The 56,646-nt window shown below is 39.3% G+C and carries 70 protein-coding genes and 2 other annotated features (1 of these 72 only partly in view); all 70 genes read left to right on the top strand.

Annotated features, from left to right (window positions below; genetic code table 11):
• Nucleotides 1–717 precede the first annotated feature (717 nt).
• Nucleotides 718–1,185 carry a CtsR family transcriptional regulator gene (locus N7Z68_RS20450; protein WP_275120395.1) on the top strand — a complete coding sequence of 156 codons (468 nt, stop codon included), beginning with the start codon at nt 718–720 and terminating at the stop codon, nt 1,183–1,185.
• A gap of 57 nt (nt 1,186–1,242) precedes the next feature.
• Nucleotides 1,243–1,779 (top strand): protein-arginine kinase activator protein McsA, encoded by a 537-nt coding sequence (gene mcsA / locus N7Z68_RS20455; protein ID WP_275120330.1) that lies wholly within the window; start codon nt 1,243–1,245, stop codon nt 1,777–1,779.
• Between the two features lie 3 nt (nt 1,780–1,782).
• Nucleotides 1,783–2,856, top strand: a complete 1,074-nt coding sequence (gene mcsB / locus N7Z68_RS20460; protein WP_275120331.1) for a protein-arginine kinase McsB — start codon at nt 1,783–1,785, stop codon at nt 2,854–2,856.
• An 18-nt stretch (nt 2,857–2,874) separates the two neighbouring features.
• Nucleotides 2,875–5,316, top strand: coding sequence for an ATP-dependent protease ATP-binding subunit ClpC (gene clpC / locus N7Z68_RS20465; RefSeq protein WP_275120332.1), 2,442 nt, complete (start codon nt 2,875–2,877; stop codon nt 5,314–5,316).
• 181 nt (nt 5,317–5,497) lie between these two features.
• The gene (gene radA / locus N7Z68_RS20470) at nt 5,498–6,874 is read left to right on the top strand and encodes a DNA repair protein RadA (RefSeq protein ID WP_275120333.1); all 1,377 of its coding nucleotides are present in this window, start codon (nt 5,498–5,500) and stop codon (nt 6,872–6,874) included.
• Between the two features lie 2 nt (nt 6,875–6,876).
• Nucleotides 6,877–7,950, top strand: a complete 1,074-nt coding sequence (gene disA / locus N7Z68_RS20475) for a DNA integrity scanning diadenylate cyclase DisA (RefSeq protein ID WP_275120334.1) — start codon at nt 6,877–6,879, stop codon at nt 7,948–7,950.
• 213 nt (nt 7,951–8,163) lie between these two features.
• Nucleotides 8,164–9,255, top strand: a complete 1,092-nt coding sequence (locus N7Z68_RS20480) for a PIN/TRAM domain-containing protein (protein ID WP_275120335.1) — start codon at nt 8,164–8,166, stop codon at nt 9,253–9,255.
• A gap of 27 nt (nt 9,256–9,282) precedes the next feature.
• Entirely contained in the window at nt 9,283–9,972 is a 690-nt protein-coding gene (gene ispD / locus N7Z68_RS20485; protein WP_275120336.1) for a 2-C-methyl-D-erythritol 4-phosphate cytidylyltransferase, read from the top strand.
• Nucleotides 9,972–10,448, top strand: a complete 477-nt coding sequence (gene ispF, locus N7Z68_RS20490; protein WP_275120396.1) for a 2-C-methyl-D-erythritol 2,4-cyclodiphosphate synthase — start codon at nt 9,972–9,974, stop codon at nt 10,446–10,448. The genes ispD and ispF overlap by 1 nt, the downstream gene beginning before the upstream one ends.
• A 140-nt stretch (nt 10,449–10,588) precedes the next feature.
• Complete coding sequence (gltX, locus tag N7Z68_RS20495) at nt 10,589–12,052, top strand: glutamate--tRNA ligase (protein WP_275120337.1); 1,464 nt, start codon at nt 10,589–10,591, stop codon at nt 12,050–12,052.
• Nucleotides 12,053–12,056: 4 nt separating this feature from the next.
• Nucleotides 12,057–12,274, top strand: a binding site (T-box leader).
• 72 nt (nt 12,275–12,346) lie between these two features.
• Nucleotides 12,347–13,012: a serine O-acetyltransferase gene (cysE, locus tag N7Z68_RS20500; protein WP_275120338.1), complete on the top strand. Its 666-nt coding sequence runs from the start codon at nt 12,347–12,349 to the stop codon at nt 13,010–13,012.
• A gap of 19 nt (nt 13,013–13,031) precedes the next feature.
• Nucleotides 13,032–14,432, top strand: a complete 1,401-nt coding sequence (gene cysS, locus N7Z68_RS20505) for a cysteine--tRNA ligase (protein ID WP_275120339.1) — start codon at nt 13,032–13,034, stop codon at nt 14,430–14,432.
• Nucleotides 14,433–14,436: 4 nt separating this feature from the next.
• Nucleotides 14,437–14,847, top strand: coding sequence for a Mini-ribonuclease 3 (locus N7Z68_RS20510; RefSeq protein ID WP_275120340.1), 411 nt, complete (start codon nt 14,437–14,439; stop codon nt 14,845–14,847).
• A 7-nt stretch (nt 14,848–14,854) separates the two neighbouring features.
• Complete coding sequence (rlmB, locus tag N7Z68_RS20515) at nt 14,855–15,610, top strand: 23S rRNA (guanosine(2251)-2'-O)-methyltransferase RlmB (RefSeq protein ID WP_275120341.1); 756 nt, start codon at nt 14,855–14,857, stop codon at nt 15,608–15,610.
• A 1-nt stretch (nt 15,611) separates the two neighbouring features.
• Complete coding sequence (locus N7Z68_RS20520) at nt 15,612–16,124, top strand: NYN domain-containing protein (protein ID WP_275120342.1); 513 nt, start codon at nt 15,612–15,614, stop codon at nt 16,122–16,124.
• A 57-nt stretch (nt 16,125–16,181) separates the two neighbouring features.
• Nucleotides 16,182–16,850 carry an RNA polymerase sporulation sigma factor SigH gene (sigH, locus tag N7Z68_RS20525; protein WP_275120343.1) on the top strand — a complete coding sequence of 223 codons (669 nt, stop codon included), beginning with the start codon at nt 16,182–16,184 and terminating at the stop codon, nt 16,848–16,850.
• A 210-nt stretch (nt 16,851–17,060) separates the two neighbouring features.
• Complete coding sequence (rpmG, locus tag N7Z68_RS20530) at nt 17,061–17,210, top strand: 50S ribosomal protein L33 (protein ID WP_275120344.1); 150 nt, start codon at nt 17,061–17,063, stop codon at nt 17,208–17,210.
• Between the two features lie 73 nt (nt 17,211–17,283).
• Nucleotides 17,284–17,481 (top strand): preprotein translocase subunit SecE, encoded by a 198-nt coding sequence (gene secE, locus N7Z68_RS20535; RefSeq protein ID WP_275120345.1) that lies wholly within the window; start codon nt 17,284–17,286, stop codon nt 17,479–17,481.
• Nucleotides 17,482–17,548: 67 nt separating this feature from the next.
• The gene (gene nusG / locus N7Z68_RS20540) at nt 17,549–18,085 is read left to right on the top strand and encodes a transcription termination/antitermination protein NusG (RefSeq protein ID WP_275120346.1); all 537 of its coding nucleotides are present in this window, start codon (nt 17,549–17,551) and stop codon (nt 18,083–18,085) included.
• A 250-nt stretch (nt 18,086–18,335) separates the two neighbouring features.
• Entirely contained in the window at nt 18,336–18,761 is a 426-nt protein-coding gene (rplK, locus tag N7Z68_RS20545) for a 50S ribosomal protein L11 (protein WP_275120347.1), read from the top strand.
• 71 nt (nt 18,762–18,832) lie between these two features.
• Nucleotides 18,833–19,573 (top strand): 50S ribosomal protein L1, encoded by a 741-nt coding sequence (rplA, locus tag N7Z68_RS20550; RefSeq protein WP_275120397.1) that lies wholly within the window; start codon nt 18,833–18,835, stop codon nt 19,571–19,573.
• A 58-nt stretch (nt 19,574–19,631) separates the two neighbouring features.
• Nucleotides 19,632–19,764: a sequence feature (ribosomal protein L10 leader region), on the top strand.
• 35 nt (nt 19,765–19,799) lie between these two features.
• Complete coding sequence (gene rplJ, locus N7Z68_RS20555; protein ID WP_275120348.1) at nt 19,800–20,297, top strand: 50S ribosomal protein L10; 498 nt, start codon at nt 19,800–19,802, stop codon at nt 20,295–20,297.
• A gap of 59 nt (nt 20,298–20,356) precedes the next feature.
• Complete coding sequence (rplL, locus tag N7Z68_RS20560; protein WP_275120349.1) at nt 20,357–20,722, top strand: 50S ribosomal protein L7/L12; 366 nt, start codon at nt 20,357–20,359, stop codon at nt 20,720–20,722.
• A gap of 161 nt (nt 20,723–20,883) precedes the next feature.
• Nucleotides 20,884–21,486 carry a class I SAM-dependent methyltransferase gene (locus N7Z68_RS20565; RefSeq protein WP_275120350.1) on the top strand — a complete coding sequence of 201 codons (603 nt, stop codon included), beginning with the start codon at nt 20,884–20,886 and terminating at the stop codon, nt 21,484–21,486.
• A 245-nt stretch (nt 21,487–21,731) separates the two neighbouring features.
• Complete coding sequence (gene rpoB / locus N7Z68_RS20570; RefSeq protein WP_275120351.1) at nt 21,732–25,274, top strand: DNA-directed RNA polymerase subunit beta; 3,543 nt, start codon at nt 21,732–21,734, stop codon at nt 25,272–25,274.
• 131 nt (nt 25,275–25,405) lie between these two features.
• The gene (rpoC, locus tag N7Z68_RS20575; RefSeq protein ID WP_275120352.1) at nt 25,406–29,029 is read left to right on the top strand and encodes a DNA-directed RNA polymerase subunit beta'; all 3,624 of its coding nucleotides are present in this window, start codon (nt 25,406–25,408) and stop codon (nt 29,027–29,029) included.
• Nucleotides 29,030–29,118: 89 nt separating this feature from the next.
• Nucleotides 29,119–29,367 (top strand): 50S ribosomal protein L7ae-like protein, encoded by a 249-nt coding sequence (locus tag N7Z68_RS20580; protein WP_275120353.1) that lies wholly within the window; start codon nt 29,119–29,121, stop codon nt 29,365–29,367.
• A gap of 112 nt (nt 29,368–29,479) precedes the next feature.
• Nucleotides 29,480–29,902, top strand: a complete 423-nt coding sequence (rpsL, locus tag N7Z68_RS20585) for a 30S ribosomal protein S12 (protein WP_216831088.1) — start codon at nt 29,480–29,482, stop codon at nt 29,900–29,902.
• A gap of 37 nt (nt 29,903–29,939) precedes the next feature.
• The gene (gene rpsG, locus N7Z68_RS20590; RefSeq protein ID WP_216831087.1) at nt 29,940–30,410 is read left to right on the top strand and encodes a 30S ribosomal protein S7; all 471 of its coding nucleotides are present in this window, start codon (nt 29,940–29,942) and stop codon (nt 30,408–30,410) included.
• Nucleotides 30,411–30,466: 56 nt separating this feature from the next.
• Complete coding sequence (fusA, locus tag N7Z68_RS20595; RefSeq protein WP_275120354.1) at nt 30,467–32,545, top strand: elongation factor G; 2,079 nt, start codon at nt 30,467–30,469, stop codon at nt 32,543–32,545.
• A 120-nt stretch (nt 32,546–32,665) separates the two neighbouring features.
• Nucleotides 32,666–33,853: an elongation factor Tu gene (tuf, locus tag N7Z68_RS20600; protein ID WP_275120355.1), complete on the top strand. Its 1,188-nt coding sequence runs from the start codon at nt 32,666–32,668 to the stop codon at nt 33,851–33,853.
• 548 nt (nt 33,854–34,401) lie between these two features.
• On the top strand, nt 34,402–34,710 hold the full coding sequence (rpsJ, locus tag N7Z68_RS20605; RefSeq protein WP_275120356.1) for a 30S ribosomal protein S10: 309 nt from the start codon (nt 34,402–34,404) through the stop codon (nt 34,708–34,710).
• Between the two features lie 106 nt (nt 34,711–34,816).
• Nucleotides 34,817–35,446 (top strand): 50S ribosomal protein L3, encoded by a 630-nt coding sequence (rplC, locus tag N7Z68_RS20610; protein WP_275120357.1) that lies wholly within the window; start codon nt 34,817–34,819, stop codon nt 35,444–35,446.
• A gap of 25 nt (nt 35,447–35,471) precedes the next feature.
• Complete coding sequence (gene rplD, locus N7Z68_RS20615; protein ID WP_275120358.1) at nt 35,472–36,095, top strand: 50S ribosomal protein L4; 624 nt, start codon at nt 35,472–35,474, stop codon at nt 36,093–36,095.
• On the top strand, nt 36,095–36,385 hold the full coding sequence (rplW, locus tag N7Z68_RS20620) for a 50S ribosomal protein L23 (RefSeq protein WP_275120359.1): 291 nt from the start codon (nt 36,095–36,097) through the stop codon (nt 36,383–36,385). The genes rplD and rplW overlap by 1 nt, the downstream gene beginning before the upstream one ends.
• 27 nt (nt 36,386–36,412) lie before the next feature.
• Nucleotides 36,413–37,243 carry a 50S ribosomal protein L2 gene (gene rplB / locus N7Z68_RS20625; RefSeq protein ID WP_275120360.1) on the top strand — a complete coding sequence of 277 codons (831 nt, stop codon included), beginning with the start codon at nt 36,413–36,415 and terminating at the stop codon, nt 37,241–37,243.
• A gap of 57 nt (nt 37,244–37,300) precedes the next feature.
• The gene (gene rpsS, locus N7Z68_RS20630; protein ID WP_216831080.1) at nt 37,301–37,579 is read left to right on the top strand and encodes a 30S ribosomal protein S19; all 279 of its coding nucleotides are present in this window, start codon (nt 37,301–37,303) and stop codon (nt 37,577–37,579) included.
• 22 nt (nt 37,580–37,601) lie between these two features.
• Entirely contained in the window at nt 37,602–37,946 is a 345-nt protein-coding gene (rplV, locus tag N7Z68_RS20635) for a 50S ribosomal protein L22 (protein WP_275120361.1), read from the top strand.
• A 2-nt stretch (nt 37,947–37,948) separates the two neighbouring features.
• Nucleotides 37,949–38,608, top strand: coding sequence for a 30S ribosomal protein S3 (gene rpsC / locus N7Z68_RS20640; protein ID WP_275120362.1), 660 nt, complete (start codon nt 37,949–37,951; stop codon nt 38,606–38,608).
• Between the two features lie 2 nt (nt 38,609–38,610).
• Complete coding sequence (gene rplP, locus N7Z68_RS20645) at nt 38,611–39,045, top strand: 50S ribosomal protein L16 (protein WP_017729591.1); 435 nt, start codon at nt 38,611–38,613, stop codon at nt 39,043–39,045.
• The gene (gene rpmC, locus N7Z68_RS20650; protein WP_209125354.1) at nt 39,035–39,238 is read left to right on the top strand and encodes a 50S ribosomal protein L29; all 204 of its coding nucleotides are present in this window, start codon (nt 39,035–39,037) and stop codon (nt 39,236–39,238) included. The genes rplP and rpmC overlap by 11 nt, the downstream gene beginning before the upstream one ends.
• A 21-nt stretch (nt 39,239–39,259) precedes the next feature.
• Nucleotides 39,260–39,520 (top strand): 30S ribosomal protein S17, encoded by a 261-nt coding sequence (gene rpsQ / locus N7Z68_RS20655; RefSeq protein WP_275120363.1) that lies wholly within the window; start codon nt 39,260–39,262, stop codon nt 39,518–39,520.
• A gap of 35 nt (nt 39,521–39,555) precedes the next feature.
• Complete coding sequence (gene rplN, locus N7Z68_RS20660; protein ID WP_209125324.1) at nt 39,556–39,924, top strand: 50S ribosomal protein L14; 369 nt, start codon at nt 39,556–39,558, stop codon at nt 39,922–39,924.
• Between the two features lie 38 nt (nt 39,925–39,962).
• Nucleotides 39,963–40,274, top strand: coding sequence for a 50S ribosomal protein L24 (gene rplX / locus N7Z68_RS20665; RefSeq protein ID WP_075388584.1), 312 nt, complete (start codon nt 39,963–39,965; stop codon nt 40,272–40,274).
• A gap of 25 nt (nt 40,275–40,299) precedes the next feature.
• Nucleotides 40,300–40,839 (top strand): 50S ribosomal protein L5, encoded by a 540-nt coding sequence (gene rplE / locus N7Z68_RS20670; RefSeq protein ID WP_275120364.1) that lies wholly within the window; start codon nt 40,300–40,302, stop codon nt 40,837–40,839.
• 28 nt (nt 40,840–40,867) lie between these two features.
• Complete coding sequence (locus N7Z68_RS20675) at nt 40,868–41,053, top strand: type Z 30S ribosomal protein S14 (protein WP_075388582.1); 186 nt, start codon at nt 40,868–40,870, stop codon at nt 41,051–41,053.
• Between the two features lie 28 nt (nt 41,054–41,081).
• Nucleotides 41,082–41,480 (top strand): 30S ribosomal protein S8, encoded by a 399-nt coding sequence (gene rpsH, locus N7Z68_RS20680; protein WP_209125326.1) that lies wholly within the window; start codon nt 41,082–41,084, stop codon nt 41,478–41,480.
• A 30-nt stretch (nt 41,481–41,510) separates the two neighbouring features.
• Nucleotides 41,511–42,047, top strand: a complete 537-nt coding sequence (rplF, locus tag N7Z68_RS20685; protein ID WP_275120365.1) for a 50S ribosomal protein L6 — start codon at nt 41,511–41,513, stop codon at nt 42,045–42,047.
• Nucleotides 42,048–42,077: 30 nt separating this feature from the next.
• Nucleotides 42,078–42,440 carry a 50S ribosomal protein L18 gene (gene rplR, locus N7Z68_RS20690; protein ID WP_275120366.1) on the top strand — a complete coding sequence of 121 codons (363 nt, stop codon included), beginning with the start codon at nt 42,078–42,080 and terminating at the stop codon, nt 42,438–42,440.
• Between the two features lie 21 nt (nt 42,441–42,461).
• Nucleotides 42,462–42,959, top strand: a complete 498-nt coding sequence (gene rpsE, locus N7Z68_RS20695; RefSeq protein ID WP_275120367.1) for a 30S ribosomal protein S5 — start codon at nt 42,462–42,464, stop codon at nt 42,957–42,959.
• A gap of 13 nt (nt 42,960–42,972) precedes the next feature.
• On the top strand, nt 42,973–43,161 hold the full coding sequence (gene rpmD, locus N7Z68_RS20700) for a 50S ribosomal protein L30 (RefSeq protein ID WP_275120368.1): 189 nt from the start codon (nt 42,973–42,975) through the stop codon (nt 43,159–43,161).
• A 29-nt stretch (nt 43,162–43,190) separates the two neighbouring features.
• On the top strand, nt 43,191–43,631 hold the full coding sequence (rplO, locus tag N7Z68_RS20705; RefSeq protein WP_275120369.1) for a 50S ribosomal protein L15: 441 nt from the start codon (nt 43,191–43,193) through the stop codon (nt 43,629–43,631).
• Nucleotides 43,631–44,923 carry a preprotein translocase subunit SecY gene (secY, locus tag N7Z68_RS20710; RefSeq protein ID WP_275120370.1) on the top strand — a complete coding sequence of 431 codons (1,293 nt, stop codon included), beginning with the start codon at nt 43,631–43,633 and terminating at the stop codon, nt 44,921–44,923. Before rplO ends, secY begins: the two co-directional genes overlap by 1 nt.
• A gap of 70 nt (nt 44,924–44,993) precedes the next feature.
• On the top strand, nt 44,994–45,647 hold the full coding sequence (locus N7Z68_RS20715; protein WP_275120371.1) for an adenylate kinase: 654 nt from the start codon (nt 44,994–44,996) through the stop codon (nt 45,645–45,647).
• A complete protein-coding gene (map, locus tag N7Z68_RS20720) occupies nt 45,644–46,390 on the top strand; it encodes a type I methionyl aminopeptidase (protein WP_275120372.1) in 747 nt (248 codons plus the stop codon). Before N7Z68_RS20715 ends, map begins: the two co-directional genes overlap by 4 nt.
• 18 nt (nt 46,391–46,408) lie before the next feature.
• Nucleotides 46,409–46,714, top strand: coding sequence for a KOW domain-containing RNA-binding protein (locus N7Z68_RS20725; protein WP_275120373.1), 306 nt, complete (start codon nt 46,409–46,411; stop codon nt 46,712–46,714).
• A gap of 4 nt (nt 46,715–46,718) precedes the next feature.
• Complete coding sequence (gene infA, locus N7Z68_RS20730) at nt 46,719–46,937, top strand: translation initiation factor IF-1 (RefSeq protein WP_003322635.1); 219 nt, start codon at nt 46,719–46,721, stop codon at nt 46,935–46,937.
• An 89-nt stretch (nt 46,938–47,026) separates the two neighbouring features.
• Nucleotides 47,027–47,140, top strand: a complete 114-nt coding sequence (rpmJ, locus tag N7Z68_RS20735) for a 50S ribosomal protein L36 (RefSeq protein ID WP_003322638.1) — start codon at nt 47,027–47,029, stop codon at nt 47,138–47,140.
• Between the two features lie 22 nt (nt 47,141–47,162).
• Nucleotides 47,163–47,528, top strand: coding sequence for a 30S ribosomal protein S13 (gene rpsM / locus N7Z68_RS20740; RefSeq protein ID WP_275120374.1), 366 nt, complete (start codon nt 47,163–47,165; stop codon nt 47,526–47,528).
• A gap of 21 nt (nt 47,529–47,549) precedes the next feature.
• On the top strand, nt 47,550–47,942 hold the full coding sequence (gene rpsK / locus N7Z68_RS20745; RefSeq protein WP_275120375.1) for a 30S ribosomal protein S11: 393 nt from the start codon (nt 47,550–47,552) through the stop codon (nt 47,940–47,942).
• A 191-nt stretch (nt 47,943–48,133) separates the two neighbouring features.
• Nucleotides 48,134–49,078 carry a DNA-directed RNA polymerase subunit alpha gene (locus tag N7Z68_RS20750; protein ID WP_275120376.1) on the top strand — a complete coding sequence of 315 codons (945 nt, stop codon included), beginning with the start codon at nt 48,134–48,136 and terminating at the stop codon, nt 49,076–49,078.
• 114 nt (nt 49,079–49,192) lie between these two features.
• Nucleotides 49,193–49,555, top strand: coding sequence for a 50S ribosomal protein L17 (rplQ, locus tag N7Z68_RS20755; protein WP_275120377.1), 363 nt, complete (start codon nt 49,193–49,195; stop codon nt 49,553–49,555).
• Between the two features lie 108 nt (nt 49,556–49,663).
• A complete protein-coding gene (locus tag N7Z68_RS20760) occupies nt 49,664–50,503 on the top strand; it encodes an energy-coupling factor transporter ATPase (protein ID WP_275120378.1) in 840 nt (279 codons plus the stop codon).
• Nucleotides 50,479–51,342: an energy-coupling factor ABC transporter ATP-binding protein gene (locus tag N7Z68_RS20765; RefSeq protein ID WP_275120379.1), complete on the top strand. Its 864-nt coding sequence runs from the start codon at nt 50,479–50,481 to the stop codon at nt 51,340–51,342. Before N7Z68_RS20760 ends, N7Z68_RS20765 begins: the two co-directional genes overlap by 25 nt.
• 4 nt (nt 51,343–51,346) lie before the next feature.
• Nucleotides 51,347–52,144 (top strand): energy-coupling factor transporter transmembrane component T family protein, encoded by a 798-nt coding sequence (locus N7Z68_RS20770; protein WP_275120380.1) that lies wholly within the window; start codon nt 51,347–51,349, stop codon nt 52,142–52,144.
• A gap of 14 nt (nt 52,145–52,158) precedes the next feature.
• Nucleotides 52,159–52,899: a tRNA pseudouridine(38-40) synthase TruA gene (gene truA / locus N7Z68_RS20775; protein WP_275120381.1), complete on the top strand. Its 741-nt coding sequence runs from the start codon at nt 52,159–52,161 to the stop codon at nt 52,897–52,899.
• A 236-nt stretch (nt 52,900–53,135) separates the two neighbouring features.
• The gene (gene rplM / locus N7Z68_RS20780) at nt 53,136–53,573 is read left to right on the top strand and encodes a 50S ribosomal protein L13 (protein WP_275120382.1); all 438 of its coding nucleotides are present in this window, start codon (nt 53,136–53,138) and stop codon (nt 53,571–53,573) included.
• A gap of 20 nt (nt 53,574–53,593) precedes the next feature.
• On the top strand, nt 53,594–53,989 hold the full coding sequence (rpsI, locus tag N7Z68_RS20785) for a 30S ribosomal protein S9 (protein ID WP_275120383.1): 396 nt from the start codon (nt 53,594–53,596) through the stop codon (nt 53,987–53,989).
• 137 nt (nt 53,990–54,126) lie between these two features.
• Nucleotides 54,127–55,374, top strand: a complete 1,248-nt coding sequence (locus tag N7Z68_RS20790) for a S8 family peptidase (protein WP_275120384.1) — start codon at nt 54,127–54,129, stop codon at nt 55,372–55,374.
• A 350-nt stretch (nt 55,375–55,724) separates the two neighbouring features.
• Nucleotides 55,725–56,646: the 5' portion of an ATP-binding protein gene (locus N7Z68_RS20795; RefSeq protein ID WP_275120385.1), read on the top strand. It continues 335 nt past the right edge of the window; the window shows 922 of its 1,257 coding nt (coding positions 1–922); it begins with the start codon at nt 55,725–55,727; the stop codon falls past the right edge of the window.

The raw sequence follows: 56,646 nt of genomic DNA on the forward strand, positions 1-56,646 counted from the left end.
AGGCAGTTAGGCTCCTTCTTCACCTAACCACCAACCAGATGATAGAGTGGTTGGGTCAAGCGGGTTGGGCTTGATGCATCCACGGCATCATCTATGCTTTTAAAAAGTGAAGAAGGGCCTACTGTTTTAATAATATGGAAAAACTAAAATTCGTTATTTAGGTGTCCACTTTCTTGACATAAGTCCACTCAGTCCTCATAGGTCATCAAAACTATGATTTTAGTATAAATAAGAGCCTCTCAGTCCGTGAAACAATAGACGAACATCAATCATTCCAATGACACAATCCTCGCGAAGCCAAATTATCTATTAAAACCATACACCCGTACCCCTCGAAGCAATAGCACCGAACTTAGTTAAAAACAAAACAATAATCCTAACCATCCTTACTATTATCATTCTTACTAACGTCGAATTTAAAGGCGAAGGATCTTGTTTTAGGTCGAGAAAATGGAGGTTTTGTTACAATTTCAAAACTTGAGCATAAGTTACTAACAGTAACGGATAATCTGTAATGTTTCTGCTAATTTGTGTTATCAAGAAAGAGGATTTTTGCATGTTAATCTCGAAAAGATTCTTTAAGATACATAAAACGCATAAAATCGAATGAAACTCATATTTTGGGCAATAATTATAGGTGTATGTGTTTGCAACTCTCTGTTATTTTTTTTATAATTAATATAGTCAAATATAGTCAAAGTCAAGGGAGGGGGCATGATGAGAAATATCTCTGATATTATTGAGCAGTATTTAAAAAGTATTTTAACAAATAGTGATGGCGAGCTTATAGAAATTAAAAGAAGCGAACTTGCGAAACAATTTCAATGTGTTCCATCACAAATAAATTATGTGATCAGTACGCGCTTCACCATTGAAAGAGGCTATATTGTTGAAAGTAAACGCGGCGGAGGCGGCTACATTCGAATAATAAAAGTAAAAGCGCACAATAAAGCAGATCTCTTTGAACATATGATACAACTCATTGGTGAAAAGGTAAGTCAAGCCAATGCAGAAGACTTGATTTCAAGGTTATACGAAGAGGGTGCTGTATCTAAGCGTGAAGCGAATTTAATGTTTAGTGTGATTGATCCCACATTATTTAATACGAATAACCCTTTACTGCGGGATTATATTCGGGCGAATGTTCTCAAATCCATGCTCCAAACTTTAAAATATCGAGAGTAGCTATGGTTTTCTTCTCATACAATCCGTACCTAATGTTTGAAGGGAGAGGTGGTTTTCATGATTTGTCAGGAGTGTAATAAACGCCCTGCCACTTTACACTTCACTAAAATAATAAACGGTGAAAAAACCGAGTTCCATATATGTGAACATTGTGCGAAAGAAAAAGGAGAGTACTTTCCAGGGTCGAATAGTTTTTCTATTCATCAATTGTTGTCAGGTTTATTAAACTTCGAACAACCTGTTTCTAAAGGGCAAACGTCAGGAATAAATCCAAGGCAGCCATTAACTTGTAAAAAATGTGAAATGTCTTATGAACAGTTTGTTCGAACTGGTAGATTTGGGTGTGCGACTTGTTATCAAACCTTTAGTGATAAACTTGATCCTATTTTAAAGAAAGTCCATAGCGGTAATCACTCACACTCAGGAAAAATACCTAAAAGAATCGGTGGAACTATAGAGGTTCGCAGGAAGATTAATACGTTAAAAGAGGCGTTACAACAGCACATTGCGAAAGAAGAATTTGAAGAAGCTGCGACTGTAAGAGATCATATCCGTTCTTTAGAAAAATCGATATTCAATCAAGGGGAGGCGTAATTTATGTCACTTGAACGTTTTATTAGTGAAGCAATCAGCCCTTGGATGAAAAAAGATGGACCAGATTCGGATATTGTGTTGAGTAGTCGAATAAGATTAGCTAGGAACCTAAAAGATTTTACGTTCCCTATTCTCGCTACTATGGAGGAAGCAAAGTTAATTGTTAACCACATTAGCACAAACTTATTGAAAAACCCTTATAACTCAGTTGGCCAACTAGAGTTACTCCATATGGATGATTTAAAAGCGAATGTAAAGAAAGTTCTGGTTGAAAAACATTTAATCAGTCCTCATTTATCAGAAGAATCAAAGCATGGTGCAGTGCTATTGAGTGAGGATGAATCCGTCAGCATCATGATTAATGAAGAAGATCATCTTCGGATCCAATGCTTGTTTTCTGGATTTCAGTTAAGCGAAGGGCTAGTACTTGCTAGTGGATTAGATGATTGGATTGAAGATAAGTTGACGTATGCTTTTGATGAAAAAAGAGGGTACTTAACTAGCTGTCCAACGAATGTAGGAACTGGCTTGAGGGCTTCAGTTATGATGCACCTTCCTGCCTTGGTCATGACACAACAACTAAATAAGATACTACCAGCTATTAATCAACTAGGTTTAGTTGTTCGAGGAATTTACGGTGAAGGTAGTGAAGCCTTAGGGAACCTGTTCCAAATATCAAATCAAATGACGCTAGGAAAATCAGAACAAGATATTGTTGAAGACTTACGTGGAGTGGTTATGCAATTAATTCAACAAGAACGCTCAGCAAGAGAAATGTTATTACAATCCTCAAAAATCCAATTAGAGGATCGTGTCTATCGTTCTTTTGGAGTTTTATCAAATAGCCGAATTATGGAGTCAAAGGAAGCGGCACAGCGCTTATCAGAAGTACGATTAGGAATTGATCTAGGTTTAATTGAAGGTATTTCAGGCAATATCCTTAATGAACTTATGATATTAACTCAGCCAGGATTTTTACAGCAGTTCGCCGGGGAAACGCTCTCTCCAAATCAAAGAGATGAGCGAAGAGCAGCACTAATTAGAGAACGTCTCAAACTAGAAGACGTCCGGAAATAATCTTGGAGGTGGATGAATATGATGTTTGGAAGATTTACAGAAAGAGCTCAAAAAGTATTGGCTTTAGCACAAGAAGAGGCGATCCGTCTTGGTCATAATAATATTGGGACTGAACATATTCTACTAGGTCTTATTCGTGAAGGAGAAGGTATTGCAGCCAAAGCCCTTCAAGCATTAGGTTTAGGTTCAGATAAAATCCAAAATGAAGTAGAAACGTTAATCGGTACTGGTCAAGAAGGAACGAAGACCATCCACTACACTCCACGTGCAAAAAAAGTCATTGAACTTTCAATGGATGAAGCAAGAAAATTAGGTCATTCCTACGTTGGAACTGAACATATTTTATTAGGATTAATTCGTGAAGGAGAAGGTGTAGCAGCGCGTGTCCTGAACAATTTAGGGGTTAGCTTAAATAAAGCTCGCCAACAAGTACTGCAACTACTTGGAAGCAGCGAAGCATCAGGTGGCAGCCAACAATCTGGAACAACTGCACATGCCAACACACCAACGCTGGATAGTCTAGCGCGTGATCTTACCGCTATTGCTAAAGAAGAAGCGTTAGATCCTGTGATTGGAAGAAGTAAAGAAATTGAACGTGTGATCCAAGTTCTTAGTCGCCGTACAAAAAATAATCCAGTTCTTATTGGTGAACCAGGGGTTGGTAAAACAGCGATTGCAGAAGGTTTGGCCCAAGCGATAATAAATAATGAAGTTCCAGAAACTTTACGTAATAAGCGTGTGATGACTTTAGATATGGGTACGGTTGTAGCCGGTACAAAATATCGTGGTGAGTTTGAAGACCGTTTGAAAAAAGTAATGGATGAAATTCGTCAAGCTGGTAACGTAATCTTATTTATTGATGAGCTTCATACTCTAATTGGAGCTGGGGGAGCTGAAGGAGCAATTGACGCATCAAATATTTTAAAGCCTTCACTTGCTCGCGGAGAATTACAATGTATTGGTGCTACTACTATAGATGAGTACCGTAAGTACATTGAAAAAGATGCGGCTTTAGAGCGTCGTTTCCAGCCAATCCAAGTTAACGAGCCGACAAATGATGAGTCTGTTCAAATTTTAAAAGGGTTACGTGACCGTTATGAGGCGCATCACCGTGTAACGATAACAGATGCTGCGATTGAAGAAGCAGTTAAATTGTCCGATCGTTATATTCCTGACCGCTTTTTACCAGACAAAGCGATTGATTTAATTGATGAAGCGGCTTCAAAAGTCCGTTTACGTTCCTATACTGCACCACCGAACTTAAAAGAACTTGAAGGAAGACTTGAAGAAACTCGAAAAGAAAAAGATGCAGCAGTTCAAAGCCAAGAGTTTGAAAAAGCTGCTTCATTACGTGACTCAGAACAACGTTTACGAGAAGAACTAGATTCTATGAAAAATGAGTGGAAAAAGAAACAAGGACAAGAAAATACTGAAGTGACGGTAGAAGATATTGCCCAAGTCGTCACGAGTTGGACAGGAATTCCTGTATCAAGACTAGTAGAAGAAGAAACAGACCGTCTTCTACGTATGGAAGAAATTCTTCACAAACGTGTAATTGGTCAAGGGGAGGCTGTAAAAGCTATTTCTAAGGCCGTTCGTCGTGCACGTGCCGGTTTAAAAGATCCAAAACGTCCAATTGGCTCATTTATCTTCTTGGGTCCTACAGGTGTAGGTAAAACGGAACTTGCTCGTGCGGTTGCAGAAACGTTATTTGGCGATGAAGATGCGTTTATCCGTATTGATATGTCCGAATATATGGAAAAGCATGCAACAAGTCGTCTAGTTGGTTCGCCTCCAGGATATGTTGGTCATGATGAGGGTGGACAGTTGACCGAGAAAGTACGCCGTAATCCATATTCCGTTATATTACTAGATGAAATTGAAAAAGCGCACCCTGAGGTATTTAATATTTTACTACAAGTACTAGAAGACGGAAGATTAACGGACTCTAAAGGCCGTACAGTAGACTTTAGAAATACTGCTGTTATTATGACGTCGAACGTAGGTGCTAGTACCCTTCGTAAAAACAAATCACTAGGTTTCACGGTAGATAGTGAAGATCAAAACTATAAAGATATGAAAGGCAAAGTAATGACGGAGCTAAAAAACAGCTTCCGTCCAGAATTCCTAAATCGTATCGATGAGATTATAGTCTTCCATTCTCTTGAGAAGAAACATATCCGTGAAATCATTAGTTTAATGGCTGAACAATTAGAAAAGCGTCTTGCTGAACAAGGAATTCAATTTGAATTAACTGAAGCAGCCAAAGACAAAATTTCGGATGAAGGATTTGACCCAGAGTATGGAGCGCGTCCACTGCGTCGAGCCCTGCAAAAACAAGTCGAAGACCGTCTATCTGAAGAATTATTAAAAGGAAATATTAAAAAAGGACAAAAAGCGATTATCGATGTAAAAGATAATGAGCTTGTCGTTGAAACAAAAGAAAGTGCACAAGTCTAAAAGTTATAGCTCAAAAGACGGGAACTGGGGGAGATACTTTCTCTTTCAGTTCTTTTTAATCATACAGTATAAAGAAGGAAAACCCGTCGACTTATATGTTCTTTTGTTAATAAGTCGTGTTTTTCTAAAAACCATTCATGATACAATTAACATAAGAGTAGGTTATAAAGAGGGGAACAGAATGGCGAAAAAGAAAACGAAGTTTGTATGTCAAGAATGTGGTTATGAATCAACGAAATGGATGGGGAAATGTCCAGGCTGTCAAAGCTGGAATTCGATGGTCGAAGAATTTGTTGAGTCTGCGACGAAAGGGCGAAGCTTTGTTACCGGAGAGCGTACTGAAACTTCAAATCGACCACAATCCATCACAAAAGTAGAAAATGAACTTGAGGAAAGAATTAGTACTGAAATGAAAGAGTTAAATCGTGTATTGGGCGGAGGCATAGTGCCAGGCTCACTCGTATTAGTTGGTGGAGATCCCGGTATTGGGAAGTCAACGATCTTACTTCAGCTTTCTTATCAGTTAGCTAAGAATTCTTATAAAGTGCTTTATATTTCTGGAGAAGAATCAATGAAACAAACCAAGCTAAGGGCAGACCGATTAGGTGTCTTAGCTGATCAATTATATGTACTATCGGAGACTGATGTTGATTACATTGAGAAAGCGATTAACGATATTCAACCAACACTCGTTGTGATTGACTCTATTCAAACGGTGTTTCAGCAGGATGTTACGTCTGCACCGGGGAGTGTTTCACAAGTCAGAGAATGTACTGCGGCGTTTATGAGAATAGCCAAAACGAAAGGAATTGCCATTTTTATCGTCGGACACGTTACAAAACAAGGTTCAATTGCTGGTCCTAAATTATTAGAGCATATGGTAGATTCCGTTCTTTACTTTGAAGGAGAAAGGCACCATACCTATCGAATATTGAGAGCAGTGAAAAATCGCTTTGGATCAACGAATGAAATCGGGATATTTGAGATGAAGGAAGGCGGCCTAGAAGAAGTCGTTAATCCATCTGAAATCTTTCTAGAAGAAAGAACAGAAGGGGCTGCAGGCTCGACAGTCGTGGCTTCGATGGAGGGTACAAGGCCAGTTTTAGTTGAAATTCAAGCACTTGTTTCGCCTACAAGCTTTGGTAACCCTAGAAGAATGGCTACAGGAATTGACCATAATCGAGTGTCTCTCTTAATGGCAGTATTGGAAAAGCGAGTTGGTTTGCTATTACAAAGCCAAGATGCCTATTTAAATGTAGCCGGCGGGGTTCGTTTAGATGAGCCAGCTATAGATTTAGCTATTGCGTTAAGTATTGCATCCAGCTTTAGAAATCAATCTACGCAACCGACAGATGTAATGATTGGAGAAGTAGGATTAACAGGAGAAGTTAGACGAGTAGCTAGAATTGAGCAACGAATAAATGAGGCGGCGAAGCTTGGATTCAAGCGGGCGATTATTCCTCAAAAAAATATCGGAGGCTGGACGATCCCAAAAGGCATCCAAGTCATTGGGGTGGAAACGCTTGAAGATGCTCTAGATGTTGCACTAGGAGGCTAAAAATGGAAGAACGAAGAAAAGGAAAGTTTATCACCGATATTTTAAAACTAGTAGCGCCAGGGACAGCATTAAGAGATGGTATTGATAATGTACTAAGGGCTAAAACGGGCGGATTAATTGTTTTAGGGTACACCGCAGAGATGCAAAATATTGTGGATGGCGGTTTTTTTATCGATTGTGAGTTTTCACCAGCTTACTTATATGAACTAGCTAAAATGGATGGAGCCATCATTTTAAGCGAAGATGGAAAACGCATCTTATATGCCAATACGCAACTTAATCCTAATAACTCCATTTCTTCGAATGAAACAGGTATTCGTCATCGAACAGCTGAGCGGGTTGCAAAACAAACAGGGAACTTAGTCATCTCAATATCACAACGCCGTAATGTTATTACGCTGTATAAAGGAGAGCATCAATATTCATTACGAGATATTGGCGTTATTCTAACGAAGGCTAACCAAGCGATCCAAACGTTGGAAAAATACAAAACAGTATTAGACCAAGGGATTACAAATCTAGGGGCATTAGAGTTCGAGGAACTTGTCACGTTTCAAGAAGTATTTCAAGTCATTCATCGAGTACAAATGGTATTACGCATAAAAAACGAAATCTTAAACTATGTAAACGAGCTAGGCAGCGAAGGGCGACTCATTACAATGCAGCTGAATGAACTTGTCTCTAATATTGAAAAAGAAGCGGTTCTTTTAATTAAGGACTACGTCAAAGAGAAGTCACAAGATGCTTATGAAACGTTAAAAGATTTACAAAAGCTATCAAACGAAGAATTACTAGACGAGCAGCTTGTCGTTAAGTTGTTAGGATACTCGAAAAACTTCAATATTCAAGAGCAGACCGTCTGTCCTAGGGGATATCGTATACTGTATAAAATTCCACGTTTACCATCTCTTGTGATAGAGAATTTAATAGATACATACGGGGATTTAAGTCAAATTATGGTTGCATCTATTAAAGAGCTTGATGAAGTTGAAGGAATTGGAGAAGCGCGTGCCAAGATGATCAAACATGGGTTAAATCGAATTCAGGAACAATTATTTATAGATCGGCATATATAATCTATTTCGACAAAAAGAGTATTTTAGTTGTAGTATGTTGACGAATTTAGGGGATAGATATATAATGGAGAGTTTTGGATTGACATTAAACAAGTACATCTGATACGGTTAAGTGTATAACACTTACAAATTTTTGTGTGAATTTGTGGAAAATATAGGTTGACACGTTTCAAAAGAAAAAGTTTGTCTATAATAATAAAAGGAGGTGAAATCATGCTAAAACGAATAGTCCAACTATTTTTTGTCCTAATAGGTGGGACATTAGGGTTTCTATTCATTCCTGAAGTAATTGAAATCCTAAATTTTGGTGAGTTACCAAATTGGGTTATGAGTTCTTATGCAGGAGCTGTTTTTGGAGCAATTATTTTTTATCTTTCTACTTTTTGGTTAGCTGATTATATCGTTGGTTTGATGAAGTTGATGGAAGAAGCCATTGTCAAAGCACCGATAACCGACGTACTTTTTGGGACAATGGGTCTTATTGTAGGTTTAATTGTTGCATATTTAATCGGGATCCCCATTGACGCCATCCAAGTACCTGTGATCAGCTCAGTTTTACCGATCTTTATTACTTTTTTCTTGGGTTACTTTGGTTTTCAAATTGGATTTAAAAAGCGTGACGAACTTATAAACCTCTTTTCGGTCGCACAACGCAAAGACAAAAAGAAAGATGGAGACGTCGAAAAAGAACGAAGCGGTTCGATGAAATTATTAGATACTAGTGTTATTATCGACGGTCGCATAGCAGATATTTGTAAGACTGGTTTTTTAGAGGGGACATTAATCATTCCTGAATTTGTATTGGAAGAACTACAACATATTGCGGACTCTTCGGATGTGCTAAAACGAAACCGTGGTCGCCGCGGATTGGATATTCTGAATAAAATCCAAAAAGAATTACCAATCAAGGTTGAAATCTATGAAGGCGATTTTGATGAAATTCAAGAAGTCGACAGCAAGTTAGTGAAGCTGGCGAAATTGCTTTCAGGAGTTGTCGTTACAAACGACTTTAATTTAAATAAAGTTTGTGAGTTGCAAGGTGTACCTGTATTAAATATTAATGACTTAGCAAATGCAGTTAAGCCAGTTGTACTTCCTGGTGAAGAATTAAATGTTCAAGTGATAAAAGATGGAAAAGAGCACAATCAAGGTGTCGCTTACTTGGATGACGGGACGATGATCGTTGTTGAAGGCGGTCGAGATTACATTGGTAAACAAATAGATGTTATTGTTACGAGTGTTCTTCAAACAAGCGCAGGACGAATGATTTTTGCTAAGCCTAAATTACTTGAAAAAGCATTATAGAAATATTTGTGCGAGTGGTGAGGAATTATGAACTATTCAGTAGTTATTCCTGCAGCAGGGCAAGGAAAACGAATGAAGGCAGGACAGAACAAACAATTTTTGCAATTATCCAGCATTCCACTTATTATTCATACTCTTCTTGTATTTGAAAAAGATCCCTGGTGCCGTGAAATCATTCTAGTTACTAATCAAGAAGAGAAAGAAGTCATGAAGAATTTAGTTCATGATTTTAACCTTCAAAAAGTGAATGACTATGTGATGGGTGGCTCAGAAAGACAATATAGTGTCGCTAATGGATTAGACGCGATAAAAGATGAAACGATCGTCCTCATTCATGATGGTGCTCGCCCTTTTATTGAACAAGCCAAAATCCACGAATTAGTTCTATGTGCAAATGAAACCGGAGCAGCTGTTATAGCGGTTCCTGTAAAAGATACGATTAAAAAAGTAACTGAAAGCAAAGTCGAAACAACGATGGAGCGTTCAAGCTTGTGGGCTGTTCAAACCCCACAAGCTTTTCGTCTGTCACTTATAAAAAAAGCACATGAGCTGGCGAAACAACAGTCTTTCTTAGGAACAGATGATGCAAGTTTAGTTGAAAATATGAATGAAGTTGTGGCAATCGTTGAAGGTGATTATTTAAATATGAAATTAACAACACCAGAAGACCTATTATTTGCCGAAGCAATATTAGCGAGTCGAAAGGGGAAAGAATGATGATTAGAGTTGGACAAGGCTTTGATGTTCATCAATTAGTAGAAGGACGTCCGCTTATTATTGGTGGAATTGAAATAGATTATGAGAAAGGCTTACTGGGTCATTCCGATGCAGATGTTTTGTTACATACGATTGCTGATGCGGCCTTAGGTGCAATCGGGGAGGGGGATATCGGAAAACATTTTCCTGATACAGATCCTGAATTTAAAGATGCCGATTCAGCAAAGTTGCTGGAACATGTCTGGGAGATTGTAAAAATGAACGGTTATTCACTGGGAAATATTGATTGTACGATTATTGCCCAACAGCCCAAAATGGCGCCTCACATTTCCCGAATGAGAGAACGAATTGCCCAACTGTTGGAGGGTACTGTTGATCAAGTAAATGTAAAGGCAACGACAACTGAAAAACTTGGTTTTACTGGCAGAGGTGAAGGTATCGCTGCTCAAGCTGTTATTTTATTAACAAAAGAATAAACAGCAGCTTGAATATAAACTCTATGGAACATGTGTGTCTTTGCGTCAAGTTTTCCTAAAACGCTTGACCGAAAAGCTTCAGTTCGTAATAATATGTTACAGAATAACTATGCGAAACGAGAGAATGGGAAGGTGTCACTATGTCAAATGAAGTGAGAGTACGTTTTGCCCCTAGTCCTACAGGGCACTTACATATCGGAGGAGCAAGGTCCGCTCTTTTTAATTATTTATATGCGCGAAATCAAGGCGGGAAATTTATTTTACGTATAGAAGATACTGATCAAGCAAGAAATGTAGAAAGTGCCCAGGAGAAGCTGTTAGAGAGCTTAAAATGGCTTCAAATTGAGTGGGATGAGAGTGTAGATATCGGTGGTGAATACGGCCCATATAGTTGTATGGAGCGTTTAGATATTTATAAAAAATATCTTCAACAGCTGATTGATGAGAAGAAAGCGTACTATTGTTATATGACGGAGGAAGAACTTGAAGCAGAACGCGAAGCTCAAATCGCTCGAGGTGAAAATCCGAAATATAGTGGCAGAGATCGAGATTTAACAGAGGAGCAAAGAAAAGCGTACGAAGAAAAAGGTCTTAAACCAGTTGTGCGCTTCCGTGTACAAGAAGGGAAGACGTATGTGATTGATGATGCGGTTCGCGGCGAAGTAAGCTTTGAGTCTGATGGAATCGGTGACTTTGTTATCGCTCGAAAAGACGGAATTCCAATGTACAATTTTGCCGTAGTGGTTGATGATCATCTAATGAAAATTTCCCACGTCATTCGCGGAGAAGAGCACTTATCAAATACGCCGCGCCAGGCGATGCTTTATGACGCATTTGGATGGGAAGTACCCAAATTTGCTCATGCTTCACTTATCCTAAACTCAGACCGTCAAAAAATGAGTAAGCGTGATGAATCAATTATTCAATTTGTAGAGCAGTACCGTGATTTAGGATACTTGCCTGAAGCGATCGTTAATTTCTTAGCACTGTTAGGCTGGTCGCCGGTTGGAGAAGAAGAAAAGTTTACAAAAGCGGAGCTAATTGAACAATTCGGCTTAGATAGAGTAGCAAAAGCCCCAGCTGTATTTGATACCGATAAATTAGCATGGATGAACAACCAATACATGAAAGAAGCTGATTTAGATCGTGTAGTTGAACTGGCTTTACCGCATTTAATTCGTGCGGGTAGGATTCCGCAAGAGATGTCTCCTGAGCAAAAAGATTGGGCAAAGCGTTTAATTGGATTGTATCAAGAGCAAATGTCTTACGGTGCTGAAATCGTTGAGCTTACAGAGTTGTTTTTCAAATCAGAAATCGATTATAATGAAGAAGCAAAAGGAATATTAGCTGAAGAGCAAGTTCCTGAAGTACTGCAACAGTTTATTAATGAGCTTGAAGCAACAGAAACATATACGGCAGAAAACATTAATAAGGCAACAAAAGCAACACAAAAAGCAACCGGGCATAAAGGGAAAAAATTATTTATGCCAATTCGTGTAGCGACAACAGGACAAACGCACGGACGTGATCTTCCAGATACTCTTGAGCTGCTTGGAAAAGAGATGATCATTCAGCGTCTGAGGCAAGCGTTACAACATAACTAAACAAGTTAAAACGAAGACAAGGTAGAGTAGGAACGTAGCTGTCTTTTCAGAGAGAACCATCTAGGCTGAAAGTGGTTTAAGATTAGTCGTTCTGAAGTTGCGCCTTAGAGTCTCTTATTGAACGCTTAAGTAGGTAAGAGCGGTTACGCCGTTATCGTAGAAGAGGAGAAGCAATAATACATTGCTTAAACAGAGTGGAACCGCGCCGAAAGCGTCTCTGTGCATATGCACAGAGACGCTTTTTTCTATGCGCTTTTCACCATTTAAGTTAACAAGGCGATGGGGGAGGTACGTATGAAGAAAGTTTTTCAAACGTTAAAAAATGATATTGATGTCGTATTTGAACAAGATCCGGCGGCCAGAAGTCGTTTAGAAGTCATTTTTACCTATTCCGGTGTACACGCCATTTGGTCTCATCGGTTGGCACACTGGTTTTGGAAACGAAAGCTGTATTTCTTTGCCCGTTCGATTTCACAGATTAGTCGCTTTTTTACAGGAATTGAAATTCATCCAGGAGCACAAATCGGTCAGCGTTTATTTATTGACCACGGAATGGGAGTCGTTATTGGGGAAACGTGTGAGATTGGTGATAATGTAACCATTTATCAAGGTGTAACATTAGGCGGAACTGGTAAAGAAAAAGGAAAGCGTCACCCAACGATTGAGGATAATGTCTTAATTGCCTCAGGAGCAAAGATCTTAGGATCATTTACAATCGGAGAAAATGCGAGAATTGGAGCGGGGTCTGTTGTTCTCAAGGAGGTACCGAAAAATTCTACCGTCGTTGGTATCCCTGGAAAAGTAGTGCTTCAGGATGGAGTGAAAGTAAAAGGGGATTTGGACCACCATAATTTACCGGATCCAATTTCAGATAAGTTTCGTGAGTTAGAAAATCAAATTGATGCACTTCGAACGGAAATTGAATATTATAAGCGAAAACAGGTTATTGAAAAAGACTAGGATTAGGAGTTGAATTGCTATGGCAATCTATTTATATAATACACTCAGTAGAAAAAAAGAAAAATTTGTTCCGATTGAAGAAGGTAAAGTAAAGATGTATGTATGCGGACCTACTGTCTATAATTACATTCACATTGGTAATGCAAGACCGGCTATCGTCTTCGATGTGGTTCGTCGATATTTCCAATACCGTGGATATGAAGTTTCGTATATTTCAAATTTTACCGATGTGGATGACAAACTTATTCGTGCAGCAAAAGAATTAGGTGAAGATGTACCAACGATTGCTGAGCGATTTATTCATGCGTATCACGAGGATACTTGTGCATTAGGCGTAGAAAAAGCCGATCATCACCCGAGAGTAACAGAAACGATACCAGAGATTATCGACTTTATCTCGGCTTTAATTGAGAAAGGCTATGCTTATGAAGTTAATGGTGATGTTTATTATCGAACAAGAAAATTTGATGGATATGGGAAGCTTTCTGACCAGTCCGTGGAAGATCTTCAGTCAGGAGCACGTATAGAAGTTGACCTAGGGAAAGACGATCCGCTGGATTTTGCGCTATGGAAAGCAGAAAAAGCAGATGAAATCTCTTGGGATAGTCCTTGGGGAAAAGGGAGACCAGGCTGGCATATTGAGTGTTCAGCGATGGTAAAAAAATATTTAGGCGATACAATTGATATTCATGCTGGAGGTCAGGATTTAACTTTCCCTCACCATGAGAATGAAATCGCTCAGTCTGAAGCTTTAACTGGGAAAACGATGGCAAATTACTGGATTCATAATGGTTATATTAAAATAGATAACGAAAAAATGTCGAAATCACTCGGAAATTTCGTGTTGGTACATGACATTATTCAACAACATTCACCAGATGTCGTAAGGTTCTTCATGTTGCTTGCTCACTATAGAAGTCCGATTAATTTTAGCGGTGAGTTGTTAGAAAGTGCAAAAAATGGGCTGGAGCGACTTCAAACTACAGTTGAAAACCTTAAACATCGTTTAGCTGAAAGTGCAGATCTAGGGAAAGAAGCGGAGACGTGGATTGGAAAAGTAGACAGTTATAAAGAACGCTTCGTAAAGGAAATGGATGATGACTTTAATACGGCGAATGCCGTTTCGGTTCTGTTTGATCTCGCTAAAGAAGCGAATGTTTATTTACGTGAAGAACAAACTTCAAAAGCTGTGTTAGAAGCATTTCATAAGCAATTAACTGAATTAGGTTCTGTATTAGGGATCAAACTAGAGGTAAAGCAAGAATTACTGGATGAGGAAATCGAACAGTTAATTGAAGATCGTACTAATGCTCGAAAAAACCGTGACTTTGCCTTAGCAGATCAAATTAGAGATGATTTAAAAGCAAAAGGAATTATTCTTGAAGATACACCACAAGGCGTTCGCTGGAAGAGGTCATAGTTCAATGAAAATTAGTGATCATAGTATCGATGCTAAACAGTTAAATGCATTAGCATTAGCGTACATGGGTGATGCAATCTTAGACACCTATGTACGCTGCCACTTAATTGCAATTGGAAAAACAAGACCTAATAAGCTTCATCATGAGGCAACTCGTTATGTTTCAGCTAAGGCACAAGCTAAAGTAATTGGTACGTTACTAGAAGAAAACTTTTTTACAGAAGAAGAACAGAGTGTCATTATGAGAGGTCGTAATGCTAAATCAGGAACAATCCCTAAAAATACAGATCATAATACGTATCGTTACAGTACGGCTTTCGAAGCGTTACTTGGCTATCATTATCTATTAGGTAATCAAAGTCGATTGGATGAAATTATTCAAAGAATGTTCTTTTTAATAGAAAGAGAGGGCTAGTTCGGTTATGAGTAAAGAAGTAGAATTCATTATGGGAAAAAATCCAGTTATAGAGGCACTAAAAGCATCTCATCCGATCAATAAAATCTGGATAGGTGAAGGCACTCAAAAGGGACAAGTTGCTAAAGTGCTGCAACTTGCAAAAGAAAATGGCGTAATCGTTCAACATGTACCTAAACGAAAGCTTGAACAACTCGTTGACTCACCAAACCATCAAGGTGTAGTTGCTTCAATTGCTGCGTATCAATATGCTGAAATGGATGATTTATTTAAGCGAGCTAGAGAGCGAAATGAAGATCCATTCTTTCTCGTTTTAGATGAAATAGAAGACCCGCATAATTTAGGTTCGATTATAAGAACAGCTGATGCGGTTGGGGCTCATGGTGTGATCATACCAAAACGAAGAGCGGTAGGGTTAACTCAAGCTGTGGCAAAAGCTTCAACGGGAGCAATTCAACATGTGCCAGTTGTACGCGTAACGAATTTAGCTCGGACAATGGACGAATTGAAAGATAAAGGTTTATGGTTTGCAGGAACGGATGCTCAAGGAACTGAAGATTATAGGCAAGCGAACTTTAATATGTCCATTGGTCTAGTTATTGGCAGTGAAGGAAAGGGAATAAGCCGCCTGATTAAGGAGAAATGTGACTTTCTAGTAAAAATCCCGATGGTCGGTCAAGTAACATCTTTAAATGCTTCTGTAGCAGCAAGTCTTTTAATGTACGAGGTTTACCGTCACCGCAACCCATTAGGCAGGGGCTAAAATGAAAGATATTTTGTTAGTGGATGGCTATAACATCATTGGGGCATGGCCTGAACTAAGGATATTAAAGAACAAGGACCTAAATCTGGCTAGAGATCAATTAATTGAAAAGATGGCAGAGTACCAAGCTTTTACAGGAATTAGAGTTATGTTAGTGTTTGATGCCCATATGGTTCCTGGAGTAGGTAAGAAGTATAAAAATCATCGAGTGCAGGTGATTTATACCCGAGAGAATGAAACAGCCGATGAACGAATCGAAAAACTAGTAAAGGAACTCAAAAACGTCGTAACTCGAATTTATGTAGCTACATCCGACTTTACTGAACAGTCTGTCATTTTTGGCAGCGGTGCCTTAAGGAAGTCTGCTCGTGAGCTTCAAATTGAAATGGAGACGGCAGAAAAAGGCATTAAGAAAGATGTCGAAAACAGGCGAAAACCAGCAATTTCGACAAGAATTTCACTTTCTAAGGAAATGGCTGAAATTTTTGAAAAATGGCGTCGAGGCGACTCTTGAGTGGTTGACGCTTCCAAAAAAGGTACTATATAATAATTTTATATCTAAACATCAGTCATGGTCGGAGGGATTTATGTGAGCACTCAAATCAAGGAGACGATACACCCGAATATAGGACAAACTGAAGATGAATTATTAGTGGAGAAGGTTAGAGAGGGAGATAGCGCGGCTTTAGAGTACTTGATTAATAAGTACAAGAACTTTGTACGCGCAAAGGCGAGATCATATTTTTTAATTGGTGCTGATCACGAAGATATTGTACAGGAAGGTATGATTGGTCTTTATAAAGCGATACGTGACTACAAAGAGGACAAGCTTTCTTCGTTTAAAGCGTTTGCAGAACTTTGTATTACGAGACAAATTATTACAGCTATTAAAACAGCAACCCGTCAAAAACATATTCCACTAAATTCATATGTATCCCTTGATAAACCATTGTATGATGAAGAATCAGATCGAACGCTCCTTGATGTCATTTGCGGCACTAAAGTGACTAATCCTGAAGAATTACTCATAAATCAAGAAGAATTTGATGACATAGAGCTTAAAATGGGTGAGATTTTAAGTGAATTGGAACGTAAAGTTTTGATGTTGTACCTAGACGGACGGTCGTACCAAGAAATTTCAGCAGACTTAAATCGGCATGTGAAATCAATAGACAATGCACTACAAAGAGTTAAGAGGAAGTTAGAGCGGTACGTTGAATTAAAAGGAATAAGTTTATAAAATTAGAAACTAAGCATAAGGTTGCTAAAGTGAAAGTGTACACTGGATACAAAGGTGTAAGTTGGAGCAGAGTTAGCCTTATGTTTATTTTTTTGTTTTTATGCACATAATGGAAATGGACCCCAATTGCTTTATTGACACTAATTAGCCGTTATGATAGAGTTTAAAAGAATGTAAGCATTTCTTAATTGTTTTTTTCGGAGGTGCTCGATGCGGAAAAAAGCTGTACTAGCCTGTTCAGAATGTAAATCAAGAAATTACACAACAGATAAGAATATGCAGAACCAAGCGGTCCGCATTGAAATGAAGAAGTTTTGCAAAATTTGCAAAACACATACACTTCACCAAGAAACAAAATGAAAAGACAGCAAGTCTTTTTTATTATTTAATAAATGGTTGCTTACTCAAGTGATGAGTGCTGGAGGTGTCATGATTGGCTGAGCGTGAAAGAACAAGCATTTGGAAATTTTTACGTCAAGTAATGGCTGAATTGAAACGAGTAACTTGGCCGACGCGCAAAGAGTTGACACGTTATACGTTAGTCGTACTCGGAACAGTTGCTTTTATTTCAGTCTTTTTTGCAGTAGTTGATCTAGGGATTTCAAGTTTGCTTCGTTTAATTTTAGGATAAAAGTTGATCGAGTAATTCTTGGAGTTTATCCATAGAGGAGGGAAGGACAAGTTTAGTCCTAAGATGTATGGAGAAAAACTGGTATGTTGTTCACACTTATTCTGGTTACGAAAACAAAGTGAAAACTAACCTTGAGATGCGAGTCGAAACAATGGATATGACAGATAAAATTTTCCGTGTTCTTGTTCCAGTTGAAGAAGAAACTGAAATTAAGAATGGAAAAAGCAAAACTGTTACAAAGAAAGTGTTTCCTGGTTATGTACTTGTTGAAATGGTTATGACCGATGATTCTTGGTATGTTGTTCGTAATACGCCTGGAGTTACGGGGTTTGTAGGGTCAGCAGGGGCGGGTTCTAAGCCGACTGCTTTACTGCCAGAAGAAGTAGAAGGAATTTTAAAACAAATGGGTGTTGATGAACCGAGAGCTGATATTGACTTTGAAATTAAAGAGTCAGTAAGAGTAATTGAAGGTCCTTTTGCGAACTTTATCGGTACGATTGAAGAAATTCAAGCTGATAAAAGAAAAGTTAAAGTACACGTCAATATGTTTGGTCGAGAAACCCCGGTTGAATTGGAGTTTACTCAAGTTGAAAAGGTAATCTGATCATAAGCCCCTTGAGTTAGGGGGCTTTAATTTTTTTCAGATGCTGTCTTGTTTCAGTGTCTATTTAAGGTGGTTTGTTATCTTTTGACGCTAAATTGGATATAAATAGTTTTTAAAAGAACTTGATATCTTAGTTTCAAAGTGATAATATTATTTTGTTTGATATGGGTATTCAAAAAAGTGAATACCTGTTAATGAGTGGGAGGGTGAAAACCCGGTTACCACATCACGGACTAAGGAGGTGTGTCGCGTGGCTAAAAAGGTTATTAAAATGGTTAAGTTACAAATTCCTGCAGGGAAAGCAAACCCAGCACCGCCAGTTGGTCCTGCACTAGGACAAGCTGGAGTAAACATTATGGGCTTCTGTAAAGAATTCAATGCTCGTACTTCTGATCAAGCTGGTTTAATCATTCCGGTTGAAATTACGGTATTTGAAGACCGTTCTTTTACATTTATCACTAAAACTCCACCTGCTGCAGTTCTTCTTAAGAAAGCAGCTGGTATCGAGTCTGGTTCTGGTGAACCGAACCGTACTAAAGTCGCAACTGTTAAGCGTGACAAAGTACGTGAAATCGCTGAGACAAAAATGCCTGACCTAAACGCAGCTGATGTAGAAGCAGCAATGCGTATGGTTGAAGGAACAGCGAGAAGCATGGGAATCGTTATCGAGGACTAATGTTTGTTGCAGGAGGTTGCGATTAGGAGGAATCCTTACCTGACATTTTGTTGGGTTCGCAACCTTTATTAGTGGGAGGTACTACCGATAAAACCACAAACGAGGAGGAAAAGAAAGTGGCTAAACGAGGAAAAAAATATCAAGAAGCTACGAAATTAGTAGACCGTGATCAAGTTTATTCTGCTGAAGAAGCAATTGAACTTGTAAAAAAAGCATCTACTGCTAAGTTTGATGAGACAGTTGAAATCGCTGTTCGTCTTGGTGTAGATCCTAAGAAAGCAGATCAACAAATTCGTGGAGCAGTTGTACTGCCAAATGGTACAGGTAAAACTCAACGTGTGTTAGTATTTGCTAAAGGTGAAAAAGCGAAAGAAGCAGAAGCTGCTGGCGCTGATTATGTTGGAGATGAAGATTACATTAACAAAATCAGCCAAGGTTGGTTTGACTTTGATGTAATCGTTGCGACTCCTGACATGATGGGTCAAGTTGGTAAGCTTGGGCGTGTATTAGGACCAAAAGGTTTAATGCCAAACCCTAAAACAGGAACAGTTACTTTCGAAGTAGAAAAAGCTGTTAATGAAATTAAGGCTGGTAAAGTAGAGTACCGTGTAGATAAAGCTGGAAATATCCACTGTCCAATTGGTAAAGTTTCTTTTGAAACAAATAAACTAGTTGAGAACTTAACTACAATTATTGATACTCTAAACAAAGTTAAACCTGCTGCAGCAAAAGGAACTTACATGAAGAACGTTGCTGTTGCATCAACAATGGGTCCTGGTGTAAAAGTTAACGCAGCATCTGTTGGTAAATAATTTATTGACATTAGTCGATCGATAGAGTATACTAATTTAGGTATTCTATTAATCGAGTTATTAATAGCAATCCATACCGTAGACAGTAGGTGCGTTAATCGCTTAATCCCCTACCGAGGTTGTCATTTATGTTATATCTATGACTAACATGACCTCCGTATGTCTACATGCGGAGGTTTTTATATTGGCTTCTGAACGGTATGAAAGAACCATAGGAGGTGTAAGAATGAGCGTACTTGCAAAAAAACAAGAGGTCGTAACAGAGATCGCTACTAAACTTCGTGATAGCAAATCAACAATTATCGTTGACTATCGTGGATTAAACGTAGGTGAAGTTACTGAACTTCGTAAACAACTTCGTGAAGCGGGCGTCGAGTTCAAAGTATATAAAAATACGATGGCACGTCGTGCGACAGCTGAAGTAGAATTAACTGAGTTAGACGCACAACTAGTTGGACCAACTGCAATTGCTTTTGGTACCGAGGATGTTGTTGCACCTGCAAAGATCATCAATGAGTTCGCAAAGAAACATGATGCTCTAGAAATTAAAGCTGGTGTAATCGAAGGTCGTATTGCGACTGTTGAAGAAGTAAAAGCTTTAGCGGAACTTCCATCTCGCGAAGGTTTACTTTCTATGTTGCTTAGCGTACTTCAAGCTCCTGTTCGTAACTTTGCATTGGCTACAAAAGCTGTTGCAGAGCAAAAAGAAGAACAAGGCGCGTAATTGTTTCAGTAACTTAAGTTTCGGATAAAATATTAAAGATCTGATTAGGAGGATTTATCATGAGTAAAGAGCAAATCTTAGAAGCAATCAAAGAAATGACTGTATTAGAATTAAACGACTTAGTAAAAGCAATCGAGGAAGAGTTTGGTGTAACTGCAGCTGCTCCTGTAGCTGTTATGGGTGGCGCTGCTGGTGGCGACGCTGCTGCTGAGCAAACTGAATTCGACGTAATTCTTACAAGTGCTGGCGGATCTAAAATCAACGTTATTAAAGTAGTACGTGAAATCACTGGTCTTGGCTTAAAAGAAGCTAAAGCTATGGTAGATGGTGCTCCAGCTCCAATTAAAGAAGGCGTTTCTAAAGAAGAATCTGAAGAAATGAAAGCTAAACTTGAAGAAGCTGGTGCTTCTGTAGAAGTTAAGTAATTTCATAAAAAACAGACTGGGTGAGGCTAAGCCGCACCCAGTTTTTTTCATTTTAATGACTATAAGTATTCCTTTTTAGACCATAATTAAAGTAGACTCTATTCTTTTGTTAATAGAGCCGCAAACAAAGTAAAGTTTTGATGAAATGTGGGGTTGTTAAGATGACCAATCATTATTATTCAGAAACGCCTAGTGTTGAGAGTAATAGAAATCGTTTTACTTTTGACCTTAGAGGAAACACATTGCGATTTATTTCAGATGCGGGGGTATTTTCGAAAAAGGAAATAGACTTTGGGAGCCGTCTATTAATAGAGGTTTTTCAATTTCCTAATGTAGAAGGTGATCTCTTAGACATGGGGTGTGGCTACGGTCCGATTGGCTTAGCTTTAGCAAAAGAAACTAAGGATCGAACAGTCTACATGGCTGATATTAATGAACGTGCCGTACAGCTGTCAAAAGAAAATGCCAATGAAAATAAAATTAGTAATGTTGAAGTTTTCCAAAGTAATCTATTTGAAGCAATTGAGAAAAATGACTTCGCTGCCATTTTAACAAATCCACCTATTCGTGCAGGGAAGGACACAGTCCACCAAATCTATGAACAAGCACATGCTAAGTTAGTTTCAGGCGGACAGTTATGGATTGTTATTCAGAAAAAGCAAGGGGCACCATCTACCATTGAAAAGTTAAAGATGTTATTTGCCACAGTTGAGGTTGTTGAAAAGAAAAAAGGTTATTTTATAATTTGTGCACAAAAAAATTGACTATAATATTCAGTTGTGTTATTGTTATTTAATGCGTATAACTGCCAATTTTCAGACACATTTAGTAGAGTAAATCAAGTAAAATTTACTGTATAAAATGGATATGGTTGGTTATACTTATATAATCGTCGTAATGGTAGGAAATAGTTGTGATAACATTATTATCCAACTACTCTTATAGCTCAATGGTTATGATCTTTTGAGTGAAGAACATTATAATAAGCGAGATTTGAGGGGTGAATCAGTTGACAGGTCAACTAGTTCAGTATGGACGCCACCGCCAACGAAGAAGCTATGCGAGAATTAAAGAAGTATTGGAATTACCAAACTTAATTGAAATTCAAACTGCTTCTTATCAATGGTTTCTTGATGAGGGTTTGCGAGAAATGTTTCAAGACATCTCACCGATTCAGGATTTTACAGGGAATCTAGTCTTAGAGTTTATCGACTACAGTTTAGGAGAACCAAAATATCCAGTAGATGAATCAAAAGAACGAGATGTTACATATGCTGCTCCTTTGCGTGTGAAAGTTCGTTTAATTAACAAGGAAACTGGTGAAGTAAAAGAGCAAGAAGTATTTATGGGTGATTTCCCGTTAATGACGGAAACAGGTACGTTCGTTATTAATGGAGCAGAGCGCGTAATTGTATCGCAGCTTGTTCGTTCACCAAGTGTTTATTATAGCAAAAAAATAGATAAAAACGGTAAGAAAGGGTTTACTGCAACTGTTATTCCTAACCGTGGAGCATGGTTAGAGCTTGAAACAGATGCCAAAGATATTGTGTATGTGAGAATAGATCGTACTAGGAAGATACCTGTTACGGTTCTTTTGCGTGCGCTAGGTTTTGGATCTGATCAAGAGATCATTGACCTTCTAGGAGAAGATGAGTACCTACGTAATACGTTAGAAAAAGATAATACTGATGGTACCGATAAAGCGCTATTAGAAATTTATGAGCGTTTACGCCCGGGTGAACCTCCTACTGTAGATAATGCGAAAAGCTTATTAGAATCAAGGTTCTTTGATCCGAAGCGTTATGATTTAGCGAGTGTAGGTCGTTACAAGATTAACAAAAAGCTTCACATTAAAAACCGTTTGTTTAACCAACGTCTAGCAGAAACATTAGTTGATCCTGAAACAGGTGAAGTAATTGCGGATGAAGGTACAATGCTAGATCGCCGTACACTTGATCGAATCATTCCATATCTAGAAAACAACGTAGGCTTTAAGCAAGTTGGGGTTTCTGGTGGAGTTGTAGAAGAGGGCGATGTTCAGCTTCAAACGATTAAAATTTACTCTCCAGATGATCACGAAAATGAGCAGGTTATTCAAGTAATCGGGAATGGAATGGTGGAGCAAAGTGTAAAACATATTACACCGTCGGATATTATTGCTTCTATTAACTATTTCTTTAACCTATTACATAGTGTTGGGGATACAGATGATATCGACCACTTAGGTAACCGACGTTTAAGATCTGTAGGTGAGTTACTACAAAATCAGTTCCGTATCGGTCTTTCAAGAATGGAAAGAGTAGTGCGTGAACGTATGTCAATTCAGGATCCAAATATGATTACGCCACAAGCGTTAATTAATATACGTCCAGTAATTGCGTCAATTAAAGAGTTCTTTGGAAGCTCTCAGTTATCTCAGTTCATGGACCAAACTAATCCTTTAGCTGAATTAACACATAAACGTCGTTTATCTGCATTAGGGCCAGGTGGATTAACACGTGAGCGTGCCGGGTTTGAAGTTCGTGACGTTCACTATTCTCACTATGGTCGTATGTGTCCAATTGAAACACCTGAGGGACCAAACATCGGGTTAATCAACTCACTTTCGAGTTATGCAAAAGTAAACGAGTTTGGCTTTATGGAGACACCATACCGTCGTGTTGACCCTGAGACTGGAAAAGTAACTGCACAAATTGATTACTTAACAGCTGACGAAGAAGATAACTACATCGTAGCCCAAGCGAATATGAAGCTTGGTGATGATGGGTCATTCTTGGATGAAAATATTATCTCTCGTTTTAAAGGTGAAAACATTGTTGTATCTAGAGATCGTGTCGACTACATGGATGTATCTCCTAAACAGGTTGTTTCAGCAGCGACTTCTTGTATACCGTTCTTAGAAAACGATGACTCGAACCGTGCACTTATGGGAGCGAACATGCAACGTCAAGCAGTTCCGTTACTTCGTCCTGAATCACCGATTGTTGGTACAGGAATGGAGCACGTATCTGCAAAGGACTCTGGTGCAGCGATTGTAGCTAAGCACCGTGGGCTTGTTGAACGTGTTACAGCCCGTGAAGTTTGGGTTCGTCGTCTAGAAGAGGTAGATGGAAAAGAAATTAAAGGTGATTTAGATAAATATCGTCTTCAAAAGTTTGTTCGATCTAACCAAGGAACGTGCTATAACCAAGTACCAATTGTCAGTGAAGGAAACATCGTAGAAAAACGTGAAATCGTTGCAGATGGACCTTCAATGGAATTAGGTGAAATGGCTTTAGGTCGTAACGTTATGGTCGCATTCATGACTTGGGAAGGTTATAACTATGAGGATGCGATTATTCTAAGTGAACGTTTAGTTAAAGATGATGTATATACATCTGTTCATATTGAAGAGTATGAGTCTGAAGCTCGTGATACGAAGCTCGGTCCAGAAGAGATTACTCGTGATATTCCTAACGTTGGTGAAGATGCACTTAAAAACCTTGATGAGCGAGGAATTATTCGTGTAGGGGCTGAAGTAAAAGACGGTGATATTCTCGTTGGTAAAGTAACTCCTAAGGGGGTAACAGAACTAACTGCAGAAGAAAGACTTTTACATGCCATCTTCGGTGAAAAGGCTCGAGAAGTTCGTGATACATCATTACGTGCACCACATGGTGGAGACGGGATTGTACTTGATGTAAAAATCTTCAACCGTGAAGACGGAGATGAATTACCTCCAGGTGTTAACCAATTAGTAAGGGTATATATCGTTCAAAAACGTAAAATTCATGAAGGTGACAAGATGGCGGGTCGCCACGGTAACAAAGGGGTTATCTCAAGAATTTTACCAGAAGAAGATATGCCTTATTTACCAGATGGTACACCGGTGGACATCATGTTAAACCCTCTAGGGGTACCTTCGCGTATGAACATCGGACAAGTGCTTGAACTTCACATAGGAATGGCAGCACGTTACTTAGGAATCCACGTGGCATCCCCGGTATTCGATGGTGCAAGTGAAGAAGATGTATGGGAAACACTTGAAGAAGCTGGTATGGCTCGAGACGGTAAAACAGTATTGTTTGATGGACGTACAGGTGAGCCATTAGATAACCGTGTATCTGTAGGGATCATGTATATGATCAAACTTGCTCACATGGTTGATGACAAACTACATGCTCGTTCTACTGGACCATACTCTCTAGTAACGCAACAACCGCTAGGTGGTAAAGCACAATTCGGTGGTCAGCGTTTTGGTGAGATGGAGGTTTGGGCACTTGAAGCTTACGGTGCTGCTTACACATTACAAGAAATCTTAACGGTTAAGTCCGATGACGTAGTTGGACGTGTTAAGACGTATGAAGCCATCGTTAAAGGTGAAAATGTCCCAGAACCAGGAGTCCCAGAATCATTTAAAGTATTAATCAAAGAGCTTCAAAGTTTAGGAATGGACGTTAAGATGTTATCTAGTAACGAAGAAGAAATTGAAATGCGTGAGCTGGATGATGAAGACGAACAGGCGAATGAGAAGCTAAATTTAAATATTGAAACGACAGAATCTAATGGCTAAATAGATTAGAGGCTTTAAGAGGATAACTTACTTGAGATTAAGTAGTGGTGTTTTTAGACTATCGCAATCATTTAAGTTGTCCTCACCATTTCAACCTTAAAAACCTTAAGATGGAAAGGGAGGTTGGCCCCTTGATAGATGTAAATAATTTTGAGTTTATGAAGATTGGTCTCGCTTCACCTAACAAGATTCGCTCTTGGTCACGTGGAGAAGTAAAGAAACCAGAGACAATTAACTATCGTACGCTCAAACCTGAAAAAGACGGCCTATTTTGTGAAAGAATTTTCGGTCCTACAAAAGACTGGGAATGTCATTGTGGTAAATATAAGCGTGTACGCTACAAAGGTGTTGTATGTGACCGATGTGGTGTTGAAGTTACTCGTGCTAAAGTTCGTCGTGAGAGAATGGGTCATATTGAATTAGCGGCACCAGTTTCTCATATATGGTATTTTAAAGGCATCCCTAGTCGTATGGGTCTTGTCCTTGACATGTCTCCACGTTCACTTGAAGAAGTTATTTATTTTGCTTCTTATGTTGTTACGGAACCAGGCGATACGCCATTAGAGAAAAAACAACTACTTTCTGAGAAAGAATATCGTACATATCGTGATAAATATGGACGTTCTTTCACTGCGCAAATGGGAGCAGAAGCGATTAAGAAGTTACTTGCTGATATCGATCTTGATAAAGAAGTAGACATTCTTAAAGAAGAGCTTGCTACTGCACAAGGTCAACGCAGAACGAGAGCTATTAAGCGTCTTGAAGTTCTTGAAGCTTTTAGACATTCAGGGAATGAACCTTCTTGGATGATCCTAGATGTACTTCCTGTTATTCCACCAGAATTACGTCCAATGGTTCAGTTGGATGGTGGTCGTTTTGCTACTTCAGATTTAAACGATCTGTATCGTCGTGTAATCAACCGTAATAACCGTCTGAAGCGTCTATTAGACTTAGGTGCTCCAAATATTATCGTACAAAATGAAAAACGTATGCTACAAGAGGCTGTAGATGCGTTAATAGATAACGGACGTCGTGGTCGTCCTGTTACAGGACCAGGGAACCGTCCATTAAAATCACTTTCTCATATGCTAAAAGGAAAGCAAGGGCGTTTTCGTCAAAACCTTTTAGGAAAACGTGTTGACTATTCAGGTCGTTCCGTTATCGTTGTAGGACCAAACTTAAAAATGTTTCAGTGCGGACTACCGAAAGAGATGGCTCTAGAGTTATTTAAGCCGTTTGTAATGAAAGAGTTAGTAAGTAAAGGGTTAGCACACAATATCAAAAGCGCCAAACGTAAAGTTGAGCGTATTCAACCAGAAGTTTGGGATGTCCTAGAAGAGGTTATTAGAGAGCATCCGGTCCTTCTAAACCGTGCCCCTACTCTACACAGATTAGGTATTCAAGCGTTTGAGCCGACACTAGTTGAAGGTCGTGCGATTAAACTTCATCCATTAGTTTGTACAGCGTATAACGCAGACTTTGATGGAGACCAAATGGCGGTTCACGTACCTTTATCAGCTGAAGCACAAGCTGAAGCACGCATATTAATGCTAGCTGCTCAGAACATTCTTAATCCTAAGGATGGTAAACCAGTAGTTACGCCTTCACAGGATATGGTATTAGGAAACTATTACCTGACACTGGAAAGAGCTGGTGCCAAAGGTGAAGGGTCTATCTTTAAAGATCCTAACGAAGCGTTAATTGCATATCAGAATGGCTATGTTCACTTACACAGCCGAATTGCGATTCCGGTTGCTTCGCTAAACAAAACAACGTTTTCTGAAGAGCAATACAATATGCTTCTATTGACGACGGTTGGAAAGATTATCTTCAATGAAATTCTTCCAGAATCATTCCCGTATGTTAATGAACCTACTGGGAAGAACTTAGAAGAAGCATTACCTGAAAAATACATGGTACCAATGACAACAAATGTAAAAGAAGTTTTTGCAGAGCGTGACATTGTAGCACCATTTAAAAAAGGTTTCTTAGGTAATATTATTGCTCAAGTATTTAAACAATTTAAAATTACAGAGACGTCGAAAATGCTTGACCGTATGAAAGATCTTGGTTTCAGATATTCAACGAAAGCCGGTATTACAGTAGGTGTTGCAGACATCGTTGTATTAGCTGAGAAGAAAGAAATCTTAGCGAAGGCTGAAGAAAAGGTAGAGAGAGTAGTTAAGCAGTTCCGTCGTGGTTTAATTACAGAAGAAGAAAGATACGATCGAGTTATCTCAATTTGGAGTGAAGCGAAAGATATCATTCAAGAAAAACTAATGAAATCTTTAGATCACCTGAACCCAATCTTTATGATGAGTGACTCAGGTGCCCGTGGTAACGCATCTAACTTTACACAGTTAGCAGGTATGCGTGGTCTAATGGCCAATCCGTCTGGTCGTATTATTGAGTTACCGATTAAATCAAGTTTCCGTGAAGGTTTAACAGTATTAGAGTACTTTATCTCTACGCATGGTGCTCGTAAAGGTCTAGCCGATACAGCATTAAAAACAGCAGACTCAGGTTACCTGACTCGTCGTCTTGTTGACGTTGCGCAAGATGTCATCGTTCGAGAAGATGATTGTGGTACAGACCGTGGTCTTGTTGTTGAAGCAATTAAAGAGGGCACAGAAGTGATTGAGAATTTATATGACCGTCTTGTAGGACGTTTCTCGTTCCAATCTATTCGTCATCCAGAGACTGGTGAAACTCTTATTGATAAGAACGAATTAATTGACGAAGATATCGCGAAACAGATCGTTGATTCAGGAGTGGAAAAGGTTACGATTCGTTCCGTATTTACATGTGATACTCGACATGGGGTTTGTAAAAAGTGTTATGGACGTAACTTGGCTACTGGTAGTGATGTCGAAGTTGGTGAGGCAGTCGGTATCATTGCGGCACAATCAATTGGTGAGCCAGGAACACAGCTTACGATGCGTACCTTCCATACAGGTGGGGTAGCAGGGGACGATATCACTCAAGGTCTTCCGCGTATTCAAGAGTTGTTTGAAGCTCGGAATCCTAAAGGTCAGGCTGTTATCTCTGAGATTGAAGGAACGGTTGTTTCAGTAAATGATAGCTCAGACAAACGTGAAGTCGTTGTTCAAGGTGAAATGGAAACTAGAAACTATGCGATCCCGTACGGTGCAAGAATCAAGGTAATTGAAGGAGATTCACTAGTTCCAGGTCAAAGTATTACGGAAGGTTCTATTGATCCTAAAGAACTTTTACACGTTAAAGGTGTAAAAGGTGTTCAAGAATACTTGCTTCGTGAGGTTCAAAAAGTTTACCGTATGCAAGGGGTAGAGATTGGTGACAAACACGTCGAAGTAATGGTTCGTCAGATGTTGAGAAAAATTAGAGTCGTTGATAACGGTGAAACAGCCGTACTACCAGGTGCTCTTATTGATATTCACCAATTTAATGATGAAAATGAAAAAGTACTCCTTGAAGGTGATCGTCCTGCAACAGGCCGTCCGGTGTTATTAGGTATTACCAAAGCGTCACTAGAAACAGAATCATTCTTATCAGCAGCATCATTCCAAGAAACAACAAGAGTTTTAACTGATGCAGCTATTAAAGGTAAGAGAGATGAGTTACTAGGTCTTAAAGAAAATGTAATTATTGGTAAATTAGTTCCAGCCGGAACAGGAATGACACGTTATCGTAACCTGAAAATCATTTCTGAACACGATAAGCAGGAGGAACTAGAACAATTAGAGCCGATGGAAGAAGTTGCAACACAAGAATAAATTTTAAATCAGAGTTGACATCGTAATTCGAGAGTGATATTATATCGTAGTGTGCCTGAGAAACCCTGTAGCTTTGGAGGATTTAAAAGATGTCTTATGATAAAGTGACACAGGCAGAAAATGTTGTCATAGGTACTAAACAAACGATCAAAGCTCTCGAACAAGGGAACGCAATAGAGGTCATCATAGCCAATGACGCTGATGCTAGAGTTGTTACTAAGGTGCAATTATTAGCTCAGAAAAAAGGCGTACCGATAACAGCAGTTGATTCTATGAAGAAACTTGGAAAAGTTTGTGGAATTGATGTTGGAGCTGCCACTGTAACACTGACAAAGTAATAACGTTTTTGCCAACGCGATGTCGATCGCTTGGCAAAAACTTTACTTTTGTTTAAAAAAGAACCACCAGGATCAGTGGTCTTACAATTTCTTAAAGAAAGGAGGAAAAACAATGCCTACTATTAATCAACTTATCCGTAAGGGACGTCAAGCGAAAGTTAAGAAGTCAGACTCACCTGCATTAAACAAAGGTTACAACAGCTTTATTAAAGCTCAAACTAACCAGTCTTCACCGCAAAAGCGTGGTGTATGTACTCGTGTAGGTACAATGACGCCGAAGAAGCCGAACTCAGCTCTTCGTAAATATGCTCGTGTACGTTTAACGAACGGAATTGAGGTTACTGCTTACATTCCAGGTATCGGTCACAACTTACAAGAGCACAGTGTTGTTCTAATTCGTGGTGGACGTGTAAAAGACTTACCAGGGGTACGTTATCACATCGTACGTGGTGCTCTAGATACAGCAGGAGTTCAAAACCGTATGCAAGGTCGTTCTAAGTATGGAACAAAACGTCCAAAAGAAGCTAAGAAATAATAAAAAATAGGTTTACAAGACGAAAGGAGGGGAAATAATGCCTCGTAAAGGACCAGTAGCAAAGAGAGATGTTTTACCAGATCCTCTTTATAATTCAAAATTAGTAACTCGCCTTATCAACCGTATCATGGTTGACGGTAAGAAGGGTGTTGCTGAAAGCATCCTTTATAACGCTTTTGAACTAGTAAAAGAGCGTAGCGGAAATGACCCTATGGAAGTTTTCGATCAAGCGTTAAAAAATATCATGCCAGTTCTTGAAGTTAAAGCACGCCGTGTAGGTGGAGCTAACTATCAGGTACCTATCGAAGTTAAACCTGAGCGTCGTACGACGTTAGGACTTCGTTGGTTAGTAAACTATGCTCGTCTTCGTGGAGAAAAAACGATGGAAGAGCGTTTAGCTAACGAAATTCTTGATGCAGCAAACAACACTGGTGCATCAGTTAAGAAACGTGAAGACACGCATAAGATGGCTGAAGCTAACAAAGCGTTCGCTCACTATCGTTGGTAAAATAAAGACAAAAAATATTCTAATAATCATTTAATGATTGAAAGGAGAAATACACTATGGCAAGAGAGTTCTCCTTAAAGAATACACGTAATATCGGCATCATGGCCCACATTGATGCCGGTAAAACTACAACAACAGAACGTATCTTATTCTACACTGGTCGTATTCATAAAATTGGTGAAACTCATGAAGGTGCATCTCAAATGGACTGGATGGCACAGGAGCAAGAACGTGGTATTACAATCACTTCAGCTGCTACTACTGCCCAATGGAAAGGTCACCGAGTAAACATTATTGATACACCAGGTCACGTAGACTTCACTGTAGAAGTAGAACGTTCTTTACGTGTGTTAGACGGAGCGGTTGCAGTACTTGATGCACAATCAGGTGTTGAACCACAAACTGAAACAGTATGGCGTCAAGCTACTACTTATGGTGTACCACGTGTTGTTTTCGTAAACAAAATGGACAAGACTGGTGCAGACTTCCTATATTCATTAAAAACATTGCATGACCGTTTAGGTGCAAATGCGCATCCAATTCAGTTACCAATTGGTGCTGAAGACGAGTTTCATGCAATTATTGACTTAGTAGAAATGAAAACAAGATTCTATGCTAATGACCTAGGAACAGAAATTACTGAAGGTGAAATTCCAGAAGAGCATAAAGCTCAAGCGGAAGAGTACCGTACTAGGTTAATAGAAGCTGTTGCTGAACAAGACGAAGAGTTAATGATGAAATACTTAGAAGGTGAAGAAATTACGATTGAAGAATTAAAAGCAGGAATTCGTACTGCTACTTGTTCTGTTAATTTCTTCCCAGTTATTTGTGGTACAGCATTCAAGAACAAAGGTGTTCAATTAATGTTAGATGCTGTTCTAGATTACTTACCATCACCGCTTGATGTACCGGCAATTAAAGGTATTTTACCGGATTCTGAGGAAGAAACAACTCGTGAATCAAGTGATGAAGGTCCGTTCTCTGCTCTAGCATTTAAAGTTATGACTGACCCTTATGTTGGTAAGCTTACGTTCTTCCGTGTATATTCTGGAACATTAGATTCAGGTTCTTACGTTGTTAACTCAACAAAAGGTAAACGTGAACGTGTTGGACGTATTCTTCAAATGCACGCTAACAGTCGTGAAGAGATTTCAACAGTATATGCTGGAGATATCGCTGCTGCAGTTGGTCTTAAAGACACAACAACTGGTGACACTTTATGTGATGAAAAGAATCAAGTTATTCTTGAATCAATGGAGTTCCCAGAACCAGTAATTTCACTATCTGTTGAGCCTAAGTCAAAAGCTGACCAAGATAAAATGGGTATGGCTCTTGCTAAACTTGCAGAAGAAGATCCAACATTCCGTACACATACAGATGAAGAAACTGGCCAAACAATCATCGCTGGTATGGGTGAGTTACACCTAGATATCATCGTTGACCGTATGCGCCGTGAATTCAAAGTTGAAGCTAACGTTGGTGCTCCTCAAGTATCTTATCGTGAAACGATCCGTAAAGCGGCTAAAGTTGAAGGTAAGTTTGTTCGTCAGTCAGGTGGACGTGGACAATACGGACACGTTTGGATTGAGTTCGAACCACTTGAAGAAGGTGCGGGATTCCAATTTGAAAACAAAGTTGTTGGTGGTGTAGTTCCTCGTGAATATATCCCGGCTGTTCAAAATGGAATTGAGGAAGCGTTACAAAACGGTATGCTTGCAGGTTATCCGCTATTAGATCTAAAAGCTACAATCTTTGATGGTTCTTACCATGATGTTGACTCAAATGAGATGGCATTTAAGATTGCGGGTTCTATGGCTCTTAAAAACGCAAAATCACATTGTGCTCCAGCAATTTTAGAGCCAATGATGAAAGTAGAAGTAGTAGTTCCAGAAGAGTATATGGGTGATATCATGGGTGATGTTACTGCTCGTCGTGGACGTGTTGAAGGTATGGAAGCTCGCGGGAATGCACAAGTAGTTCGTGCAATGGTTCCACTTGCTGAAATGTTCGGATATGCTACATCTCTACGTTCACGTACACAAGGACGTGGAAACTACACAATGCACTTTGATCACTATGAAGAAGTGCCAAAGAGTGTTTCTGAAGAAATCATTAAGAAACAAACTGGACAATAATATTCAGTAGTTATTGTTTCTTGAATGAGTTTATTGTAAGCTAAGAAAGGTGATAATATATGGGTATTTCACCTTTCTTATCCATAATAATTGATACGTATTTAAGGGAGGAAAAGTAAAATGGGAAAAGCTAAATTTGACCGTTCGAAAACACATGCTAACATTGGTACAATCGGACACGTTGACCATGGTAAAACTACTTTAACAGCTGCTATTACAACTGCTTTAGCTAAAAAAGGTGGAGCAGAAGCTCGTGCATATGATCAAATCGATGGAGCTCCAGAAGAGCGTGAGCGTGGAATCACAATTTCAACTGCACACGTTGAGTATGAGACTGAAACACGTCACTATGCACACGTTGACTGCCCAGGACATGCTGACTACGTTAAGAACATGATCACTGGTGCTGCACAAATGGATGGTGCGATCTTAGTAGTATCTGCTGCTGATGGTCCAATGCCACAAACTCGTGAGCACATCTTACTTTCTCGTCAAGTAGGTGTTCCTTACATCGTTGTATTCTTAAACAAGTGCGACATGGTTGACGACGAAGAGTTACTTGAGTTAGTAGAAATGGAAGTTCGTGACCTTCTTAATGAGTATGACTTCCCTGGTGACGATGTACCAGTTATCCAAGGTTCTGCTCTTAAAGCTTTAGAAGGAGACGAAGCTTGGGAAGCTAAAATCTATGAGCTAATGGATGCTGTAGATTCTTACATCCCAACTCCAGAGCGTGACAACGAAAAGCCATTCATGATGCCAGTTGAGGACGTATTCTCAATCACTGGTCGTGGTACAGTTGCTACTGGACGTGTTGAGCGTGGACAAGTTAAGGTTGGTGAAGAGATTGAAATCATCGGTCTTGCTGAAGAGTCTAGCAAAACAACAGTAACAGGAGTAGAAATGTTCCGTAAGCTTCTTGACTATGCTGAAGCTGGTGACAACATTGGTGCACTTCTTCGTGGTGTATCTCGTGATGACATCCAACGTGGTCAAGTACTTGCTAAGCCAGGTACAATCACTCCACACACAAAGTTCAAAGCTGAGGTTTATGTACTTTCTAAAGAAGAGGGTGGACGTCACACTCCATTCTTCACAAACTACCGTCCACAGTTCTACTTCCGTACTACTGATGTAACTGGTATTTGTAACCTTCCTGAAGGTGTAGAAATGGTTATGCCTGGTGACAACATCGAAATGACTGTTGAACTAATCTCACCAATCGCGATTGAAGAAGGAACAAAGTTCTCAATCCGTGAAGGTGGACGTACAGTTGGAGCTGGCGTTGTAGCTTCAATCCAAGAGTAATTAAGATATAAGAAGTTCCTCGATATAATCGAGGGACTTTTTTTGTTTCTACCTGAAAAGAGAGCTAGTCCATATATATACTAAGCATATTACTGGATAGGTTGAAATAGAAGACCATCTATATTTGAATTCAATACAATTTAGATCCTTATATACTTCTTATAAAAAACTGCTTGTATGTTTTAGAAAATGTCACTTATAGAAGGAAACCGTATAACTATATTTTCATTAATAATGATCTATATAATAGAAAGTACTTTTTGATATCGGGTATACAAAATATTTGGTTGATAATAATGGAAAATATAAACTTGATTACTTGACTTGAATTTAAGTGCATAAGTCTATATAATAGTAAAAGTGTGATCGACAGAAAAAAATATACTTGCATTTAGATGTTAAGTTATATATAATATTGAATGTTGGTCTGTGACAGCGATGATGCGAAAGGTTGCTGACACACCCGGCCCCATTGCCATGGCAGGGTGTGAGGAAATTTTCGCGGAGTATGTCTGTTTATTAAAATGGACGATAAAGGAGGGGCTTAAATGGCAAAACAAAAAATTCGCATCCGTCTTAAAGCTTACGATCATAGAATCCTTGATCAATCGGCAGAGAAAATTGTAGATACAGCGAAGCGTTCTGGGGCTAGTGTTTCTGGACCGATCCCGCTTCCAACTGAAAAGAGTGTGTATACAATCCTTCGTGCGGTACACAAGTATAAAGATTCTCGTGAGCAATTCGAAATGCGCACGCATAAGCGTTTAATCGATATTGTTAACCCAACACCACAAACTGTTGATGCATTAATGAGATTAGACCTGCCATCTGGCGTTGATATCGAAATCAAACTTTAATATTAACTTATGTAAAGTTTGAGCAGTTCATTAATACATTTCGTAAATTTAACTATAAAATAATGGCAAAAAAATAAATTGAGTGAAAACACAGGAGGTGTGACTAATGACCAAAGGAATCTTAGGGAAGAAAATCGGTATGACTCAAGTGTTTGCAGAAAACGGTGATGTAATTCCTGTAACTGTAATTGAAGTTACTCCGAACGTTGTTCTTCAAAAGAAAACTGTTGAAAATGATGGTTATGAAGCAATTCAATTAGGTTATGATGATCAAAAAGCTAACCGTGTGATTAAGCCTGAAAAAGGGCATGCTGACAAAGCAAACACAGCACCTAAGCGCTTCGTGAAAGAAATTCGTAACGTAGATCTTGCTGCGTTTGAAGTTGGTCAAGAAGTCAAGGCAGACACATTTAACGCAGGTGACGTAGTAGACGTAACAGGAACTTCAAAAGGGAAAGGTTTCCAAGGTGCAATTAAGCGCCACAACCAATCTCGTGGTCCTATGTCTCACGGTTCTCGTTATCACCGTCGCCCTGGTTCAATGGGTCCTGTAGCTCCAAACCGAGTATTTAAAGGTAAAGCTTTACCTGGACGCATGGGTGGAGAGCAAATTACAGTACAGAATTTAGAAATCGTTAAAGTAGATACAGATCGTAACCTTCTTTTAGTAAAAGGTAATGTTCCTGGTGCTAAAAAGAGCTACGTAACTGTTAAAAGTGCGGTTAAAAACGACTAACGTTTAATGGAAAGGAGGACACATCATGCCTAAAGTAGCATTATTTAATCAATCCGGCTCACAAGTTGGGGATATTGAATTATCTGATGCAGTATTTGGTATCGAACCAAATGAGCATGTTCTACATGACGCAGTAGTCATGCAACAAGCATCTTTACGTCAAGGTACTCATAAGACAAAAGGACGTTCTGAAGTACGCGGCGGCGGAAGAAAGCCATGGCGCCAAAAGGGAACTGGACGCGCTCGTCAAGGGTCAATCCGTTCACCACAATGGGTAGGTGGAGGAGTAGTATTTGGTCCAACACCACGTGATTACGGTTATAAATTACCTAAAAAAGTACGCCGTTTAGCAATCAAGTCAGCTCTTTCTAGTAAGGTAAAAGCTGCTGAGATTGTTGTTCTAGAGGAATTAGCATTAAACGCACCAAAAACAAAAGAAATGATTTCGATCTTATCAAACCTATCTGTAGATCGTAAAGCATTAATTGTAACTGCTGATTACAACGATGCTGTAGCATTATCTGCTCGTAACATTCCAGGTGTAACATTTGTTTCTGCTGAAGGAGTAAATGTACTTGATGTTCTTAAGCACGATAAGTTAATCATTACTAAAGGTGCAGTTGAAAAGGTAGAGGAGGTGCTAGCGTAATGTCAAACGCTCGTGATATCATTAAGCGCCCCGTAATTACAGAACGTTCAACTGATCTAATGTCTGAAAAGAAGTACACGTTTGAAGTGGACACTCGCGCGAATAAAACTGAAATTAAGAGTGCAATTGAAGAGATCTTTGGAGTGAAAGTGCAGAAAGTTGCTACGATGAACTACAAAGGAAAATTCAAGCGTTTCGGTCGTCACGCAGGGTATACTGCAAAACGCAAAAAAGCAATTGTTACATTAACACCAGAAAGCAAAGAATTAGAATTCTTTGAAGGTGTATAAGTTTAACAGATAAGGAGGGAAATCAAGATGGCGATTAAAAAGTATAAACCGACCAGTGCCGGTCGTCGTGGAATGTCAGTTTTAGATTTTTCAGAAATCACAACTGACAAACCAGAAAAGTCACTATTAGCGCCTTTACACAATAAAGGCGGTCGTAATAATCAAGGTAAATTAACTGTACGTCATCAAGGTGGCGGACACAAACGTAAGTATCGTATTATCGATTTCAAACGCAACAAAGATGGTATTCCAGGCCGCGTTGCTACGATCGAATACGATCCAAACCGTACAGCTAACATTGCACTAATCAACTACGCTGATGGTGAAAAGCGTTACATCATCGCTCCAAAAGGATTAAAAGTTGGAATGACTATCGAGTCAGGTGCAACTGCAGATATTAAAGTAGGGAACGCTCTTCCTTTAATTAATATCCCTGTTGGTACAGTTATCCACAATATCGAATTGAAGCCTGGTAAAGGTGGACAATTAGTACGTTCTGCTGGTGCAGAAGCCCAACTTCTTGGTAAAGAAGGAGATTATGTATTAGTTCGTTTAAAATCAGGTGAAACTCGTTATATCTTATCTACTTGCCGTGCAACAATCGGTTCTGTAGGAAACGATGAGCATGAACTAGTTAACATTGGTAAAGCAGGTCGTTCTCGTTGGTTAGGTAAGCGCCCAACTGTTCGTGGATCTGTTATGAACCCTAACGATCACCCACACGGTGGTGGTGAAGGACGTGCTCCAATCGGACGTAAATCACCAATGTCTCCTTGGGGTAAACCAACACTTGGTTACAAAACACGTAAGAAAAACAAAGCTTCAGATAAGTACATTGTACGTCGTCGCAAAAAATAACGGGGTTGTTTCACGGTTCATTCGAACCGTGGGTCAATCACGAAGGGAGGTTTATTCATGGGCCGTAGTTTAAAAAAGGGACCTTTTGTCGATGATCATTTAATGAAGAAGGTCGAAGTTATGAACGAAAACAATGAGAAAAAGGTTATTAAAACTTGGTCTCGTCGTTCAACTATTTTCCCTGAGTTTATCGGGCATACAATTGCAGTTTACGATGGTCGTAAACATGTTCCAGTATATGTTTCAGAAGACATGGTCGGACACAAACTAGGTGAATTCGCACCTACACGTTCGTATAAAGGTCATGCTGCTGATGACAAGAAAACAAGACGTTAATTAAGAGGGGAGGTCCTTGACAATGCAACAAGCTAAAGCTGTAGCTAAACAAGTGCGTGTGGCTCCTCGTAAAGTTCGTCTAGTTGTGGACTTAATCCGAGGTAAGCAAGTCGGTGAAGCAATCGCTATCCTGCGCCATACACCAAAAGCTGCTTCTCCAATTGTAGAAAAGCTTTTAAATTCTGCAATCGCAAACGCAGAGCACAATTATGAAATGGAACCAAATAACTTATATATTAGTGAAGCATTCGTTGATGAAGGCGTAACTTTGAAACGCTTCCGTCCACGTGCAATGGGTCGCGCTAGCCGTATTAACAAGCGCACAAGCCACATTACAATCGTTGTTTCAGAAAAGAAGGAGGGATAAGCGTGGGTCAAAAAGTCAATCCGGTAGGACTTCGTGTCGGTGTCATTCGTGACTGGGAGTCAAGATGGTACGCTGAAAAGGACTATGCAGACTTACTACACGAAGATATTAAAATTCGTGAGTATATCGAAAAACGTTTAAAAGATGCATCTGTATCTAAGATCGAAATCGAGCGTGCTGCAAACCGTGTAAATGTAACTGTTCATACGGCTAAGCCTGGAATGGTTATCGGTAAAGGTGGTTCTGAAGTAGAAGCACTTCGTAAAGCTTTAAATGAACTAACTGGTAAAAGAGTTCATATCAATATCTTTGAGATTAAAAATGCTGATTTAGATGCTAAATTAGTAGCTGAAAACATTGCTCGTCAATTAGAAAACCGTGTTTCTTTCCGTCGTGCAATGAAGCAAGCACTACAACGTACTATGCGTGCTGGTGCTAAAGGAATTAAAACACAAGTATCAGGTCGTCTAGGTGGCGCTGATATCGCTCGTGGAGAACACTATAGCGAAGGTACTGTTCCACTTCACACGCTTCGTGCAGACATCGATTATGGAACTGCAGAAGCAGATACAACTTACGGTAAATTAGGCGTTAAGATCTGGATTTATCGTGGTGAAGTCCTTCCAACGAAAGGAACGAAAAAAGAGGAAGGGGGCAAATAATTATGTTATTGCCAAAACGTGTAAAATACCGTCGTGAACACCGTGGTAAAATGCGTGGTCGTGCAAAAGGCGGGACAGAAGTTCATTTCGGTGAATATGGTTTACAAGCGCTAGAAGCTTCATGGATTACTAACCGTCAAATTGAGGCAGCGCGTATTGCAATGACACGTTACATGAAACGTGGCGGTAAAGTTTGGATTAAAATTTTCCCTTCTAAACCTTATACTGCAAAGCCTTTAGAGGTTCGAATGGGTTCTGGTAAAGGTGCTCCTGAAGGATGGGTAGCAGTAGTAAAGCCAGGGAAGATTATGTTTGAGATTTCTGGAGTATCTGAAGAGGTAGCACGTGAAGCATTACGTTTAGCTTCTCACAAGTTACCTGTTAAATGTAAATTTGTAAAACGCGAAGAAGTGGGTGGTGACGCAAATGAAAGCTAATGATCTTCGTAACTTAACGACATCTGAAATTGAACAAAAAACGAAGTCACTTAAAGAAGAATTATTCAACCTTCGCTTTCAATTAGCGACTGGCCAGTTGGATAATCCAACCCGCATTCGTGAAGTTCGTAAGGCAATTGCTCGTGCAAAAACAGTGTTGCGCGAGAGAGAACTTGGGATTAACAACGGCTAATTTGAGAGGAGGTTTGCTTAAATGGAACGCAACCAACGCAAAGTGTACATCGGACGCGTAGTTTCAGATAAAATGGATAAAACAATTAGTGTTCTTGTTGAGACATATAAGAAAGATCGTTTATATGGGAAACGCGTAAAGTACTCTAAAAAGTTCAAGGCCCATGATGAAGAAAACACAGCTAAAGTTGGCGATATTGTTAAGATTATGGAGACTCGTCCATTATCTAAAGACAAACGCTTCCGTTTAGTAGAAGTAGTAGAAGAAGCAGTTATTATCTAACTTATTCTTTTTAACCTGAAGGGAGGTAAGATCGTATGATTCAACAGGAGAGTCGTTTAAAAGTTGCTGACAACTCTGGAGCTCGTGAAGTTCTATGTATTAAAGTTTTAGGTGGTTCAGGCCGTAAAACTGCTAACGTCGGTGACATTATCGTTTGTTCTGTAAAACAAGCAACACCAGGCGGCGTTGTCAAGAAAGGTGACGTTGTTAAGGCGGTTATCGTTCGTTCTAAGAGCGGCGTACGTCGTACAGACGGATCTTACATTAAATTTGATGAAAACGCAGCGGTAATTGTACGTGATGATAAAGGTCCTCGTGGAACTCGTATCTTCGGACCAGTTGCACGTGAGCTTCGTGAAAAGCAATTTATGAAAATCGTTTCTTTAGCTCCGGAAGTACTATAATATACATCATCCCTTTTATAAGGAGGTGCGATGATTACATGCACGTTAAAAAAGGCGACACAGTAAAAGTGATATCTGGTAAAGATAAAGGTAAACAAGGCGTTATTTTAGAAGCATTCCCTAAGAAGGACCGTGTACTTGTTGAAGGTGTTAACATTGTTAAAAAACATGCTAAACCTTCTCAAGATAACCCTCAGGGTGGAATTGTAAGCAAAGAAGCTGCAATTCACGTTTCTAACGTAATGATTATTGACCCTAAAACGGGCGAACCAACTCGTATTGGTTATAAAGTAGAAGATGGTAAAAAAGTACGTATTGCGAAAAAATCTGGCGAAGCACTAGATAAGTAGTCAGTGTTGAAAGGAGGTCAATCGTATGACTCGTTTAAAAGAGAAGTATAAAAGTGAGATCGTTTCTTCTTTAGTTGAAAAGTTTAACTACCCATCAGTAATGGGAGTACCTAAAGTAGAAAAGATCGTTATTAACATGGGTGTCGGTGATGCTGTTGCTAACCCTAAAGCTTTAGACAAAGCAGTTGAAGAATTAACACAAATTGCTGGTCAAAAGCCGTTAATTACAAAAGCTAAAAAATCAATCGCAGGATTTAAGTTACGTGAAGGTATGCCGATCGGTGCGAAAGTTACACTACGCGGTGAGCGCATGTACGATTTCTTAGATAAATTAATTACAGTTTCATTACCACGTGTACGTGACTTCCGTGGAATTTCGAAAAAAGCTTTCGATGGTCGTGGAAACTATACATTAGGTGTGAAAGAGCAATTAATCTTCCCTGAAATTGATTATGATAAAGTTGATAAAGTACGTGGTATGGATATCGTTATTGTAACGACTGCAAACACGGATGAAGAAGCTCGTGAGTTATTAACACAAATGGGCATGCCATTCCAAAAATAATCGGCTAAGCCGAAGAGGAGGGAAAACTTTGGCGAAGAAATCAATGATCGCAAAACAGAAACGCCAGCAGAAGTACAAAGTACAAGAGTACACTCGCTGCGAACGTTGCGGACGCCCGCATTCTGTAATGAGAAAGTTTAAATTATGCCGTATTTGCTTTAGAGAACTTGCTTATAAAGGTCAAATTCCTGGCGTTAAAAAAGCTAGCTGGTAAACCCTTAAATGGGAAGGAGGTAATATAGATGGTCATGACAGATCCTGTTGCAGATTTGCTAACTCGCATCCGTAATGCGAACGTAGTTCGTCACGAGAAATTAGAAGTACCTGCTTCTAACATCAAAAAACAAATCGCTGAAATTTTAAAGCGTGAAGGTTTCATCCGTGACTTTGAATATATCGAAGATAACAAGCAAGGTGTTATTCGTATCTTCTTAAAATACGGTGCAAACAACGAGCGAGTTATTACTGGATTAAAACGTATTAGTAAGCCTGGATTACGTGTATACGCAAAAGCTACGGAAGTTCCACGCGTATTAGGCGGATTAGGTATTGCTATCGTTTCAACATCTAAAGGTATTATGACAGATAAAGATGCACGTCAACAACAAGTAGGCGGAGAAGTATTAGCTTACGTTTGGTAATCAATAAAGGTAAGATTGGAGGTGTAAGATATGTCACGTATTGGTAAGAAACCAATTGAAGTTCCAAGTGGAGTAACAGTTACTCTTAACGACAACGTAATTACAGTTAAAGGACCTAAAGGTGAACTTAGCCGTAATGTACACCCAGCAATGGATGTTAAAGTAGAGGAAAACCAAATTGTTATCGAACGACCAAGTGATAACAAGGAACACCGCTCTTTACACGGAACAACTCGTAGTATCATTAGCAACATGGTTGAAGGTGTAACAAAAGGATACGAAAAAGGACTAGAGTTAATCGGGGTAGGTTACCGTGCTACTAAATCTGGTTCAAAATTAGTATTAAACGTAGGTTACTCTCACCCAGTAGAGATCGAGCCTGAGCAAGGTATCGAAATCGAAGTTCCTTCTAATACAAAAGTACTTGTTAAAGGTATCGATAAAGAGCGTGTAGGTGCTATTGCAGCTAACATTCGTTCTGTACGTTTACCTGAGCCTTATAAAGGAAAAGGAATCCGTTATGAAGGTGAATATGTACGTCGTAAAGAAGGTAAAACTGGTAAATAATAAATAGTTAACGGAAAGGAATGACGTTCAATGATTACGAAGCCTGACAAAAATTTGGCGCGTAAGAAAAGACATGCTCACGTTCGTCGCACGATCACAGGTACTCCTGAACGTCCACGTTTAAATGTTTTCCGTTCTTCTAAACACATTTACGCACAGCTAATTGATGATGTGAACGGTGTAACATTAGCATCTGCGTCAAGTTTAGATAAAGAACTTAACTTAGAGAACGGTGGAAATAAAGAAGCAGCTAAAGCTGTTGGAGAACTTGTAGCTAAGCGTGCAGTAGAAAATGGGCACAAGACTATCGTATTCGACCGTGGGGGTTATTTATATCACGGACGTGTTCAAGTATTAGCTGATGCAGCTCGTGAAGCTGGATTACAATTTTAATGTAAAAAGGAGGGAAACTAAATGCGTATCGATGCAAATACGTTGGAGCTTGAAGAAAAAGTTGTTGCCGTTAACCGCGTAGCTAAAGTAGTAAAAGGTGGACGTCGTTTCCGCTTTGCTGCATTAGTAGTTGTTGGTGATAAGAACGGTCATGTCGGCTTTGGAATGGGTAAAGCTCAAGAAGTTCCTGAAGCAATTCGTAAAGCAATTGAAGATGCAAAGAAGAATTTAATTGAAGTACCTGTAGTTGGTACAACAATTCCACACCAAATCTTAGGTCACTTCGGTGCAGGACGAGTATTACTTAAGCCAGCATCAGAGGGTACTGGGGTTATCGCTGGTGGACCTGTACGTGCAGTACTAGAGCTTGCTGGTGTAGGTGATATTCTTTCTAAATCATTAGGATCAAATAATCCTATCAATATGGTTCGTGCAACTATTGAAGGTCTTAAAGAACTTAAGCGCGCTGAAGAGGTTGCTAAATTACGTGGTAAATCAGTAGAAGAACTGCTAGGATAAGGAGGGAAAAGACGTGGCTAAAAAGTTAGAGATTACCCTCACTAGAAGTGTTATCGGACGTCCTGAGGACCAACGTATTACTGTAAAAACTTTAGGCTTACGCAAGATGCATCAAACTGTAGTGCAACAAGATAACGCTGCTATTCGTGGTATGGTTAATAAAGTAGCACATTTAGTAACAGTTAAAGAAATCGACGCGTAATTGAAACTTACTTAAGAGGAGGTGGCAACATGAAACTTCATGAGTTGAAACCTGCAGAAGGGTCTCGCAAGGTACGTAACCGCGTTGGACGTGGTATCGGTTCTGGAAACGGGAAAACAGCTGGTCGTGGACACAAAGGACAAAATTCACGTTCAGGTGGAGGAGTTCGTCCAGGATTTGAAGGTGGGCAAAACCCAATCTTCCGTCGTTTACCAAAACGAGGATTTACTAACCCTACTCGCAAAGAGTTTACAATTGTAAACCTTGAGACGTTAAACCGTTTTGATGCAGGAACTGAAGTTACACCTGAGCTATTAATCGAAACTGGTGTAGTTAAGAACGTTAAGGATGGTATTAAGATCCTTGGTAACGGCAAGCTTGAGAAGCAACTTACAGTGAAAGCTAATAAGTTCTCTGCTACTGCTGTAGAAGCTATCGAAGCTGCTGGCGGAAAAACTGAGGTGATTTAATGTTCCGGACGATCTCCAACATTATGCGCGTTGGTGACTTAAGACGAAAAGTTATATTCACACTACTAATGCTTGTTGTTTTTCGGATCGGTACATTTATTCCTGTACCGGGATCGAATAAAGATGTATTAAATTTCTATGATCAAGCAAATGCTTTTGGATTTTTAAATACTTTTGGCGGTGGAGCATTAGGTAACTTTTCGATTTTTGCTATGGGAATTATGCCGTATATCACCGCATCCATTGTTGTACAGTTACTTCAAATGGATGTAGTGCCTAAGTTTGCAGAATGGGCAAAACAGGGTGAAGCAGGTCGTCGGAAATTGGCTCAAGTCACTCGTTATGGAACAATTGTGTTAGGTTTTATACAAGCACTAGGAATGTCTATTGGTTTTAATACGATCTTCCCAGGATTAATTCCTAACCCAACTGTTCCTACCTATTTATTTATTGCACTCGTACTTACGGCGGGAACAGCATTTTTAATGTGGCTTGGGGAACAAATCACTGCAAAAGGAGTCGGTAACGGTATATCGATTATCATCTTTGCAGGTATAGCTGCTGGTATTCCAAATGCTGTGAACCAAATTTACGCTATACAAATTGAAACTGCTGGTGAACAACTGTTTTTAAGTATTGTCACAGTTTTACTATTACTTCTTGCAATCCTTGCTATTATTGTAGGGGTAATCTACGTTCAACAGGCATTACGTAAAGTACCAGTTCAGTATGCAAAGCGTCTTGTTGGAAGAAGTCCAGTTGGCGGACAGTCAACGCATCTACCAATTAAGGTAAATGCAGCTGGGGTTATTCCTGTAATTTTTGCTTTATCATTATTTATGTTTCCACCAACGATCGCAGGTTTCTTTGGTGGTGAAAATACTGTAGCTCATTGGGTTGCAACTATTTTTGATATTAATAACCCGTACGGCATGATACTTTATGCATTGCTCATCATTGGGTTTACTTATTTCTATACGTTTATTCAGGTTAATCCTGAGCAATTAGCAGACAATCTGAAGAAGCAAGGCGGTTATATCCCTGGTATACGACCAGGAAAGACGACGCAGGAATATATTACACGTATCCTGTATCGACTGACACTAGTTGGAGCATTATTCTTAGCTGTTGTCTCAATTATTCCAGTCTTCTTTACGACTTTCATGGGATTACCTCCTGCAATTCAAATTGGCGGAACTGGATTATTAATTGTCGTTGGTGTAGCATTAGATACGATGAAACAAATTGAGAGTCAGTTAATTAAACGTCATTACAAAGGATTCATAAAGTAACTAGAAACTAAGGGAAAGAGCTGTTTCCCTTAGTGTTATAGTTATTAATTCGGTAATGGAGGGGAAGAAAATGAATTTAATATTAATGGGGCTTCCGGGTGCTGGGAAAGGTACTCAAGCAGAAAGAATTGTTGAGAACTATGGAATTCCACACATCTCTACAGGAGATATGTTCCGTGCAGCAATTAAGAATGAAACTGAACTAGGTATGAAAGCAAAGTCATTTATGGATGCAGGCGAGTTAGTACCTGATGAAGTTACAATCGGTATTGTTCGTGAGCGTTTAAGCCAAGCAGACTGCGAAAAAGGATTTCTATTAGATGGATTTCCGCGTACAGTCGCTCAAGCAGAAGCTTTGGATGAGATGTTGTCATCTCTTCAGAGAAGAATTGACTATGTTATTAATATCGAGGTTCCAGAAGAAATTCTTATGGATCGATTAACGGGAAGAAGAGTTTCACCTACATCAGGGAGAACATATCATGTTATATTCAACCCTCCAAAGGTTGAAGGAATCTGTGACGTTGACAGTAGCCAATTGATTCAAAGAGATGATGATAAACCAGAAACGGTAAAGAAACGCCTTGAAGTTAATATTAAGCAAAGTAAACCACTTCTTGATTTCTACTCAGAAAAAGGTGTACTTCGTGATATCGATGGGTTACAAGAGATTGGGCAAGTGTTTGAAAACATTGACCAACTTCTGAAAGGAATAAATGCATGATTATTTGTAAGACTGAACGTGAGATCGCCATTATGCGCGAGGCGGGTAAGATCGTTGCCCTCACACATCAGGAGCTAAAAAAGCATATCCAACCTGGTATTACTACCAAGGAATTAGATAACATTGCCGAGAAATTGATTCGTTCCTATGATGCGGTACCATCCTTTAAAGGTTACAATGGATTTACGGGTAGTATCTGTGCTTCAGTAAATGAAGAGTTGGTGCATGGTATACCAGGTAAACGTGTTCTCAAGGCTGGAGATATTATTAGTATTGATATAGGTGCTCAATACAATGGATATCATGGTGACTCTGCATGGACTTATGCTGTCGGTGAAATTACAGAAAGTGACCAGAACCTTATGGATGTAACAGAAACATCTTTATACAAAGGGTTAGAGGAAGCTAAACCAGGAGAAAGACTTTCGAATATCTCACATGCGATACAAACTTATGTAGAAGCACATGGATATTCAGTAGTAAGAGAATATGTAGGTCATGGTGTAGGTCAAAACTTACACGAAGATCCACAAATTCCACACTATGGTCCGCCAGGTAAAGGCCCTCGATTAAAACCTGGTATGGTCCTGGCCATTGAACCAATGGTCAATGCTGGAACTCGCTATGTGCGAACACTAGCAGATAATTGGACTGTAGTTACTACCGATAGAAAAAACTGTGCGCACTTTGAGCATACGATTGCTATCACAGAAACTGGGTATGAAATACTGACAAAAGTGTAATTATGAAGGTGATGGAAGATGAAAGATCCTGACTCGCTACCAGTTATTGGTCAAGTCGTTGAAGTAATAAGAGGTCGTGATCGGGAACGGTTTTGTATAGTAGTTGGTATAATAGACCATCGCTTTGTTTTAATAGCAGATGGTGATTATCGCAAATACGATAAAGCTAAGAAAAAAAATGTCCAACACCTAAAAGTCATTGATTATATCTCAGATGAAGTGAAAAACAGCATTAATGAAACTGGTCGTGTTACCAATGCCAAGCTGCGGTTTGCGATACAAAAGTTCTTAGAACAATATCATTTACTGAAGGAAGGAGAGTAAATTCATGGCGAAAGAGGATGTAATTGAAGTTGAAGGTACCGTAATTGAGCCACTACCAAATGCAATGTTCCGTGTCGAGTTAGAAAATGGTCATAAAGTATTGGCTCATGTATCAGGTAAAATTCGTATGCACTTTATCCGCATCTTACCAGGTGATAAAGTGACTGTTGAATTATCTCCATATGATTTAACGCGTGGCCGAATCACATATCGTTATAAATAATCCTTAGGTATTTGTCGGTTTAGATATAGTTTACTATGCTCAAATGAGAGCTTGATACGAGCACTCCGTAATATAAGGAGGTAAATATAATGAAGGTCAGACCATCAGTAAAGCCAATCTGCGAAAAATGTAAAGTTATTCGTAGAAAAGGTACAGTTATGGTAATTTGTGAAAACCCTAAGCATAAACAAAAACAAGGTTAATAACAAGGAGGTGCTGTAATTCATGGCACGTATATCAGGTGTTGACATTCCTCGTGACAAACGAGTAGTAGTGTCCTTAACATACATCTATGGAATCGGAAGAAAACTTTCATCTGAAATCCTAGAAAAAGCTGGCGTATCAGAAGATACACGAGTTCGTGATTTAACTGAAGATGAGTTAGGTAAAATTCGTGAAGTAATCGATGCTTATCGAGTAGAAGGGGATCTTCGTCGTGAAATCTCTTTAAACATTAAGCGTCTTATCGAGATCGGTTGCTACCGTGGTATCCGTCATCGTCGTGGTCTACCAGTTCGCGGACAAAACACGAAAAATAATGCTCGTACGCGTAAAGGTCCACGTCGTACAGTAGCTAATAAGAAGAAATAGTAAAGGAGGTTAGGTTAAAACATGGCTAAAAAGACTAATACACGTACAAAACGTCGTCAACGTAAAAACGTTGAAAGTGGTGTAGCACATATTAAGTCAACTTTCAACAATACGATTGTTACGATTACTGATGTACATGGAAACGCAATTTCATGGGCTAGTGCTGGAAACCTAGGATTTAAAGGTTCACGTAAATCTACTCCATTTGCTGCACAAATGGCTGCTGAAGCCGCTGGTAAAACAGCAATGGAAAACGGTATGAAAACGCTCGAAGTAACTGTTAAAGGTCCTGGTGCAGGTCGTGAAGCAGCTATTCGTTCTCTTCAAGCAGTAGGATTAGAAGTTAGCATGATCCGTGACGTTACGCCTGTTCCTCATAATGGTTGCCGTCCACCAAAACGTCGTAGAGTTTAATAAAAGAAATCCAATTTCTTGTATAGATTTCCTAAAAGTGTTAATAATGGTTAAGACGAGATTTTCCCTATGAAACGGTTCTTGCTTTTATTAACGATGGTAATGCGTATGGGAACTGCCTAATGGGGAATCCGGTTAGGCAATCCTTACGGGTCAACCGGAGTTCGACGTTTTGAAGGAGGGTTTGTTGAATGATTGAAATAGAAAAGCCAAATATTGAAACGATTGAAGTTAGCGAAGATGCTAAATACGGGAAGTTCGTAGTTGAGCCACTTGAACGTGGGTATGGAACAACTTTAGGGAACTCCTTACGTCGTATCCTCTTATCCTCTTTACCAGGAGCTGCTGTAACGAGTGTACAGATTGACGGTGTGTTACATGAATTCTCTACTATCGAAGGTGTAGTAGAAGATGTGACTACTATCATTCTTAGCTTGAAACAACTTGCTCTTAAAATCTACTCGGATGAAGAGAAGGTTTTAGAAATTGATACACAAGGTGAAGGTGTTATTACAGCAGGTGACCTAACACATGATAGTGATGTAGACGTATTAAACCCTGATCTTCATATTGCGACTTTATCTAAAGGTGCTAGACTACATATGCGTTTAACTGCTAAACGTGGACGTGGTTATGTTCTTGCTGAAGATAATAAGTCTGAAGATCAGCCAATTGGAGTTATCCCAATTGACTCAATCTACACACCTGTATCTCGAGTGAATTATCAAGTCGAAAATACACGTGTCGGTCAAATTACCAACTATGACAAACTCACCTTAGATGTATGGACTGATGGAAGCATTCGTCCAGAAGAGGCAGTATCGTTAGGTGCAAAGATCTTAACTGAGCACTTAAACATTTTTGTCGGTCTTACAGATCAAGCACAAAATGCTGAAATTATGGTTGAAAAAGAAGAGGATCAAAAAGAAAAAGTGCTTGAAATGACGATTGAAGAGCTTGATCTTTCTGTTCGTTCTTACAACTGCTTAAAGCGTGCTGGTATTAATACCGTTCAAGAATTAACACACAAAACAGAAGAAGACATGATGAAAGTACGTAATCTTGGACGCAAATCTCTTGAAGAGGTCCAAGAAAAGCTTGCTGAATTAGGCTTAGGTCTTCGTAAAGAAGAGTAGGTTCTAATAGGGAACGCTTAGCACTGTGCTGTTCTCTGTTTTTCTTGTGTTTTACCATAAATCGTCGTGCCTGTTTAGGCAATCATATAAGCGTTACAAAGGAGGGAAACAGACATGGCATATGCAAAATTAGGTCGTGATAGTGCTGGTCGTAAAGCATTATTCCGTGATTTAGTTACAGATTTAATTATCAACGAGAGAATTGAAACTACTGAAGCAAAAGCTAAAGAACTTCGCCCTATCATTGAGAAGATGATCACTCTTGGTAAACGTGGTGACCTTCACGCACGTCGTCAAGCAGCATCTTTCGTACGTCGTGAAGTAGCTAATCAAGAGACAGGTGAAGATGCAATTCAAAAGCTTTTCGCTGATATCGCTCCTCGTTATGAAGAGCGTCAAGGTGGATATACTCGTATTCTTAAAGTAGGTCCTCGCCGTGGTGATGGTGCACCAATGGCTATTATTGAGCTAGTTTAATTCTGATCCAACATATATATTTGACGACAAAGGGCGTGACAGGTTGTGAGCGAATAGCTCCCACTCACAGCCCTTTTTTTATATAGAGAGAACGTTAGGGTGATGATCATGGTCGATCCAATCCAAATTAAGGACCTTACTTATAAGTATGATACTGATGGAGAAGAAGTATTAAAGAAAATATCACTAACTGTAAAAAAGGGAGAGTGGGTTGCTATCATTGGCCATAACGGCTCAGGCAAGTCAACACTGTCTCGTTTTTTAAATGGATTACTTGTTCCTGAAGCGGGAGAAGTAATTATAAATGGAATGGATACAAGAGACGAAGATAAGATGTGGGAAATCCGTAAGTATGTCGGACTTGTTTTTCAAAACCCTGAAAATCAATTAGTTGGTACGACAGTCAAAGATGATATTGCCTTTGGTCTTGAGAATAACGGAGTGCCAACGATGGAAATGGAAGAACGAATTCGAAATAGTGCTGAAAAAGTGGGAATTGCTCACCTGTTATCCGAAGAGCCACATCGGCTATCTGGTGGACAGAAACAACGCTTAGCCATTGCTGGTATTATAGCAATTCAGCCTTCTGTTATTGTTTTAGATGAGTCGACATCCATGTTAGACCCACAAGGTCGAAAAGAAGTGATACAAACTGTCCTACATTTAAGAGAAACAGAAAACATCACGGTTATTTCGATTACCCATGATATTGATGAAGCATCTCTAGCAGATCGTATTCTTGTTATGAGTGATGGGGAGATTGTTCGTGATGGTGCTCCTGAAGACATATTAACGGATGAAGAATTCTTGATCGATCAAAGCCTCGATGTTCCATTCTCAGTGAAGTTACAGAGGTACTTATTGAAAGAAGGCATCAACTTAAATCATGTGACATTGTCGCTGGATGATCTAGTGGAGGAACTATGGAAATTAAAGTCGAACAGTTAGGACATACGTACATGCAAGGAACCCCCTTTGTAAGGGAAGTTCTTAAACAAGTGTCATTTCAAGTTCCTGCTGGCTCTTATACGGCGATTATCGGTCACACAGGGTCTGGGAAGTCGACGTTAATTCAACATTTAAATGGACTGCTTCGACCAACACAAGGCCGAATAACAATTGGAAATACTGAGATTATCGCAAATCAAAAGGCAAAAGACTTAAAGAATCTTCGCAAAAATGTAGGGCTTGTGTTTCAATATCCTGAGCATCAATTGTTTGAAGAGACGGTCGAAAAAGATATTATCTTTGGACCTTTGAATTTTGGCGTCCCTGAAAGAGTAGCGAAACAGCGAGCGAAAATGCTAATGCCTCTTGTCGGGTTATCAGAAGAGTTTCTAAAGCGCTCTCCTTTTGAATTAAGCGGGGGGCAAAAGCGCCGGGTAGCGATTGCAGGGGTACTAGCTTTAGAGCCTAAAGTACTTGTATTAGACGAGCCTACAGCTGGTTTAGATCCAAAAGGTCGACGTGAAATTATGGATATGTTTTATCGTCTGCATCAAGAAAATCAGCTCACGACAGTACTCGTTACGCATCATATGGAAGACGCTGCGTTGTATGCCGACCAGATCATTGTAATGAATCAAGGGGAGATTGTCATTAAAGGACGCCCAGAGGAAGTGTTTTCAAATCTAAATCACCTGCAAGAAATTGGGTTAGATGTCCCTGAAACATTAGCTTTTATGAGTAAATTGGAAAAAGTATTTCAACAGCCTATGCCTCGTGACTTGTTTACTGTGGATCAAGTTGCGCAATTTATTAAGCAATATATGCTTGAAAAAAGGTGACACTATGTTTCAACACATTTTAATAGGTCAGTACGTAGAAGCCAAATCAATCTTGCATCGGTTAGATCCACGCGCAAAGCTATTAGCTGTTTTTTTACTTGTCATCATTGTTTTCTTTGCGAACAGCTGGGAGTCATATGCGGTGGTCGTAAGCTTTTGTTTGGCTGCCATTCTAATTTCAAAAGTCCCTATTCGTTTTATATACAAAGGTTTAAAGCCTATTTTTTTACTCGTTCTTATTACACTTATTATTCATCTATTATTAAATAAAGAAGGACCACTTGTGTTTCAGTGGGGGCCGATTAAGATCTATGAGTCAGGGATAACGCAAGGTGTTTTTATTTCTATTCGACTTCTTATTTTAGTCATCTTTACCTCGCTTTTAACGTTAACGACAAAACCGATGGATTTAACCGATGGTCTAGAAAGCATTTTATCGCCATTTAAGCGCTTTGGATTACCTGCACATGAATTAGCGTTAATGATGTCAATATCACTTCGGTTTATTCCAACGCTTCTTCAAGAAACAGAAAAGATTGCAAAAGCTCAGATGGCCCGGGGTGTTGACTTTACAAGCGGCCCGCTTAAAGAACGGATGAAAGCTTTTATACCTCTTCTTATTCCGCTGTTTATCAGCTCGTTTAAACGTGCTGAAGATTTAGCTTTAGCGATGGAAGCAAGGGGCTACCGCGGCGGTGAAGGACGGACAAAACTTCGGCAGCTTTACTGGTCATTGCATGATACAAGTATGGTTGTCTTGATCGTTTGTTTTGGTATTGGATTATTCTTTCTAAGAGCATAAGGTGAGGTGAGTCCATGCGACGCTATAGATGCATCATTTCGTATGATGGTACGGAGTTTTCTGGTTTTCAAATACAACCTCAAGCGAGGACAGTTCAAGGGGAATTAGAGAAAGCTCTTAAAAAAATTCATAAGAATGAAATCATTCAAGTGTACGGTTCCGGAAGAACAGATGCAACTGTTCACGCTGTTGGACAAGTCATTCACTTTGATACACCGCTCAATATTCCAGCAGAGAAGTGGGGGCGAGCTCTTTCTGCTAATCTGCCCAATGATATTGTTGTCCAAGAAGTTGCTGAAGCAGATGCAGATTTTCATGCGCGGTTTCATGTCATTCGTAAAGAATATCGTTATCGTGTGTTAAATCGAAAGGTACCAGATGTATTTTGTCGCAACTATACGTATCATTTTCCACAGGAGCTAAATGTTCAAAAGATGAAAGAGGCTGCTAAAGTATTGTTAGGAACACATGATTTTACGTCTTTTTGTTCGGCTGGCTCTCCTGTTGTCGATAAAGTTCGAACCATCTATGAGCTTAATATTATACAACAAGATGACGAACTGATATTTAGCATTATTGGGAATGGCTTTCTTTATAACATGGTGCGGATTATTGTCGGAACATTATTGGAAGCAGGCACAGGAAAACGCGAAGTCGATGAAATGAAAGATCTCATTCTAGCAAAAGATCGAACAGCTGCTGGTAAAACCGCACCAGGACACGGATTATACTTATGGAAAGTAGATTATCAATGAGAAGGTATGAGTTATTGAATTTCTGTAAATAAAAGAAGTAGAAAAATTTTTTACAAAACAACTCATCCCCGTGTAACAAGTTGTTGACATTAGCTGTTATATATTATATGATGTTAGATGGTATTTCTAAATGAAACCCACTAGCCCCGGGTTGTTTAGGCTTGTTATTATAAACAATGCAATTACCATAAAAAATGAAACTAAAATTATGAAAGCTTTAAATAGGAGGGAAAATCATGCGTACAACATTTATGGCAAAGCCAAATGAAGTTGAACGTAAATGGTATGTTGTTGATGCAGAAGGCCAAACATTAGGTCGTCTTTCAAGTGAAGTTGCCTCTATCCTTCGTGGTAAACATAAACCAATTTTTACACCGAATGTAGATACAGGTGATCACGTAATCATCATCAACGCATCTAAAATCGTTCTTACAGGGAATAAATTACAAGACAAAATTTACTACCGTCACACAAATCATCCAGGTGGACTTAAGCAAACGACTGCTGGCGAAATGCTTCAAAACAAGCCAGAGCGTATGTTAGAGCTTGCTATCAAAGGCATGCTTCCAAAGAACACACTTGGACGTAAACAAGGAATGAAATTACACGTTTACGCTGGTAGCGAACATAAGCACCAAGCACAAAAACCAGAAGCCTATGAGCTTCGTGGTTAATTAATAAGGAGGGTATTACTTTGGCACAAGTACAATATTATGGTACAGGTCGCCGTAAGCACTCTGTTGCACGTGTTCGTTTAGTGCCAGGCGACGGTCGTATCGTTATTAATAATCGTGAATTCAATGAATACTTCGGTAACAAAGAAGTATTAAAATTAATTATTGAGCAACCATTACAAGAAACAGGAGCAGTTGGACAATACGATGTTATTGTTAACGTTACTGGTGGTGGATATACTGGACAAGCGGGAGCAATCCGTCATGGTGTATCTCGTGCGTTATTAGAAGTAGATCCAGAATACCGTGGGTCATTAAAAGCTGCTGGTTTCTTAACTCGTGATGCTCGTATGAAAGAGCGTAAAAAATACGGTCTTAAAGCAGCACGTCGTGCACCTCAGTTCTCAAAACGTTAATATACCTACGTTTCAAGGCTCTCACTCATTATGGGTGAGGGTCTTTTTTGTTTTTTCAGCTTCCTAGGACAACTACCGCTTCATACATTCCTTTGTTTGAATACATTGATAGTAATTTTTCAAAGGAGATGGTGTTGATGGTTGCAACGAAACAGCTAATCGTGTGCTTTAAGCCTGGGACAAGAAGGTCTAGTTGTTTGCAGATGCACAAAGAGATGAAGGCGAAGCTAGTAAATGAGATCAAAGAAATAGGGATACACGTCGTCACCGTACCAACGAAGGAGTTCCCATCATGTCTTTCCAAATATGCTTCATCTCGGGATGTTCGGTTTGTGGAGGAGGATCATGAGATACAGCTTTCACCGATTACAAGTGCAACAGATTTTTCATCGTTAGAAACAGTAAGTGGTTCAGCTATTATAACGAACGATCCGTTATTGGAAAGGCAATGGGGGCTAGCAAACGTGAACGCACAAGGTGCATGGGAGCTGGCACGTGTTTCTCCTGCCTCAGCAAGGATTGCCATCTTAGATACTGGTGTAAACCGGAATCACCCAGACTTGCGGGGGAAGGTCACTCATCATGCGAATTTCTCAGGTTCCCCAACCGTTGAAGATATTCATGGACATGGAACTCATATTGCAGGGATTGCTGCAGGTACGACGAACAACGGAATTGGAATGGCAGGGATGAGCTATAATTCAGCCGACATTATGAATATAAAAGTTCTAGGAGACACAGGCAGCGGGACACACAGCAATGTTGCTCAAGGGATTATTTACGCTGCTAATCTAGGAGCAGATGTCATCAACTTGAGTTTAGGTGCACCAGATAGCAATGAGACGCTGAGAAGCGCGGTCAATTATGCAAATAATCAAGGTGTCTTACTAGTTGGGGCAGCAGGGAATAACTCCTCAAATAACGCACAGTATCCAGCAGCATTTAATCAAGTCCTTGCGGTAACCGCCACGAATCAAAACAATGAGCTTTCATCATTCTCCAACTACGGGTCATGGGTGGAAGTTGCTGCGCCGGGTCAAGATATTCTCTCAACCTTTCCTGGGGAGTCAGGAGATTTGATGGGCTATAAGGTTTTATCCGGTACTTCACAAGCTGCTGCTATTATTAGTGGTCTAGCAGGATTAATGAAGGCGACCAATCCAACGTTAAGTAATAGAGATATTAGATCGATCATTCAACGAGCTTCCATTCAATCCGTTTCAGGAGAAGGAACCATTCGATATGGTAGAATTGATGCTATGAGAGCAATTCAGCTAGCGAGAAATACTAGAAGTAGTCAGCGAGGACAAACGAACAATCTCGCACCTGTTTGGTTGAATACGACATTAATTAAACCCTCTTTCGGTGCTTGGAATGATTTTTAAACAGTTATGGATTGAAAATACAACTCATAAAAGCATCTGAAGGAGTTCAGGTGCTTTTATACTGGATAACGTGTTCGGATCATAATCCAAATATTAAAAAGATACCTTAATTAAAAAGTAAAAGGGTTTCTAAAAAAGTTAGAGAAGTATGTAGAGCAAGTAATTTGATACTTCAAGTCATGCGATGGGAGCCATACGAAATGAATATAACCAAATTAGATACTTTCGATATATTAGATAAGATTACAGATGGCTTTTATGCGTTAGACTCTAACTGGAACTTTATTTACTTAAACAATGAAGCAGAGAAAATATAAAGTCGTTCAAAAGAGAAGCTGTTAGGAAAGTGTGTGTGGGAGGAATTTGATGATGCAATAGATTTACCAATCTATGCCCATTACCTTTCAGCAATGGAAAGTCAAAAGTCTGTCAATTTTGACTTTTATTATCCTTCGATGAAGCAATGGTTTGACGTTCGGGCTTATCCCTCTCCTGAGGGGCTGTCTGTTTATTTTCTAGACATTACCGAGTCCAAGAGAAAGAATATCCAAAGGGAACAACATTATCAATTACTTTTTAAAAATAATCTAGATGCAGTTTTTTCATTAGATCTAGCTGGTAGATATGTGAGTGTGAATAAGGCCTTAGCAAAATTAACGGGTTATGGAGAAGAAGAATTAGTCCATCAATCATTTTATCCTCTTGTGGCAGATGAAGATTTGCAAAAAGTTATTTATTACTTCGGTGAAGCGTCTAAGGGTGTACCGCAAACCTATGATTGTAGAATGAACCATAAAAGTGGCAGAGTCATTCATTGTAGGGTGACAAATACCCCAATTACTATAGAGAATGAAATTACTGGAATTTATGGCATTTGTAAAGATATTACATTGCAAAAGGCTGCTGAGGAAAGTATCGAGAATGCAAAGAAATTATCATTAGTAGGACAATTATCTGCTTCAATAGCGCATGAAATTAGAAATCCGTTAACGACTATAAAAGGATTCTTACAGCTAATACATGCAGAAAAAGAAATAAATCCAGTTCATATTGAAATTTTATTAAGTGAGATGGACCGCATCGAGTTAATTACTAGTGAGTTGTTGCTTTTAGCAAAGCCTCAAGCTGTTGAGATAGGTGAAGAAAATTTAACAGAAACAATAAACAATGTTGTTACATTACTTCAATCACAAGCGCTTATGAAAAATATTGATATTATTTTTGAGCATGATCCTGTTGATTCTATTCGTTGTGTGAACAACCAAATGAAGC

This window comes from Alkalihalobacterium chitinilyticum (genome assembly GCF_029028005.1).
Classification (GTDB): Bacteria; Bacillota; Bacilli; order Bacillales; family Bacillaceae_F; genus Alkalihalobacterium; species Alkalihalobacterium chitinilyticum.

Coding starts and splice junctions, on each gene's coding strand:
- N7Z68_RS20450 (WP_275120395.1), top strand. CDS start 718: ATGAGAAATATCTCTGATATTATTGAGCAGTATTTAAAAAGTATTTTA.
- mcsA (WP_275120330.1), top strand. CDS start 1,243: ATGATTTGTCAGGAGTGTAATAAACGCCCTGCCACTTTACACTTCACT.
- mcsB (WP_275120331.1), top strand. CDS start 1,783: ATGTCACTTGAACGTTTTATTAGTGAAGCAATCAGCCCTTGGATGAAA.
- clpC (WP_275120332.1), top strand. CDS start 2,875: ATGATGTTTGGAAGATTTACAGAAAGAGCTCAAAAAGTATTGGCTTTA.
- radA (WP_275120333.1), top strand. CDS start 5,498: ATGGCGAAAAAGAAAACGAAGTTTGTATGTCAAGAATGTGGTTATGAA.
- disA (WP_275120334.1), top strand. CDS start 6,877: ATGGAAGAACGAAGAAAAGGAAAGTTTATCACCGATATTTTAAAACTA.
- N7Z68_RS20480 (WP_275120335.1), top strand. CDS start 8,164: ATGCTAAAACGAATAGTCCAACTATTTTTTGTCCTAATAGGTGGGACA.
- ispD (WP_275120336.1), top strand. CDS start 9,283: ATGAACTATTCAGTAGTTATTCCTGCAGCAGGGCAAGGAAAACGAATG.
- ispF (WP_275120396.1), top strand. CDS start 9,972: ATGATTAGAGTTGGACAAGGCTTTGATGTTCATCAATTAGTAGAAGGA.
- gltX (WP_275120337.1), top strand. CDS start 10,589: ATGTCAAATGAAGTGAGAGTACGTTTTGCCCCTAGTCCTACAGGGCAC.
- cysE (WP_275120338.1), top strand. CDS start 12,347: ATGAAGAAAGTTTTTCAAACGTTAAAAAATGATATTGATGTCGTATTT.
- cysS (WP_275120339.1), top strand. CDS start 13,032: ATGGCAATCTATTTATATAATACACTCAGTAGAAAAAAAGAAAAATTT.
- N7Z68_RS20510 (WP_275120340.1), top strand. CDS start 14,437: ATGAAAATTAGTGATCATAGTATCGATGCTAAACAGTTAAATGCATTA.
- rlmB (WP_275120341.1), top strand. CDS start 14,855: ATGAGTAAAGAAGTAGAATTCATTATGGGAAAAAATCCAGTTATAGAG.
- N7Z68_RS20520 (WP_275120342.1), top strand. CDS start 15,612: ATGAAAGATATTTTGTTAGTGGATGGCTATAACATCATTGGGGCATGG.
- sigH (WP_275120343.1), top strand. CDS start 16,182: ATGGTCGGAGGGATTTATGTGAGCACTCAAATCAAGGAGACGATACAC.
- rpmG (WP_275120344.1), top strand. CDS start 17,061: ATGCGGAAAAAAGCTGTACTAGCCTGTTCAGAATGTAAATCAAGAAAT.
- nusG (WP_275120346.1), top strand. CDS start 17,549: ATGGAGAAAAACTGGTATGTTGTTCACACTTATTCTGGTTACGAAAAC.
- rplJ (WP_275120348.1), top strand. CDS start 19,800: ATGAGCGTACTTGCAAAAAAACAAGAGGTCGTAACAGAGATCGCTACT.
- rplL (WP_275120349.1), top strand. CDS start 20,357: ATGAGTAAAGAGCAAATCTTAGAAGCAATCAAAGAAATGACTGTATTA.
- N7Z68_RS20565 (WP_275120350.1), top strand. CDS start 20,884: ATGACCAATCATTATTATTCAGAAACGCCTAGTGTTGAGAGTAATAGA.
- N7Z68_RS20580 (WP_275120353.1), top strand. CDS start 29,119: ATGTCTTATGATAAAGTGACACAGGCAGAAAATGTTGTCATAGGTACT.
- rpsL (WP_216831088.1), top strand. CDS start 29,480: ATGCCTACTATTAATCAACTTATCCGTAAGGGACGTCAAGCGAAAGTT.
- rpsG (WP_216831087.1), top strand. CDS start 29,940: ATGCCTCGTAAAGGACCAGTAGCAAAGAGAGATGTTTTACCAGATCCT.
- fusA (WP_275120354.1), top strand. CDS start 30,467: ATGGCAAGAGAGTTCTCCTTAAAGAATACACGTAATATCGGCATCATG.
- tuf (WP_275120355.1), top strand. CDS start 32,666: ATGGGAAAAGCTAAATTTGACCGTTCGAAAACACATGCTAACATTGGT.
- rpsJ (WP_275120356.1), top strand. CDS start 34,402: ATGGCAAAACAAAAAATTCGCATCCGTCTTAAAGCTTACGATCATAGA.
- rplC (WP_275120357.1), top strand. CDS start 34,817: ATGACCAAAGGAATCTTAGGGAAGAAAATCGGTATGACTCAAGTGTTT.
- rplD (WP_275120358.1), top strand. CDS start 35,472: ATGCCTAAAGTAGCATTATTTAATCAATCCGGCTCACAAGTTGGGGAT.
- rplW (WP_275120359.1), top strand. CDS start 36,095: ATGTCAAACGCTCGTGATATCATTAAGCGCCCCGTAATTACAGAACGT.
- rplB (WP_275120360.1), top strand. CDS start 36,413: ATGGCGATTAAAAAGTATAAACCGACCAGTGCCGGTCGTCGTGGAATG.
- rpsS (WP_216831080.1), top strand. CDS start 37,301: ATGGGCCGTAGTTTAAAAAAGGGACCTTTTGTCGATGATCATTTAATG.
- rplV (WP_275120361.1), top strand. CDS start 37,602: ATGCAACAAGCTAAAGCTGTAGCTAAACAAGTGCGTGTGGCTCCTCGT.
- rplP (WP_017729591.1), top strand. CDS start 38,611: ATGTTATTGCCAAAACGTGTAAAATACCGTCGTGAACACCGTGGTAAA.
- rpmC (WP_209125354.1), top strand. CDS start 39,035: ATGAAAGCTAATGATCTTCGTAACTTAACGACATCTGAAATTGAACAA.
- rpsQ (WP_275120363.1), top strand. CDS start 39,260: ATGGAACGCAACCAACGCAAAGTGTACATCGGACGCGTAGTTTCAGAT.
- rplN (WP_209125324.1), top strand. CDS start 39,556: ATGATTCAACAGGAGAGTCGTTTAAAAGTTGCTGACAACTCTGGAGCT.
- rplX (WP_075388584.1), top strand. CDS start 39,963: ATGCACGTTAAAAAAGGCGACACAGTAAAAGTGATATCTGGTAAAGAT.
- rplE (WP_275120364.1), top strand. CDS start 40,300: ATGACTCGTTTAAAAGAGAAGTATAAAAGTGAGATCGTTTCTTCTTTA.
- rpsH (WP_209125326.1), top strand. CDS start 41,082: ATGGTCATGACAGATCCTGTTGCAGATTTGCTAACTCGCATCCGTAAT.
- rplF (WP_275120365.1), top strand. CDS start 41,511: ATGTCACGTATTGGTAAGAAACCAATTGAAGTTCCAAGTGGAGTAACA.
- rplR (WP_275120366.1), top strand. CDS start 42,078: ATGATTACGAAGCCTGACAAAAATTTGGCGCGTAAGAAAAGACATGCT.
- rpsE (WP_275120367.1), top strand. CDS start 42,462: ATGCGTATCGATGCAAATACGTTGGAGCTTGAAGAAAAAGTTGTTGCC.
- rplO (WP_275120369.1), top strand. CDS start 43,191: ATGAAACTTCATGAGTTGAAACCTGCAGAAGGGTCTCGCAAGGTACGT.
- secY (WP_275120370.1), top strand. CDS start 43,631: ATGTTCCGGACGATCTCCAACATTATGCGCGTTGGTGACTTAAGACGA.
- N7Z68_RS20715 (WP_275120371.1), top strand. CDS start 44,994: ATGAATTTAATATTAATGGGGCTTCCGGGTGCTGGGAAAGGTACTCAA.
- map (WP_275120372.1), top strand. CDS start 45,644: ATGATTATTTGTAAGACTGAACGTGAGATCGCCATTATGCGCGAGGCG.
- N7Z68_RS20725 (WP_275120373.1), top strand. CDS start 46,409: ATGAAAGATCCTGACTCGCTACCAGTTATTGGTCAAGTCGTTGAAGTA.
- infA (WP_003322635.1), top strand. CDS start 46,719: ATGGCGAAAGAGGATGTAATTGAAGTTGAAGGTACCGTAATTGAGCCA.
- rpmJ (WP_003322638.1), top strand. CDS start 47,027: ATGAAGGTCAGACCATCAGTAAAGCCAATCTGCGAAAAATGTAAAGTT.
- rpsM (WP_275120374.1), top strand. CDS start 47,163: ATGGCACGTATATCAGGTGTTGACATTCCTCGTGACAAACGAGTAGTA.
- rpsK (WP_275120375.1), top strand. CDS start 47,550: ATGGCTAAAAAGACTAATACACGTACAAAACGTCGTCAACGTAAAAAC.
- N7Z68_RS20750 (WP_275120376.1), top strand. CDS start 48,134: ATGATTGAAATAGAAAAGCCAAATATTGAAACGATTGAAGTTAGCGAA.
- rplQ (WP_275120377.1), top strand. CDS start 49,193: ATGGCATATGCAAAATTAGGTCGTGATAGTGCTGGTCGTAAAGCATTA.
- N7Z68_RS20760 (WP_275120378.1), top strand. CDS start 49,664: ATGGTCGATCCAATCCAAATTAAGGACCTTACTTATAAGTATGATACT.
- N7Z68_RS20765 (WP_275120379.1), top strand. CDS start 50,479: ATGGAAATTAAAGTCGAACAGTTAGGACATACGTACATGCAAGGAACC.
- N7Z68_RS20770 (WP_275120380.1), top strand. CDS start 51,347: ATGTTTCAACACATTTTAATAGGTCAGTACGTAGAAGCCAAATCAATC.
- truA (WP_275120381.1), top strand. CDS start 52,159: ATGCGACGCTATAGATGCATCATTTCGTATGATGGTACGGAGTTTTCT.
- rplM (WP_275120382.1), top strand. CDS start 53,136: ATGCGTACAACATTTATGGCAAAGCCAAATGAAGTTGAACGTAAATGG.
- N7Z68_RS20790 (WP_275120384.1), top strand. CDS start 54,127: ATGGTTGCAACGAAACAGCTAATCGTGTGCTTTAAGCCTGGGACAAGA.